General features: G+C 67.7%; 56 protein-coding genes and 1 tRNA gene (1 of these 57 running past the window's edge). 31 read left to right on the plus strand and 26 right to left on the minus strand.

Annotation, left to right across the window (positions count from 1 at the left end):
- The 3 genes from EG854_RS03265 to EG854_RS03275 all read right to left on the minus strand — a co-directional run.
- Positions 1 to 241: transposase (locus EG854_RS03265; RefSeq protein ID WP_164461877.1), on the minus strand; the 241-nt coding region annotated here is incomplete at its 3' end.
- 94 nt (positions 242 to 335) lie between these two features.
- Positions 336 to 1316, minus strand: a complete 981-nt coding sequence (gene pip / locus EG854_RS03270; protein ID WP_123286308.1) for a prolyl aminopeptidase — start codon at positions 1314 to 1316, stop codon at positions 336 to 338.
- A gap of 18 nt (positions 1317 to 1334) precedes the next feature.
- On the minus strand, positions 1335 to 1709 hold the full coding sequence (locus EG854_RS03275; RefSeq protein WP_123286309.1) for a DUF423 domain-containing protein: 375 nt from the start codon (positions 1707 to 1709) through the stop codon (positions 1335 to 1337).
- 49 nt (positions 1710 to 1758) lie between these two features.
- On the opposite strand from EG854_RS03275, the gene EG854_RS03280 reads away from it, so the two are divergent.
- Positions 1759 to 2940: an MFS transporter gene (locus EG854_RS03280; protein WP_123286310.1), complete on the plus strand. Its 1182-nt coding sequence runs from the start codon at positions 1759 to 1761 to the stop codon at positions 2938 to 2940.
- Here the strand turns inward: EG854_RS03280 and EG854_RS03285 are convergent.
- From EG854_RS03285 to EG854_RS03295, 3 genes are all read right to left on the minus strand, one after another.
- Positions 2911 to 3504: a C15 family peptidase gene (locus tag EG854_RS03285; protein ID WP_123286311.1), complete on the minus strand. Its 594-nt coding sequence runs from the start codon at positions 3502 to 3504 to the stop codon at positions 2911 to 2913. The genes EG854_RS03280 and EG854_RS03285 overlap by 30 nt on opposite strands.
- Before the next feature lie 103 nt (positions 3505 to 3607).
- Complete coding sequence (locus EG854_RS13065) at positions 3608 to 6133, minus strand: coiled-coil domain-containing protein (RefSeq protein ID WP_164461803.1); 2526 nt, start codon at positions 6131 to 6133, stop codon at positions 3608 to 3610.
- 124 nt (positions 6134 to 6257) lie between these two features.
- A complete protein-coding gene (locus tag EG854_RS03295; protein WP_241153109.1) occupies positions 6258 to 6533 on the minus strand; it encodes a hypothetical protein in 276 nt (91 codons plus the stop codon).
- Between the two features lie 84 nt (positions 6534 to 6617).
- Between EG854_RS03295 and EG854_RS03300 the strand changes: the two genes are divergently transcribed.
- Positions 6618 to 8129, plus strand: a complete 1512-nt coding sequence (locus EG854_RS03300) for a phospholipase D-like domain-containing protein (protein ID WP_241153110.1) — start codon at positions 6618 to 6620, stop codon at positions 8127 to 8129.
- Here EG854_RS03300 and EG854_RS03305 read toward each other — a convergent pair.
- The 5 genes from EG854_RS03305 to folD all read right to left on the minus strand — a co-directional run bounded on the left by EG854_RS03305 (position 8081) and on the right by folD (position 12019).
- Positions 8081 to 8824, minus strand: a complete 744-nt coding sequence (locus EG854_RS03305; RefSeq protein ID WP_123286313.1) for an endonuclease/exonuclease/phosphatase family protein — start codon at positions 8822 to 8824, stop codon at positions 8081 to 8083. The genes EG854_RS03300 and EG854_RS03305 overlap by 49 nt on opposite strands.
- A gap of 61 nt (positions 8825 to 8885) precedes the next feature.
- Positions 8886 to 9572, minus strand: coding sequence for a TPM domain-containing protein (locus tag EG854_RS03310; RefSeq protein ID WP_241153111.1), 687 nt, complete (start codon positions 9570 to 9572; stop codon positions 8886 to 8888).
- Complete coding sequence (locus EG854_RS03315; RefSeq protein ID WP_241153112.1) at positions 9572 to 10396, minus strand: TPM domain-containing protein; 825 nt, start codon at positions 10394 to 10396, stop codon at positions 9572 to 9574. The genes EG854_RS03310 and EG854_RS03315 overlap by 1 nt, the downstream gene beginning before the upstream one ends.
- The gene (locus EG854_RS03320) at positions 10393 to 11007 is read right to left on the minus strand and encodes a LemA family protein (protein WP_123286315.1); all 615 of its coding nucleotides are present in this window, start codon (positions 11005 to 11007) and stop codon (positions 10393 to 10395) included. The genes EG854_RS03315 and EG854_RS03320 overlap by 4 nt, the downstream gene beginning before the upstream one ends.
- Positions 11008 to 11092: 85 nt before the next feature.
- A complete protein-coding gene (gene folD / locus EG854_RS03325) occupies positions 11093 to 12019 on the minus strand; it encodes a bifunctional methylenetetrahydrofolate dehydrogenase/methenyltetrahydrofolate cyclohydrolase FolD (RefSeq protein WP_123286316.1) in 927 nt (308 codons plus the stop codon).
- A gap of 106 nt (positions 12020 to 12125) precedes the next feature.
- Here folD and EG854_RS03330 point away from each other — a divergent pair, with 106 nt between their 5' ends.
- A complete protein-coding gene (locus tag EG854_RS03330) occupies positions 12126 to 13967 on the plus strand; it encodes a pre-peptidase C-terminal domain-containing protein (RefSeq protein ID WP_123286317.1) in 1842 nt (613 codons plus the stop codon).
- Between the two features lie 14 nt (positions 13968 to 13981).
- On the opposite strand, the gene EG854_RS03335 is transcribed toward EG854_RS03330, so the two are convergent.
- A complete protein-coding gene (locus EG854_RS03335) occupies positions 13982 to 15070 on the minus strand; it encodes an ABC transporter ATP-binding protein (protein ID WP_123286318.1) in 1089 nt (362 codons plus the stop codon).
- Positions 15071 to 15259: 189 nt separating this feature from the next.
- On the opposite strand from EG854_RS03335, the gene selD reads away from it, so the two are divergent.
- On the plus strand, positions 15260 to 16315 hold the full coding sequence (gene selD / locus EG854_RS03340) for a selenide, water dikinase SelD (RefSeq protein ID WP_123286319.1): 1056 nt from the start codon (positions 15260 to 15262) through the stop codon (positions 16313 to 16315).
- Positions 16312 to 17406, plus strand: coding sequence for a tRNA 2-selenouridine(34) synthase MnmH (gene mnmH, locus EG854_RS03345; RefSeq protein ID WP_123286320.1), 1095 nt, complete (start codon positions 16312 to 16314; stop codon positions 17404 to 17406). The genes selD and mnmH overlap by 4 nt, the downstream gene beginning before the upstream one ends.
- A gap of 16 nt (positions 17407 to 17422) precedes the next feature.
- On the opposite strand, the gene EG854_RS03350 is transcribed toward mnmH, so the two are convergent.
- Positions 17423 to 17497: transfer RNA gene (locus EG854_RS03350), tRNA-Val, on the minus strand.
- A gap of 22 nt (positions 17498 to 17519) precedes the next feature.
- Positions 17520 to 18239 carry an HAD hydrolase-like protein gene (locus EG854_RS03355; RefSeq protein ID WP_123286321.1) on the minus strand — a complete coding sequence of 240 codons (720 nt, stop codon included), beginning with the start codon at positions 18237 to 18239 and terminating at the stop codon, positions 17520 to 17522.
- Positions 18240 to 18316: 77 nt separating this feature from the next.
- Here EG854_RS03355 and glmU point away from each other — a divergent pair, with 77 nt between their 5' ends.
- The 4 genes from glmU (at position 18317) to gor (ending at position 22720) form a co-directional block, all read left to right on the plus strand.
- Positions 18317 to 19681, plus strand: coding sequence for a bifunctional UDP-N-acetylglucosamine diphosphorylase/glucosamine-1-phosphate N-acetyltransferase GlmU (gene glmU / locus EG854_RS03360; protein WP_277424044.1), 1365 nt, complete (start codon positions 18317 to 18319; stop codon positions 19679 to 19681).
- A 140-nt stretch (positions 19682 to 19821) separates the two neighbouring features.
- Positions 19822 to 20505, plus strand: coding sequence for a ribose-5-phosphate isomerase RpiA (gene rpiA, locus EG854_RS03365; protein ID WP_123286322.1), 684 nt, complete (start codon positions 19822 to 19824; stop codon positions 20503 to 20505).
- Between the two features lie 38 nt (positions 20506 to 20543).
- Complete coding sequence (locus EG854_RS03370; protein ID WP_164461804.1) at positions 20544 to 21008, plus strand: hypothetical protein; 465 nt, start codon at positions 20544 to 20546, stop codon at positions 21006 to 21008.
- Between the two features lie 311 nt (positions 21009 to 21319).
- Complete coding sequence (gor, locus tag EG854_RS03375; protein ID WP_123286324.1) at positions 21320 to 22720, plus strand: glutathione-disulfide reductase; 1401 nt, start codon at positions 21320 to 21322, stop codon at positions 22718 to 22720.
- A gap of 3 nt (positions 22721 to 22723) precedes the next feature.
- Here the strand turns inward: gor and EG854_RS03380 are convergent, their stop codons facing one another.
- The 3 genes from EG854_RS03380 to rnr form a co-directional block, all read right to left on the minus strand.
- Positions 22724 to 24601 (minus strand): sulfotransferase, encoded by a 1878-nt coding sequence (locus EG854_RS03380; RefSeq protein ID WP_123286325.1) that lies wholly within the window; start codon positions 24599 to 24601, stop codon positions 22724 to 22726.
- A gap of 63 nt (positions 24602 to 24664) precedes the next feature.
- On the minus strand, positions 24665 to 25369 hold the full coding sequence (locus EG854_RS03385; RefSeq protein WP_123286326.1) for an NUDIX hydrolase: 705 nt from the start codon (positions 25367 to 25369) through the stop codon (positions 24665 to 24667).
- Positions 25366 to 27654 carry a ribonuclease R gene (gene rnr, locus EG854_RS03390; protein ID WP_123286327.1) on the minus strand — a complete coding sequence of 763 codons (2289 nt, stop codon included), beginning with the start codon at positions 27652 to 27654 and terminating at the stop codon, positions 25366 to 25368. The genes EG854_RS03385 and rnr overlap by 4 nt, the downstream gene beginning before the upstream one ends.
- 108 nt (positions 27655 to 27762) lie before the next feature.
- Between rnr and EG854_RS03395 the strand changes: the two genes are divergently transcribed.
- Genes EG854_RS03395 through EG854_RS03410 form a run of 4 tightly spaced genes read left to right on the plus strand, consistent with a single transcriptional unit; the run spans position 27763 to position 31812 of the window.
- Positions 27763 to 29166, plus strand: a complete 1404-nt coding sequence (locus tag EG854_RS03395) for a pyridoxal-phosphate dependent enzyme (protein ID WP_123286328.1) — start codon at positions 27763 to 27765, stop codon at positions 29164 to 29166.
- A gap of 1 nt (position 29167) precedes the next feature.
- Positions 29168 to 29920: a dienelactone hydrolase family protein gene (locus EG854_RS03400; protein WP_123286329.1), complete on the plus strand. Its 753-nt coding sequence runs from the start codon at positions 29168 to 29170 to the stop codon at positions 29918 to 29920.
- Positions 29917 to 30633 (plus strand): alpha/beta hydrolase family protein, encoded by a 717-nt coding sequence (locus EG854_RS03405; protein WP_164461807.1) that lies wholly within the window; start codon positions 29917 to 29919, stop codon positions 30631 to 30633. The genes EG854_RS03400 and EG854_RS03405 overlap by 4 nt, the downstream gene beginning before the upstream one ends.
- Positions 30634 to 30648: 15 nt before the next feature.
- Positions 30649 to 31812 carry a cystathionine gamma-synthase gene (locus tag EG854_RS03410; protein ID WP_123286331.1) on the plus strand — a complete coding sequence of 388 codons (1164 nt, stop codon included), beginning with the start codon at positions 30649 to 30651 and terminating at the stop codon, positions 31810 to 31812.
- Here EG854_RS03410 and EG854_RS03415 read toward each other — a convergent pair.
- From EG854_RS03415 to EG854_RS03425, 3 genes are read right to left on the minus strand one after another with little or no spacing between them, the layout of a single operon-like run.
- Positions 31809 to 32015 carry a hypothetical protein gene (locus tag EG854_RS03415; protein ID WP_123286332.1) on the minus strand — a complete coding sequence of 69 codons (207 nt, stop codon included), beginning with the start codon at positions 32013 to 32015 and terminating at the stop codon, positions 31809 to 31811. The two genes, EG854_RS03410 and EG854_RS03415, sit on opposite strands and share 4 nt — an antisense overlap.
- Before the next feature lie 29 nt (positions 32016 to 32044).
- Positions 32045 to 32743, minus strand: coding sequence for a TorF family putative porin (locus EG854_RS03420; RefSeq protein WP_123286333.1), 699 nt, complete (start codon positions 32741 to 32743; stop codon positions 32045 to 32047).
- A gap of 41 nt (positions 32744 to 32784) precedes the next feature.
- The gene (locus EG854_RS03425) at positions 32785 to 33717 is read right to left on the minus strand and encodes an NAD(P)H-dependent flavin oxidoreductase (RefSeq protein WP_123286334.1); all 933 of its coding nucleotides are present in this window, start codon (positions 33715 to 33717) and stop codon (positions 32785 to 32787) included.
- Positions 33718 to 34324: 607 nt separating this feature from the next.
- Here EG854_RS03425 and queF point away from each other — a divergent pair.
- Together queF and EG854_RS03435 are read left to right on the plus strand one after the other, a co-directional pair.
- The gene (queF, locus tag EG854_RS03430) at positions 34325 to 34786 is read left to right on the plus strand and encodes a preQ(1) synthase (RefSeq protein WP_123286335.1); all 462 of its coding nucleotides are present in this window, start codon (positions 34325 to 34327) and stop codon (positions 34784 to 34786) included.
- Positions 34787 to 34972: 186 nt separating this feature from the next.
- Positions 34973 to 35719: a DUF817 domain-containing protein gene (locus EG854_RS03435; RefSeq protein ID WP_241153113.1), complete on the plus strand. Its 747-nt coding sequence runs from the start codon at positions 34973 to 34975 to the stop codon at positions 35717 to 35719.
- Here the strand turns inward: EG854_RS03435 and EG854_RS03440 are convergent.
- Complete coding sequence (locus EG854_RS03440) at positions 35716 to 36309, minus strand: nitroreductase family protein (protein ID WP_123286337.1); 594 nt, start codon at positions 36307 to 36309, stop codon at positions 35716 to 35718. The genes EG854_RS03435 and EG854_RS03440 overlap by 4 nt on opposite strands.
- A gap of 101 nt (positions 36310 to 36410) precedes the next feature.
- Here EG854_RS03440 and cysE point away from each other — a divergent pair, with 101 nt between their 5' ends.
- A complete protein-coding gene (gene cysE / locus EG854_RS03445; RefSeq protein WP_123286338.1) occupies positions 36411 to 37250 on the plus strand; it encodes a serine O-acetyltransferase in 840 nt (279 codons plus the stop codon).
- Positions 37251 to 37321: 71 nt separating this feature from the next.
- Complete coding sequence (locus EG854_RS03450) at positions 37322 to 37531, plus strand: DUF3126 family protein (protein WP_123286339.1); 210 nt, start codon at positions 37322 to 37324, stop codon at positions 37529 to 37531.
- Positions 37532 to 37603: 72 nt separating this feature from the next.
- Here the strand turns inward: EG854_RS03450 and EG854_RS03455 are convergent, their stop codons facing one another.
- A complete protein-coding gene (locus EG854_RS03455; RefSeq protein WP_164461809.1) occupies positions 37604 to 38110 on the minus strand; it encodes a hypothetical protein in 507 nt (168 codons plus the stop codon).
- An 85-nt stretch (positions 38111 to 38195) separates the two neighbouring features.
- Here EG854_RS03455 and EG854_RS03465 point away from each other — a divergent pair, with 85 nt between their 5' ends.
- The 5 genes from EG854_RS03465 to EG854_RS03485 are packed head-to-tail and all read left to right on the plus strand — an operon-like array spanning position 38196 to position 42610.
- Positions 38196 to 39065, plus strand: a complete 870-nt coding sequence (locus EG854_RS03465; protein WP_123286342.1) for a 50S ribosomal protein L11 methyltransferase — start codon at positions 38196 to 38198, stop codon at positions 39063 to 39065.
- A gap of 57 nt (positions 39066 to 39122) precedes the next feature.
- Complete coding sequence (locus tag EG854_RS03470) at positions 39123 to 40934, plus strand: aminopeptidase P family protein (RefSeq protein WP_123286343.1); 1812 nt, start codon at positions 39123 to 39125, stop codon at positions 40932 to 40934.
- Positions 40935 to 40968: 34 nt separating this feature from the next.
- Positions 40969 to 41229, plus strand: a complete 261-nt coding sequence (locus EG854_RS03475; protein ID WP_123286344.1) for a type II toxin-antitoxin system VapB family antitoxin — start codon at positions 40969 to 40971, stop codon at positions 41227 to 41229.
- Entirely contained in the window at positions 41226 to 41612 is a 387-nt protein-coding gene (locus tag EG854_RS03480; protein ID WP_123286345.1) for a type II toxin-antitoxin system VapC family toxin, read from the plus strand. The genes EG854_RS03475 and EG854_RS03480 overlap by 4 nt, the downstream gene beginning before the upstream one ends.
- Complete coding sequence (locus EG854_RS03485) at positions 41609 to 42610, plus strand: DUF2272 domain-containing protein (protein WP_123286346.1); 1002 nt, start codon at positions 41609 to 41611, stop codon at positions 42608 to 42610. The genes EG854_RS03480 and EG854_RS03485 overlap by 4 nt, the downstream gene beginning before the upstream one ends.
- Here the strand turns inward: EG854_RS03485 and ligA are convergent.
- The gene (gene ligA, locus EG854_RS03490; RefSeq protein ID WP_123286347.1) at positions 42607 to 44940 is read right to left on the minus strand and encodes an NAD-dependent DNA ligase LigA; all 2334 of its coding nucleotides are present in this window, start codon (positions 44938 to 44940) and stop codon (positions 42607 to 42609) included. The two genes, EG854_RS03485 and ligA, sit on opposite strands and share 4 nt — an antisense overlap.
- Positions 44941 to 45072: 132 nt before the next feature.
- Here ligA and EG854_RS03495 point away from each other — a divergent pair, with 132 nt between their 5' ends.
- On the plus strand, positions 45073 to 46032 hold the full coding sequence (locus EG854_RS03495; protein ID WP_123286348.1) for a M28 family peptidase: 960 nt from the start codon (positions 45073 to 45075) through the stop codon (positions 46030 to 46032).
- Between the two features lie 19 nt (positions 46033 to 46051).
- Positions 46052 to 46636 (plus strand): hypothetical protein, encoded by a 585-nt coding sequence (locus EG854_RS03500; protein WP_123286349.1) that lies wholly within the window; start codon positions 46052 to 46054, stop codon positions 46634 to 46636.
- 30 nt (positions 46637 to 46666) lie between these two features.
- Here EG854_RS03500 and EG854_RS03505 read toward each other — a convergent pair whose 3' ends face one another.
- Positions 46667 to 47131, minus strand: a complete 465-nt coding sequence (locus EG854_RS03505; RefSeq protein WP_123286350.1) for a peptidylprolyl isomerase — start codon at positions 47129 to 47131, stop codon at positions 46667 to 46669.
- 64 nt (positions 47132 to 47195) lie between these two features.
- Here EG854_RS03505 and EG854_RS03510 point away from each other — a divergent pair, with 64 nt between their 5' ends.
- Positions 47196 to 47915 (plus strand): RlmE family RNA methyltransferase, encoded by a 720-nt coding sequence (locus tag EG854_RS03510; RefSeq protein WP_123286827.1) that lies wholly within the window; start codon positions 47196 to 47198, stop codon positions 47913 to 47915.
- 12 nt (positions 47916 to 47927) lie between these two features.
- On the opposite strand, the gene EG854_RS03515 is transcribed toward EG854_RS03510, so the two are convergent.
- On the minus strand, positions 47928 to 48476 hold the full coding sequence (locus EG854_RS03515; protein WP_123286351.1) for a DUF2061 domain-containing protein: 549 nt from the start codon (positions 48474 to 48476) through the stop codon (positions 47928 to 47930).
- A 142-nt stretch (positions 48477 to 48618) separates the two neighbouring features.
- Here EG854_RS03515 and guaB point away from each other — a divergent pair, with 142 nt between their 5' ends.
- The 6 genes from guaB to EG854_RS03545 are packed head-to-tail and all read left to right on the plus strand — an operon-like array spanning position 48619 to position 54725.
- Positions 48619 to 50076, plus strand: a complete 1458-nt coding sequence (gene guaB, locus EG854_RS03520; RefSeq protein WP_123286352.1) for an IMP dehydrogenase — start codon at positions 48619 to 48621, stop codon at positions 50074 to 50076.
- A 15-nt stretch (positions 50077 to 50091) separates the two neighbouring features.
- A complete protein-coding gene (locus tag EG854_RS03525; protein WP_311716493.1) occupies positions 50092 to 50490 on the plus strand; it encodes an MAPEG family protein in 399 nt (132 codons plus the stop codon).
- A 9-nt stretch (positions 50491 to 50499) separates the two neighbouring features.
- A complete protein-coding gene (locus tag EG854_RS03530; RefSeq protein ID WP_123286353.1) occupies positions 50500 to 51759 on the plus strand; it encodes an RsmB/NOP family class I SAM-dependent RNA methyltransferase in 1260 nt (419 codons plus the stop codon).
- Entirely contained in the window at positions 51756 to 52457 is a 702-nt protein-coding gene (locus tag EG854_RS03535; RefSeq protein ID WP_123286354.1) for a 5'-methylthioadenosine/S-adenosylhomocysteine nucleosidase, read from the plus strand. The genes EG854_RS03530 and EG854_RS03535 overlap by 4 nt, the downstream gene beginning before the upstream one ends.
- Positions 52454 to 54013 carry a glutamine-hydrolyzing GMP synthase gene (guaA, locus tag EG854_RS03540; RefSeq protein ID WP_123286355.1) on the plus strand — a complete coding sequence of 520 codons (1560 nt, stop codon included), beginning with the start codon at positions 52454 to 52456 and terminating at the stop codon, positions 54011 to 54013. Before EG854_RS03535 ends, guaA begins: the two co-directional genes overlap by 4 nt.
- Positions 54014 to 54017: 4 nt before the next feature.
- Positions 54018 to 54725, plus strand: coding sequence for a hypothetical protein (locus tag EG854_RS03545; RefSeq protein ID WP_123286356.1), 708 nt, complete (start codon positions 54018 to 54020; stop codon positions 54723 to 54725).
- Between the two features lie 33 nt (positions 54726 to 54758).
- Here the strand turns inward: EG854_RS03545 and EG854_RS03550 are convergent, their stop codons facing one another.
- Positions 54759 to 55490 carry the 3' portion of a sulfite exporter TauE/SafE family protein gene (locus tag EG854_RS03550; protein WP_123286357.1) on the minus strand. It continues 63 nt past the right edge of the window, so the window shows 732 of its 795 coding nt (coding positions 64–795); the start codon falls outside the window, past its right edge — the gene reads right to left on this strand; the stop codon is at positions 54759 to 54761.

The raw sequence follows: 55490 nt of genomic DNA on the forward strand, positions 1-55490 counted from the left end.
CGTCGAATACCTTCTCCCAGATCCCCGCTGCGGCCCAACGGCTGAAACGCTTGTGCGCCGTCTTCCACTTGCCGTAGCGCTCGGGAAGGTCCTGCCAGTGAGCGCCGGAACGCAGCACCCACAGCACCCCGTTCACGAACAACCGGTTATCGGACCCGGTCCGCCCGGGATCCGACGCCTTCCCCGGGAGCAGCGGCTCGATACGGGCCCACTGCGCTTCATCCAGTTCGTACCGCTTCACACCCATCACAGACCTCCGTCAAAGCGGAGACCTATGAATCACGCATTCAGGCCCAAGCGAATCCCTGAATGTCGATTGGACCTAGGCCGCGAGGTCAGTCCGGCAGGCCCGCCGCCCAGTCGGTGGCGCGCACCAGACTGTCGACAATCCCCGGCTCGGTCGAGGCGTGGCCCGCGTCGCCGACCACTTCCAACCGCGCTTCCGGCCAGGCCCGGTGCAGGGCCCAGGCCCCCGACATCGGCGTCACCACATCGAACCGGCCCTGGGCGATCCACGCCGGGATATGCCGGATGCGGTCGATCTTCTTCAGCAGCCAGCCGTCCTCGGGCAGGAAGCCGCCGTTGCGGAAATAGTGGTTCTCGATCCGGGCAAAGGCGATGGCGAATTCAGCCTCGGCGAACTTGTCGGGGCGGGAGTCCGGCCCGCGCACGCTGACCGTCTCCCCCTCCCAGCTGGACCAGGCGATGGCGCATTCGTTTCGCGCGGCATCGTCCTTGCCCGTCAGTCGCGTCTCATAGGCCGCCATCAGGTCGTCGCGCTCGGCCTCCGGGATGGGCGCCAGGAACCGCTCCCAGGCATCGGGGAAGATCATCGACGCCCCGTCCTGATAGAACCAGTGCAACTCCTTCTTCGTCAGCAGGAAGATGCCGCGCAGCACCAGCGCCTTGACCCGCTCGGGATGGGTCACCGCATAGGCCAGCGACAAGGTCGAACCCCACGACCCGCCGAACACCACCCACTTGTCCACGCCGCACCGCTCGCGCAGCCGCTCGATATCCTCGATAAGGGTCCAGGTGGTGTTGTTCTCCAGCGAGGCGTAGGGCCGCGACTGACCACAGCCGCGCTGGTCGAACATGATGATCCGGTAGGCCGACGGATCGAAGTAACGCCGCATGCCCGGGCTGGTCGCACCGCCCGGCCCGCCGTGCAGCACCAGCACCGGCTTGCCCTGCGGATTGCCGCTTTCCTCGAAATAGATCTCGTGCCCGTCCGGGGTCTTCATCATCCCGCTGGCAAAGGCCTCGATCTCGGGGAACAGGTCGCGGCGGTCGCCCTCAGGCTTGGGAAAGGACATCGGTACTCGCTCTACAGTTCAGGACAGGTCAGGCGGGCGCATGCGAAACGCCCCATAGGCAAACAACAGCCAGGCGGCGATCATCAGCAGGCCTCCGATGGGGGCCACCGCACCCAAAATGCTCAGGCTGGCCATGCCGACCAGCGCCAGGGACAGGGCAAAGACGGCGCCACCGACCACGGCCAGCCATCCGGCCCAGCGGATGGCCGCGCTGTGTCGGGCCAGGGTGGCGGCAACGACGGCCAGCAGGGCATGGATCAGGCCATAGTGGGCCCCGGTGGTCAGCAGGGTCTTGACCTGCGGTCCTGCCCCATGGGCCGCGAACGCCCCCAGCAGAACACAGAGGGCACCGAGGCCACAGGCCGTCACCGCCAGGGTGCGATTCACCGTCATACGGCGACGCTAGCCCACGGAATCGCCGGAGTCTGCTATCGGACAGATCATGACGCCGCCGTTCCGCCTTGCCCTTCACTATGTGTTGCTCTTCGGCGTCACCGGGGTCAGCCTGCCGTTCGCCGGCCTGTGGCTGAAAAGTCTGGGGCTGGACGGCGCGGAGATCGGCACCCTGCTGGCTGTGCCGATGCTGGCGCGCTTTCTGACCGGGCCGATGATCGCCGTCTGGGCCGATGGCTTCGCCACCCGCCGTGCGCCCATCGCCATCCTCGGCTGGGTAGCGGTGGCCGGCTATGGCGCCGCCGCCCTGGTCGAGGGCTATGTGCTCTGGACCGCCTGCTGGTTCGTGGCCGCGACCGCCACCTCGGCCATCATCCCCCTGATCGATGTGCTCAGCCTGCGCGTCGCCCGGCGCGAGGGCTTTTCCTTCTCCGTCCCGCGCGGCTTTGGCTCTGCGGCCTTTGTGCTGGCCAATCTGGCCATGGGCGCACTGCTGATTCAGCTGCCGGTCGCGGCGGTGATCGTCTGGATCGTGGCCGGCAGTGCCCTGATGGCCCTCTATGCCCAGTTCGGCCTGCCAGCGGAGGTCGTCAGCGCCGCCGGCCGCGCCTCGGGCCGCAACCGGTTTCTGGGGCTGGGACGCCTGCTGGCCGATCCGGTCTTCATGATGGCCCTCCTCGCCATCGGCGCGGTGCAGGCCAGCCACGGCTTCTACTACGGTTTTTCCGCCATCCTCTGGACGCAGCAGGGTCTGTCGACCGGCCTCGTCGGCGCGCTCTGGGCCGGGTCGGTGATCATCGAGATTGGCTTCATGTGGTGGCTGGATCCCTGGCGACGGCGTCTCGGCATCGGCCCTTGGCCCATGCTGGCCGTCGGGGTCGGGGCGGGTGTCCTGCGCTGGACGGCCCTGGCCTTCAGCCCGCCGCTGGCCCTGCTGTGGCCGCTTCAGGCCCTGCACGCCCTGACGTTTGCCGCCACCTATCTGGCCGGGGTCGAGATCGTCGAACGTCTGGCCCCCGAAGACGCTCAAACCGCCGCCCAGACCCTGTCCTCGACGGTATCCGCAGGGGTCCTGATCGGCATCGCCACCGTCCTGTCGGGGCCGCTCTACGACAGCTATGGCGCGGGGGGCTATCTGGCGATGGCGGGCATGGCGGCGCTGGGCGGGCTGGCCGCGCTCAGCCTTCGACGACGCCTTGGCTCAGGCCGCGCGGGGGCGGGGCAGGGGTGACAGGTGCCGCGCCATGGCCTCGGCCGCCAGTCGCACAGCGCGGGTGATCGCCGACCCGTCGCCCTCCGGCACGCGCAGCAGGCCCACCAGCGGTGCCTCGGGCCCATCCGGCAAAGAGCACAGCAGCCGGTACAGCAGATAGTTTCCCGGGTCGGTCACTGTATCCGACGACAGCCGTGTCGCAAGGCCGGCCTCGGACAGAGTCTGGGCCATTTCCAGCGCGGGGGCGGTGGCGCGGGCCACACCCGGCCCTGTCGGCACCAGTCGCGCCTTGCCGTTCAGTACACGGTTCTCGGCCCGGGTCTGGATCAGAAAGTCACCCGCGCCGTCCGCCCGTCCCACCAGCAGCGCTGCCCGACAGGCCGGATCGCGCAGGCGTTCCATCAGGGTGCGGGCCAGGGATTCCGGCGCTTCGGCCTTCACCGGGATCAGGCGCGCGCCCGGCGGTGTCCAGTCGCTGTCTGCATCCGTCCCGTCCGCGCCCCAGGCCAGATCCGGCTCATAGGCGCAGAGCATAAGCCCGGGTCGCAAATCCGGCTGGGCATCGGCGGGCGTGTCGAGCATGGGCCTGAGAGAGCTGTGACGGACATATGACGGCGGGGGACCGTGTCGTCATCGGGGCCGGATCGTCAACCCCAAAACAGGAATGTAACGCCGGTTTCCCCTGTCAGGAGAGGTCGCCGACCGCCGCATCCAGCAGCAAGAACGCCCGCCCACCGTCCGAGGCCAGACGGTTCAAAACAGCCGGCCCGTCCCCACTCGCCGCATGGTCCTTCAGAATGCGCGACCACGTCCGGACATAGGCTTCGGCGTCCATCTTCAGCTCGGGATCGCTCAGCACCCGGCGCGACACACTCCGTACGGCGGCGGGAGCCACACGGCGCACGATCTGGCGCGCCGTGTCGGCATCGCGGCTGACAAAGGCCTCGGCGGCCTCCTCAATGCGCGAGCGCGGCAGCAGGGCATTGGGATCGACCCCCATACGCCGGATCGAGGCCAGCATCCGTTCGTTCAGGGCTTCTGTGTCGGCGGGCGGCATCACCGGCGTGTCCAGATCCATCGGCCCGTCGTCCGGCTCATCGCCCATCAGATCCTTCCAGCCCATCCCCTCGTCGGCGGGGCGGGCCTTGGGGCCATCATTACGGTTGCGCAGACCGAACCCGCGCCCTTCCGGCTCGGTCCGGGGACGGCGCAGGGCAGGGGGCTCCGGTTCCGCGAGGGGCGGCATGTCGGGGGCGCCGCGCCGACTACGCCCGCCGTCGCCCGACACCACCCCCATCAGGCGCACGGCCTCGGTCAGCATTTCATAGTTGCGTTTGACCCGCTCCTGGAAGCCGGCATCCAGCGCCTCGGTGTCGTCGGCTGCCTTGCGCGACGCCTCCGACAGGGCCGCCAGGCCTTCCTCGACCGCGGCCCGCACGGCATCGACCCGCTCGCGTGCCTGCTCGGGCAGGTCGGCGGCGCGCTGGTCCAGATCGTTGATCGAGTCATCGACCCTTTGCAGGGCGGCATTCATCCGCTCAATGGTGGCCTCAAGCCGTTGCAGCGCCCGGTCCCCCGCTTCATCGACCAGATCGGCCGTGTGGGTGACCACCTTGCGCGCCCCGTCGATCCGCGCCTCTGCGGCGGCCTCGGCCTTCTGCGAGGCCTCGAACACGGCTTCACCCAGACGGTCGGCGCGCAGCTGGGCCTCTTCCGTGGCTTCGGCGGCGGCCCTGCGGCTCTCCTCGGCCGTGGCCTTCAACACCTCCAGAGCCTTGCGGCTTTCCTCCAGCAGGGTGTCGCGGGCATCGGCCGACAGGGCCTCGAACCGGTCCAGCGAGACCTTGGTGGCGCTGTCGAAATTATCAGCCTCGCGCTGGGACATCTCGATCAGGGCGCGGAACTGGTCCGCAGCCGCCTCGACCAGATCACGCAGGGCATCGGTGCCCGTGGCCGTGGTCTCGACCAGTTCGGTGCTGGTCGAGCGGACGACCGACAGCTGCTCGGTCAGTTGCGCCCGCTGGCTCTCGACCTGGGCCGAGAAGTCTTCCTGGTCGGTGCGCAGCGAATAGGCGGCGGTGACCAGCGCCGCGCGCTGTTGTCCCAGACCTTCCTCGACCGACTGGATCTGTTCGGCGACGCCGGCCCCGGCATTCTCGAGGCGCAGGGTCTGGCGGGCCAGATCATCGGCGGCGGCCCGGGCGGCTTCCTGGGCTTCCCCGGCGGCGGCGGCCATATCGGCGGCCCGCGCGGCCAACGCCGTTTCGGCCTCTCGCAGCTGGGTCTGGGCCAGGTCCGAGGCCTCGACCACCATGCGCGACTGGCGATCCACGACCTCCAGCACCTGTGCGGCCTGACCTTCCAGCGTGCCGCCCAGCGCGGCCATGGCCTCGCGCTCACCCGACAGACTTTCGACCAGTCGGCGGGCTGTCCTTCCGGCGGTCTCGGCGGCCTCGTTCAGCAGACGGCTCTCCTCGGCCAGAGACCGGCGCAGTTCGGCCATGTCCTGACGAGCGCGTTCGGCGGCCAGCGCCGCTTGGTCGATGTCGTTCCTCAGCCCGACCAGAGCCTCGCCCGTCTTGTGCGCAGCCAAAGCGGTCGGCGCCATCAGGGCTTCCGACAGGCCCCGGGCCCGGCGGGTCTCGGCCGCAATCAGCCGTGACTGGTGCACGGCGCGGGCCAGCAAGAAGGCCAGACCCGCAGGCGCCAGTGCGACCAGAATATAGAAGGCCAGTCTCAGCGGCTCGATGGGCGCTGACCCGAACCCCGCCTCATAGGCGGCCCAGGCACCGACGCCCCCGGCCCACAGGGCGGCGGCCAGGCCTGCGGTCCAGTAGCCACCGCTGGCGCTGATGTGCTCGGCGGGCACCGTGTCCAGAGCGGCGCGGAGCGGCGCCAGTTCAGAGCTTTCGGACGAGTCTTTGGCGGCGTCGGTCGGCACCGCCTCACCCTTGGAGACCGGCACCGACAGCGAGGTTTTGGCCTCAGTTTTCGGCTCGGGAATGGGCGGGGGGGCTTCCGCGGCCTCGGCGGTGGCCGCCTGCTCGCTCTGGCGACGCTTGCGGCGCTCGGCCCGTGTCTCGGCGGCCGGTTGGGCCTGCGGCTCCGGTGTGTCCTTGCTCACAGCGGTCGCCTCTCCCTCGCGCGCGGCCGTGTCTGCGCCCTCGTCAGGAGCGGTCAGGTTCAGCGGCGGCCGTTGGCGGGATTTCATGGACACTCTGCTCGATGCGCGGGCGTCGCACCCCCCGGCGCGACCTCGGAAAGTCAACCTAACGGGTCAGGACGCAGGCGCAAAGCGGTTCAGATGAACGAAGCGCGCAAGGGCAGGGGATGGATCAGCAATCCCGCTTGGCGGCCGTGCCGACCAGCACCGTGGAGGTCGGCCGCTTGTCGCAATCGGTGACGCGCTGCACTTCCGGGCGGGATGTGGGTTCGGCGCGCGATTCCACGCCGAACTGGGCAAGCGCCGCCGCCGCCAGCATGGCGATAAAGCCGATGATCATTTCGATCAGGGCCTGCATCGGCGGCCAATACTCCCCATCATGCCGCGATACCGCGACAACACCAGCCCTCTTATGCGCCAATTTCGCGGTCCGGACAATCATCGGCATGTGAAGAATCGCTCCGGATTGACCCGGGCCGTGCGATAGGGGACGGAGAGAATGGTCAATTTGGCTGTGGGATACCGGTGGGGCATGAGCCAGTTCACAGACGGAGATGACGCCCGCCTGACCGTCGGCTCCCCGCTGATCGACCGGCCGGGAGCCTGCTGGAAAACCGCCAAGGCGTCCCGGTTCGCCGTGCTCATGGACAATGAGGCCTATTTCGAAGCCCTGGCCTCGTCTCTGGCCAAGGCGCAAAAGTCCATTGTCCTGCTGGGCTGGCAGTTTGATCCCCGCACGCGACTGGACCCCGAGACCCGCCCCGACGATCATCAGGCCCAGATCGGCCACCAGCTGCGTATGCTGGTCAAGACCCGGCCCGAGCTGGATGTCCGCCTGCTGATCTGGAACTCGCCGCTGCTGATCGCCGCGTCGCAGGGCTTCTATCCCCACCGGGCCCAGGGCTGGTTCCGCAAGCGCATGGTCGAGTTCCGACTGGACCAGCCCGGGCCGCTGGGTGCCTGCCACCATCAGAAGGTAATCGTCATCGACGACGCCGTGGCCTTTACCGGGGGCGGCGACGTCGCCACCGACCGCTGGGACAATCCCGAGCACCTGGACGACGATCCCCGGCGCTGCATGCCGTCCGGCCTGATCGCCCCGCCGCGGCATGAAACCATGTGCGTCATGGATGGCGACGCCGCCCGCGCCCTCGGCGACCTCGCCCGCGAGCGCTGGTTCCGCGCGACGTGGGAGCGGACCCGGCCCGATGTCGTAGAGACGGATCCCTGGCCTGACGGGATCGAGCCGGACCTTGTCGATGTGCCCGTCGGCGTCTCCCGTACCGAGCCGCGCTGGGCGGGACGACGCGAGGTCCGTGAGGTCGAGGCCTTGCATCTGGCTTCAATTGAATCAGCCAAATCCCTGATCTATTTCGAGAACCAGTATTTCACCTCGCCCCGGATCGCGGCGGCCCTGGCCAGGCGTCTGGAGGAGCCGGACGGGCCCGAGGTCGTCCTTATCTCCACCGGCCAGAGCCCCAGCTGGTTCGACCGTCTGACCATGGACACCACCCGCTCCGAAGTCCTTTACCGGCTCGAGCAGGCCGACCGCCACAACCGCTTCTTCGCCTTCAGTCCCGTGACCGAGGGCGGCCAGCGCCTGATCGTCCATGCCAAGGTGACGGTCATCGACGACAGCGTCCTGCGGATCGGCTCGGCCAATCTCAACAACCGCTCCATGGGCTTCGACACCGAATGCGACATCGCCGCTGAACCGCTCGACGAGGCCGGGCGGCAGGCGATCCGGCGGCTACGCCAGACTTCGGTGGCCCATTTCATCGGCGCGCCTTTGGACGCCTATCGCGCAGCCGAGGAGGTGACCGGCTCGGTCGGGCGGGCCATCCTGACGTTCGGGGCGGACCGCATGCGCGTGCTGGGCGCCAACCCGCCCTCGCGCGCCGAGGCCTTCATCGCCGAATGGCAGCTGGGCGATCCGACGTCGACCGATGATGCCTGGCGTCCATGGAAGCGCCGCAATCCGACCCACCGCCCGGATCAGGCGCTGGCCGGCGGCAGTTCGAAATCGACGATCAGCGGCAGGTGATCCGACGCCATCCGGGCCAGCGGCGAGAAGGATGACCGCACCCCAGTCACCCGAATCTCCGGGCTGACGAACGCATGGTCGATCCGGATCGCCGGGAAGCTGGAGGGAAACGTCTTCACCGACGGCTTCAGCCCCAGCCGCCGCTGCGCGTCATCCAGCCGCCGGGTCAGGATGCGATAGGGGCGGGTGATCGAGGTCGCATTGAAGTCCCCGGTCAATATGGTCGGCCCGGTGCAGTCCTTGCGCCCCAGCCAGTCGCGTCCGACCAGCGCCGTGGCTTGCCGCTGCTGCTCGCGCGGCACCAATCCGAAGTGGGTGTTCATCACATTCAGGTCGTGGCCGTCGATCTCGATCCGCACCCACAGGGCGCCGCGCGGCTCCAGACCGGGAATGCCCGCCACGCTCGGCAGGGCGTCCGTCTTGACCAGCCGCTCGGGCAGATGGGTCAGCACGGCATCGCCGTATAACTCTGCCTCGACCCGCATGGCCGGGTGGAAGTGGACCGTCATCTCCAGCTTGCGCGCGATCTCGGCGGCCTGGTCGACACCCCCCGTGCGGGCGCGGCCGACATCCAGCTCCTGCAGGCAGACGATGTCCGGCTCATACTCGGCGATGACGCCGACGATCCGGTCCAGATCCAGCTTGCGGTCCATACCGACGCAGCGGTGCACATTGTACGACATCAGGCGCGGCATGGGTGCCTCCTGACAGCAGAACAGGGCCAGCTTCGGTCACCAATCGGGCCGTCAGATGGCGTCACAGCTCGACCAGTCGATCCGACAGCTCATTGAGATTGTCCGGTCCCGGAGGGAAATGCGCCGACAGCACCTCACCGGACAGGGCGATCGCCGCCTCAAACCCCTCGATGGGGCGTCCGGCGCGCAGTTCGCGCGTCAGGGCCGACGTCACATCCGCCCAGATTTCAACCGGCACGCGGCTGTGGATGCCTTCGTCGGCGACCACCTCGACCCGGTGCTCGTCCAGCGCGCAAAAGATCAGTACCCCGGTGCGATTGGCCGTCACATGGATGCCGTGCGCCAGGAACTGGTGGATGGCCGCCTTGCGCACCCGGTGCCGACGGATCGAGGCAGGGGTCATCAGCCGACGGACCACCGGCAGGCCGTGGATCAGGAACACCGCCAGAAAGATCACCACCTGCACCAGCGCATAGGCCCCCAGCGTCTGGGCCATGGTCACCGGCGTCGCCGCCAGCTGCGCCGCCTGCCAGCCATCCGAAAACCCGGGCAGCCAGGCCGGGCTGAAGCCCAGCGGGATCAGCAGCAGCGGCAGGATCATGGCTGCCGCCGCCGCCCAGGCGAGGCCCACCTCGCGATACGACGAGACGCGCCGGGCGATGACGCAGAAGATCTCACCCGAGGTGGCCTGTTCGGCCTCCTCGACGGCGCGGCGGATACGGTCGTGATCAGCAGGAGAAATACGCATCACCAGCCTCCCGAGGCGCCGCCGCCGCCAAAGCTGCCCCCTCCGCCACCAAATCCACCGCCGCCGCCGAAACCTCCGCCACCGCCCCCGCCGCCACGCGAGCGCAGGGCCTCGGATGCCGCCCAGATCAGGATCGGCGCAATGTCCGACCCGCCCCGCCGGCGCCGCCCGCTGGCACTGCTGACGATGCCGATCACGGCAATCAGGATAAAGCCGAACACCAGGGCGATGATGATCAGGGCCCCGACCGGCACCTCGGCATCGGCCGCCTCGACCGCCGCCGCCCGGGCCATGGCCTCTTCGGGGTCGAGCCGCAGCTGTTCCTCAATGGCCACCACCCCCTGTTCGATGCCGCGCTCGAACCCGCCTTCCTTGAAGGCCGGGGTGATCTGCTCGTGGATGATCAGGGCCGACAGGGCATCGGTCAGTATGCCCTCGAGGCCATAGCCGACCTCGATGCGGATCTTGCGCTCTTCCAGGGCAACGATCAGCAGCACGCCGTTGTCGCCGCCCTCCTGGCCGATCTGCCAGTGACGCCCCAGCCGCGTGCCGTAGTCGGCGATGTCATAGCCGTCCAGCGCGCGCACCGTGACCACCACCAGCTGATCACTCGTGTCCCGCTCCAGCGCGGCCAGCCGCGCCTCAAGCTCGGCTTCCCTGGCCGGGCTCAGCAGATTGGCCCCGTCGACCACCCGCCCGGTCAGCTCGGGAAAGGCCGGCTGCGTCAGCCCCGGCAGCGCCAGAACCAGCCACACCGCCATCGCCATCAGGCCCGCGACAAGGGCCCGCCATGTCAGTCGCTCGACGATCAGGGCGCGGGTCACTGTGCGGGGGTCGCTCCGGTGTTGAACTGCACCTGGGGCGCAGTCTCGGCGCCTGGCGACGCCGTAAACAGCGGCAGGGGCTCAGACCCCGAATGGAAGGTCGAGGCCCAGATATTGCCCGGGAAGGTCCGCAGCGTCGTATTATAGACCCGCGCCGCCTCATTGTAGTCGCGGCGCGCCACGGCGATCCGGTTCTCGGTCCCCTCCAGCTGGCTCTGCAGGGCGATGAAGTTCGCGTTCGACTGGATCTGCGGATACTGCTCGACGACGAGCATCAGTCGCGACAGCGCCTGGCTTAGCTCACCCTGCGCCGCCTGATAGCGGGCCACGGCCGCCGGATCGGACAGGGCGTCGGCGTCCAGCTGGATCGAGGTGGCGCGCGAGCGGGCCTCGATCACCCCGGTCAGGGTCTCGCGCTCGGCAATCGAGGCGCCCTGCACCGTGGCCACCAGGTTCGGAATCAGATCGGCCCGCCGCTGGTACTGGGCTTCGACATCGGCCCATTTGGTGCGCGCGGCCTCTTCCTGCGTCGGGATGGTGTTGTAGCCACAGCCCCCCAAGGTCAGGGTGACCGCCGCAACGGCGAGAACGGGAGTGCGCAGGATAGTCATCGGTAGCCCCCTTTGGCCGAACTTAGGCCGATCCGGGACCCATGCTTCGGCCCCTCGGGGAGTATCGGCCCGGAATGCCTCCGCTTCAAGCGCCCAACTGTGACGGTTCCACACCCGCCGCGCGACAGGCGGCGGCATAGGTGTTGGCCAGCAGGCAGGCGATGGTCATCGGCCCGACCCCGCCCGGCACCGGCGTAATGGCCCCCGCGACGGCTGCTGCCGAGGCATAGTCCACATCGCCGACCACGCGGGTCTTGCCCTCGGCGGCCTTGAGCGGATCGGCCGACGGCACCCGGTTAATGCCGACATCGATGACGGTCGCGCCCGGCTTGATCCAGTCAGCGCGAATCATCATCGGCCGCCCCACCGCCGCCACCAGAATATCCGCCCGGCGGCAGACCTCGGCCAGATCCCGCGTGCGCGAATGGGCGATGGTGACGGTACAGCTCTCGGCCAGCAGCAGTTGGGCCATCGGCTTGCCGACAATGTTCGAGCGCCCGACCACCACGGCCTCCAGCCCCGACAGATCGCCCAGCGTGGCCTTCAACAGCTTGATGCACCCCAACGGCGTGCACGGGACCGGCCCGGGCTGGCCGGTCGCCAGTCGTCCGGCGTTGATCACGTGAAAGCCGTCGACGTCCTTGTCCGGGTCGATGGCCGCCAGCACCGCCGTCTCGCGGATGTGGGCGGGCAGGGGCAGTTGCACCAAAATGCCATGCACCGCCGGGTCGGCATTCAGCTGCGCCACCAGATCCAGCAGCTCCGCCTCGGTCGTCTCGGCCCCCAGCCTGTGGGTGAAGGAGTTCAGCCCCGCGCGCGCCGCCGTCTCGCCCTTGCTCTTCACATAGATGCGGCTGGCCGGGTCCTCGCCCACCAGCACCGCCGCCAGTCCGGGCACGATCCCCGTGTCGGCCATCAGCCGGGCTGCGGCCTCGGCCACCTGATCGACCAGGGCCGCCGCACGGGCCTTTCCGTCGATGATCCGGGCGGTCGGGGAGGGGGTGGCGGTCATGGCGGGTCCGTTCTGCCGATCCCTCGTCAGGAATCGTTGCGGTCAGGCGATTTACACAGGCCGGGGTTCGGCGTCTATGATCGGGGAAAGCTGTGAAGGGGATACCATGCGCCGATTCCACGGGACCAGATTGCTCGGCCTTGCCGGCGCCTCGGCGCTGGCCCTGCTCGCGGCCAGTGGCGCGTCAGCCCAGGACGCCGGCACCCTTGTGCTGGGCGAGGGTCTGGATGCCGCGCTTGAGGAAGGCGACACCATCAACGATCTGGGCGCCCCTTATGACAGTTATACGGTGACGCTCTCGGCCGGTCAGCGGTTCGAGGTCGAGATGCGCTCCGACGACTTTGACGCCTACCTCGAACTTTATGGCACCGACATGGACGAACCTGTGGCCGTCGATGACGACAGTGCGGGCGACGGTACCGATGCCCGCCTGCGCTACACCGCCGACGCCGATGGCCTCTATACGTTACGCGCCCGCGCCTTTTCCGAGGGGGCCTTCGGGACCTACAATCTGATTGCCCGTGAACGTCCGCCGGCCCCGCCCGCGCCCGAGCCCGGCACCATCGCCCTCGGCCAATCGCTGGAGGGCGTCATCGACGATACCGATCCCGTCGACGATCAGGACGTGGCCTATGACGCGTATCGCTTTTCCGCCGACGAGGGCGAGCGGATGGTCCTGCTCCTGACCTCTGACGCCTTCGACACCTATCTGCAGGTCGGTCGGGTGACGGATGGCGGGTTCGAGGAACTGGCCTTCAACGACGACGACGGTGAAACCCTCAACTCGCGGCTGGTGTTCGCGGCCCCGGCGCGCGGCGACTATGTCATCCGGGTCCGTCCTCTCTCGGCCAGCGAGGGCGGGACCTACACCCTCTCCCTCCAGCCCGCCCCGCCGCCGCCCGAGGCCAAGCGGCTGACCCTCGGCGACAGCCTCACCGGCACGATCAATGCGGAGACGCCGGTCAATGACGAAGGCTACCGCGCGCACCTTTACCGCTTCGACGGACGCGAGGGTCAGCGCATCGACATCCGCCTCGAGGCCGAGGATTTCGACACCTATCTGGTGCTCTATCGCGACGACGGCACACCGCCGACACGTCTGGGCGACAACGACGACAACGACGGCACCAACTCCCGCCTGATCCGCACGCTCGAGGGCTCCGGCCCCTATCTGGTCGAAGTGCGCGGCTTCAGCCAGACGGTCGAGGGCGACTATACGCTCAGCCTCGCCGAGATCGCGCCCGAGCGCCCGCCCGAACCCATCGCCTTCGGCGCCATTCAGGAAGGCGTCATCGACGACAAGGACCCGCTGGACGGTCAGGACCGCAACTACGATTCCTTCCGCTTCACCGGTGTCGAGGGCAATCGCGTCCAGATCATCGCCCGCTCGGGCGACTTCGACACCTTCCTGAGGATCAGCTCTGCCGAGGGTGAGTTCGAAGCCCTGGCCACCGACGACGACGGGCTGGGCGAAGGCACCGACTCACGCCTGAACTTCACCCTGCCGGCGGACGGCGACTATGTGATCCGCCTGTCCCCGCTCAGCGCGGACAATGAGGGCCTCTATTCCCTCGAACTGATCGACCGGGGCCCCGCCCCCGCGCCGGGCAGTATTCTGGTCGGGGCCACGGCCCGTGGTACCCTGGGTGAGGCTGATGCCGCCGCCGGCGACGGCAGCTATTTCGACGCCTACCGCATCCACGCCAAGGAAGGGGAGACTCTGATTATCACCATGGTTTCCAATGCCTTCGACGCCTTTGTTATTGTAGGTCGCGAAAAGGATGACGATGATATCGAGGTGCTGGCCAGCGACGACGACGGCCTGTCCGACACCCACGCGCGTCTGGAATGGGAAGTCCCCGACGACGGCGTCTACATCATCCGCGCCGGCAGCTACGGCCAGTCCGAAACCGGCGCTTACGCCCTCAAGGTCGAACGCAAGCCCTGAGCAGGCGTCAGCCGCTACAGCCGCTGAAACGCCTTGCCGTCGGCATCGAACAGATAGGCGTGCTCGGCCTGCAGCTTTAGCTCCAGCCGGTCGCCTGACTTCGGCCGCGCCGACCCGGCCAGCTGGGCCGTCATACTGTCGTGGCCCTCGCCGATGTCGATATAGGCATAGGTGGCATTGCCCAGAGTCTCGACAAAGTCGGCCCGCCCGTGAATCGCCTCGCCCGGTCCGTCCAGCGACAGGTGCTCGGGCCGGATCCCTAGCGTAAGCGTATCGCCCGGCTTCGCGCCCTCGGCCTTGACCGCGGCCCGCAGCGTATCGCCGCCGGCGGTCTTCAGCACCGCGCCCTTCGGCCCGGCCTCGACCAGCGTCACGGAGATCATGTTCATCTTCGGACTGCCGATGAATTCGGCGACGAAGCGGTTGCAGGGGTGCTCATACAGGTCCATCGGCGCGCCGACCTGTTCGATCACCCCGCCGTTCAGCACCACGATCCGGTCGGCCAGCGTCATGGCCTCGATCTGGTCGTGCGTCACATAGACCATGGTGGTCTTCAGCCGCTGGTGCAGGGCCGCAAACTCATAGCGCATGCGCACCCGCAGGGCCGCGTCCAGGTTCGACAGCGGCTCATCGAACAGGAACACCTGCGGCTCGCGCACAATGGCCCGTCCGATGGCCACCCGCTGGCGCTGCCCACCCGACAGGGCCTTGGGCTTGCGGTCCAGATAGTCGGTGATGTTCAGGATAGCCGCCGCCGCATCGACGCGCCGCTCGATCTCGGCCTTGTCGTGCTTGGCCAGCTTCAGGCCAAAGGCCATGTTCTCGCGCACTGTCATGTGCGGATAAAGCGCATAGGACTGGAACACCATGGCGATGCCCCGGTCCGAGGGCGACAGCTCATTGACCACCCGGTCGCCGATCGTCACCTCGCCCGCGCTGACGTCCTCCAGCCCCGCGATGGTGCGCAGCAGGGTCGACTTGCCACAGCCCGACGGTCCGACGAACACGACGAACTCCCCGTCGGCGATGTCGAGGTCGATGCCCTTCAGCACCTGCACGGCGCCAAAGTCCTTCCGCACGCCGTTGAGACGGACGCCTGCCATCGCGCTTCCTGCCCTTCGTTTCTCGTTGCGGTCAACGTAACCGGTTACAGGCCCCGATCAAGCGCGGCGTGACAGGAACATGTCGCCAGGGTTTTCCCATGCCCCTCCAGCCGCCGGGCGACCTGCCCGACCCGCTGATCCGGAACCCCGGAGGGTTGACGTGGGCCCCGGGACAGGAGACGGCGAGACATGACCCTCACCGAGCCCGCACTAACATCGCTTGCCCATGGTGGCGGCTGTGGCTGCAAGATCGCCCCCGATCTCCTCCAGGCGATCCTTGCGGGCACACCGCAGGCCGCGCCCTTTGCGTCGCTGATGGTTGGCAGGGAGACGTCTGATGATGCGGCGGTCTGGCGCCTGAACGACAGCCAGGCCCTGGTCGCCACCACAGACTTCTTCATGCCGATGGTCGATGATCCGTTCGACTTTGGCCGTATCGCCGCGACCAACGCCTTGTCCGATGTCTATGCCATGGGGGCGACTCCCATCCTCGCGCTGGCCATCGTCGGCATGCCGATCGGCAAGCTGTCCGTCGGGACGATCGGCAAGGTGCTGGAGGGCGGCGCCTCGGTTTGCGCCGCCGCCGGGATCCCGATCGCCGGCGGTCACTCCATCGACAGCGTCGAGCCCATCTACGGGCTCGTGGCCCTCGGCCTGGTCCATCCGGAAAAGGTGCTTGCGAACCGCACGGCCCGGGAAGGTGACGTCCTGATCCTGACCAAGCCTCTCGGCGTCGGCGTTCTGAGCGCGGCCTTCAAACAGGGGCGGCTGGACGACGCGGGTTACAAAGCCCTCATTGCATCCACCACCCAGCTGAACACCCTGGGCGCACGCCTCCCGGACCTTGAGGGCGTCCACGCCGTCACTGATGTCACGGGCTTTGGCCTGCTGGGTCACGCCTTGGAGATGGCGCGCGGGTCCGGGATGGCCATCGAAGTCGACGCTGACGCCCCCGCCTGTCTGCCGTCGTCCATCGCGCTCGCTGAAGCCGGGGTCCGCACCGGCGCGTCGACCCGCAACTGGACGGCCTATGGCGCCGCGGTGATCCTGCCGGATGGCCTCGCACCCTGGCGACGGGACCTGCTGACGGATCCTCAGACCAGCGGCGGGCTTTTGATCTCGGTAGCTCCGGACCGGGCTGAAGAGGTCCTGGCTCTGGCCCGGACCCTTGGCTTCGCCTCTGCGTGTCGGGTCGGCCGGGTGCTGGAAGGACCCGCTGGCGTCACAGTGGTTCAGGGTCCGTGATTCGCACGACGACCGATCTGAGCCTTGCCGCCCGTCAGGGCTACGATGCGATCATCGACGTCCGTAGCCCGGCAGAGTTCGCCGAAGACCATATCCCGAGCGCGATCAACCTGCCTGTTCTCGACGATGCCCAACGCGCCGAGGTCGGTACGATGTTCGTGCAGCGCTCCAAATTTCTCGCGCGGCGCACCGGCGCGGCCTGGGTCGCCCACAACATCGCCGACCATCTGCAGACCGCGCTGGCGGATCATGACGGGGGTTTTCGGCCCCTCGTCTACTGCTGGCGCGGCGGCCAGCGGTCGGCCGCCATGGCCACGGTCATGGAGCAGGTCGGCTGGCCGGTGACCCGGCTCGAGGGCGGGTATCAGACCTGGCGGCGAAAGGTCGTGGCCGATCTCTATGGCGAGGAGCCCCCCGGTGATGCGGCACTGAACCTCATTCTTCTCGACGGGTATACCGGCAGCGGCAAGACCGAGCTCCTTCGCCGGCTCTCGCACGAGGGTGTCCAGACGATTGACCTTGAGGCCCTGGCCGATCACCGGGGCTCACTGTTCGGCGCGACGCACGTTCCCCAGCCCGGCCAGAAGCTGTTCGAGACCCGCCTGGCCGAGGCGCTGGCCTGTCTGGACCGGACACGGCCGATCATCGTCGAAGCCGAATCCAGCCGTATCGGCAACCTCTCGCTTCCACCGGTCCTCTGGACGGCGATGAAACGGGCGCCCCGCATCGAGCTGATCGTACCGGTCGAGGCGCGCGTCGCGCATATCCTGGGCGAGTATCAAGCGATTGGTGCCGATGTCGAGGCGCTGCAGGCCGCGCTCGCCCGCCTCCCTCGCCACCATAGCCGGGAGACCATCGCGGGCTGGTCCGCCGCTGCGCAACAGGGACGTCTTCCCGAGCTCGTCACGGATCTGATGCTGCAACACTATGACCCTGCCTACCGCCGCGGGGCAGCCGCCAGACGATCCGTCTTATTGCGCCTAATGCTCGAGCGCATGTCCGACAGTGATCTGCAAGAAGCCGCCAGACGTATCGCAGAAACGGTCGCCCAGGTCAGCGCGCCCGGGCCGGGGCGTTCACACGAGGCATGACGGCATAAGCAAGGAATGGTGGATGCGACAGGGATTGAACCTGTGACCCCCTCGGTGTGAACGAGGTGCTCTCCCGCTGAGCTACGCATCCGACCGGTCAGGAGGCGGGGTGTTTAGCCCGGCGATCCGGCAAGGGCAAGGGCCTGTTCGGTCTCGGCCACACAGCGCGCCACCAGCGCCGGAAAGGCGTCGTAATGGTCCAGCACCGCCCACGGCTTCATCGCGGGAATCGCCATGTCGGCATAGCCGAAGCTCACCGCCACGAACGGCAGGCCGGCGGCGTGGGCGGCCCCGGCGTCCAGACTGCTGTCGCCGACCATCAGGGCGCGGTCGGCCCGTCCGCCACAGGCCGCAATGGCCTCCATCAGGTGGGCGGCATCGGGCTTGCGTGCGGAGACCCGGTCCGGGCCGTACACACAGGCGAACAGGCCGGTCAGGCCCAGCGCATCCGTCAGGGCCACCGACAGATCGGTCCGCTTGTTGGTCGTCACCGCCAGCGTATAGCCCTCGGCCTTCAGCGCGGTCAGTGCCGCGACACAGCCGGGATAGGGCCGGGTCAGGTCGGCGATCCGCCCGACATACAGCTCCAGGAACAGGGCGAACCGCACATCCAGCGCGTCGTCCCCCAGCGGCGCCCCCGCCGTCTCATATCCGCGCCGCAACAGGGCCCGCGCCCCATGCCCGATCAGGTCACGCCCCTGCGCCAGCGGCAGTTCGGCGAGGCCATCGGTCGCCAGCACCGCGTTCAGCGTGCCGATCAGGTCTGGCGCGGAATCGACCAGCGTCCCGTCAAGGTCGAACAGCAGCGTCCATTCCTTCGCCTTTGCAGACATATAGCCTCCCCTTATGCCGTCTCATGCGTTATGCCGCCCCGGACGACCAGACGGACGACTAGACGAGGGACGATCACGTGACCACCCACAGCCATACCGGGCCCGCACGCGCTGCCGTGATTCTGGCCGCGGGGCAGGGCACCCGCATGAAGTCCCGCCTGCCCAAGGTGCTGCATCCGGTCGGCGGCCGCGCCATGCTGGACCACGCCATCGACGCGGCCGAGGCCCTGGGCTGCGAGCGGATCGTCGTGGTCGTCGGCACCCACTCGCCCGAGGTTCGCGCTCACGTCGTCGCCCGTCTGGGCGAGGCCGCCATCGCCATTCAGGACCCGCCCATGGGCACCGGCCACGCCGTCCTGTGTGCGCGCGAAGCGCTGAACGGCTTCGACGGCCAGGTCGTCATCACCTATGGCGACGTGCCCCTGCTCAAGGCCCACGACATCGCCCCGGTGTTCGAGGCCGCCGATGCCCTGTCGGTGATCGGGTTCGAGGCCCGCGACCCCGGCGCCTATGGCCGTCTGGTCATCCGGGGCGGCGAGCTGGCCGCCATCACCGAGGCCAAGGAGGCCTCCGCCGAGGTTCTGGCCATCCGGACCTGCAACTCCGGCGTCATGTCGGCCCCGGCCCGTGTCCTGTTCGACCTGCTGGACAAGGTCGGCAACGACAATGCCAAGGGCGAATACTATCTGACCGACGTCGTCCAGCTGGGCCGCGAGGCCGGGGTGCCGACCCGCGCCGTCATGGCGTCCGAGGATGCGGTCATGGGCGTTAATGCCCAGTCCGAGCTGGCCGAGGCCGAGGCCCTGTTCCAGAAGGTCCAGCGCGACACCTTCCTCGCCCGCGGCGTCACCATGCCCGCGCCCGACACCGTCCATTTCGCCTGGGACACCGATCTGGAAGCCGGCGTGGTCGTCGAGCCCTATGTCGTGTTCGGCCCGGGCGTGAAGGTCGCATCCGGTGCCCGCATCCGCAGCTTCAGCCATATGGAAGGCGCGACCGTCGGCGAGGACGCCATCGTCGGCCCCTATGCCCGCCTGCGCCCCGGCGCCCGTCTGGACCGCGACGTCCACATCGGCAATTTCGTCGAGGTCAAGAACAGCCACATCGGCGAGGGCGCCAAGGCCAACCACCTGTCCTACCTCGGCGACGGCCAGGTCGGCCCGCGCGCCAACATCGGCGCCGGCACCATCTTCTGCAACTATGACGGCGTCTTCAAACACAAGACCACAGTGGGCGAGGGGGCTTTTGTCGGCTCCAACAGCTCGCTGGTCGCCCCCGTCACCATCGGCGCCGGCGCCATGACCGCCTCGGGCTCGGTCATCACCGAAGACGTCCCCGACGGCGCCCTCGCCCTCGGCCGCGCCACCCAGACCGTCAAGGACGGCTGGGCCGCCCGCTTCATGCAGATGATGACCGCCAAGAAGGCCAGCCAGAAGAAATGATCCTCCCCCGACGCGCAGCTTCGGGGGAGGGGGACCGCCGAACGGCGGTGGAGGGGGCGAATACCAGACGCCACCTCCTGACCTTTGCCCCCTCCACCCCTCCGGGGTCCCCCTCCCCCGCAAGCAGGGGAGGAGCCTAAATGTCCGATTCCCAAAAACGCATCGCCGGCGAGGCCGCCGCCCTTCGGGTCGAGGCGGGCATGAAGGTCGGTCTCGGCACAGGCTCGACCGCCGCCTGGTTCGTCAAGGCGCTGGCCGCGCGCAACCTGCGCGACCTGCGCTGCGTGCCGACGTCGGATGCGACCGCTGACCTCGCGCGCGAGCTGGGCCTGACGCTGTCGACGCTGGAAGACACCCCGCGCCTCGACCTGACCGTCGACGGGGCGGACGAGGTCGGACCGGGTCTGGCCCTGATCAAGGGCGGCGGCGCGGCCCTGCTGCGCGAGAAGCTGGTGTGGGAGGCCTCGGACCGCTGCCTCGTCATCGCCGACGCGGCCAAGGTGGTGAAGACGCTCGGCGCCTTCCCCCTGCCGATCGAGGTCGTCGCCTTCGGGCACAAGACCACGGGCAACCGCATCGCCGATGTACTGGCCGACCACGACATCGCCATGCCCGCCCGGGTCCGCACCGCCGAGCGCGGACTGGTGCGCACCGACGGTGGCAATCTGATCTATGACGCCAGATGCGGCGCCATCACCGACCCCAGCCGCCTCGCCGACGACCTGAAACTGATCACCGGCGTCGTCGAACACGGTCTGTTCCTCGACCTCGCGGATGAGGCGATCATCGGGACCGACGACGGGGTTGAGGTGTTGGTGCCGTGAAAGCCCCCGGTCGTGATTTCCGGGGCCGTCTCTGGCACTTGATCCGCATCTTTCATCACATAGGAAGACTGAACGCAGCCGCCGACGCCATGCGGGCTCAGGATTGGGTGAAGGCGGAGCGTAACATCGAAGCCTGCTTCAACCAGTTTGGACTTCAGATTCCCAGTCGCGACGCCATACCCATGATGAATATGTCGGCGGCGGTGATCTACTACCGAAATCACAAGGCTGAGCCGGCGCTCAAGGCGCTCGAGGCGACGATTGACCAGCTTAGGGCAGGACGCGTCGGCAGCCTCTCTGACGCCAGCTATCTCGCCAGATATTGTTTCGAGTTGGCGGAGTTTTGCGCAGGCCGGTTCCCCGATCACGAGCCCGCCTTCCTGGCGGAGGCATCCCGTGCCCAGGAGCAAACGCTGCCGTTCAACCCGCGAAAGGTGAGGAGGGACTTCCTCAGCCTGTTTCCCTTGTCCCCCCGAGGTGAGGACGTCGCGACCTGGCGGTAACTTGCCAGCAATGCTGTGTGTCTGGCCTCCTTGCCCCACCCACCCCTCATCCCTAAGTCCCTGAGACGACGGAGCGACCCGCTCTGCAGCACCCCTTTTCACCCTGTTTTCGCCGGAGCGGATTTCAGACGGTTCAGACGGTTCAGACCCTTTTTTTCCCACCGTCTGAATTCGGCACTGCCGCCGATTTCAGACCCTTCAGACGGTTCAGACGGTCTAATTTCACCGTCTGATTTCCGGACCGCCCCCGGTTTCAGACTATTCAGACCATTCAGACGGTCTTTTTTCACCGTCTGGTTCAGGAGCCCCGAATGCCCACGACCTACGACTACGACCTCTTCGTCATCGGTGCGGGCTCGGGCGGGGTGCGGGCGGCGCGGCTGACGGCCCTGTCGGGCAAGACGGTCGCCGTGGCCGAGGAGCACCGCGTCGGCGGCACCTGCGTCATCCGCGGCTGTGTGCCCAAGAAATTCATGGTCATGGCCTCCGAGGTCAGCCACGCGCTGGAAATCGCCGAGGGCTATGGCTGGAACATCGAGGGCGCGACCTTCGACTGGAAGCGCTTCCTCGAGGCCAAGGACGTCGAGATCGCCCGGCTGTCGGGCATCTATGTCGCCAATCTGGGCAAGGCGGGCGCCGAGCTGATCCACGGCCGCGCCCGGCTGAAGGACGCGCACACGGTCGAGGTCCTCAAGAAGGACGGCTCGGTCGACCGCACGGTCACGGCCGAAACCATCCTGATCGCCACCGGCGGCCGCCCCTGGGTGCCCGGGGACCTGCCGGGCATCGAGCACGCCATCACCTCGGAAGAGGCCTTCCACCTGCCGGAACTGCCGAAGAGTATCCTGATCGCGGGCGGCGGCTATATCGCGGTCGAGTTCGCCGGCATCTTTGCCGGCCTCGGCGTCGAGACCACCCTGGTCTATCGCGGGCCCAACATCCTGCGCGGCTTTGACGATGATGTGCGCGCCCATCTGGCGGGCGAGATCGAGCGGCGCGGCATCAAGGTGGTGCTGGGCTGCCAGCATTCGTCGATCGAGAAAACCGCCGACGGCCTCGTCAGCCATCTCGAGAACGACATGAAGCTGACGACCGAGGCCGTCATGTTCGCCACCGGCCGCACCCCCTACGTCAAGGGCTTGGGGCTTGAGGAGGCCGGCGTCGAACTGACCGAGGGCGGGGCGATCAAGGTCGACCAGTATTCGCGTACCAGCGTCGACAACATCTGGGCCATCGGCGACGTCACCGACCGCATCAATCTGACCCCCGTCGCCATCCGCGAGGCCGTCGCCTTCCACGAGACCCGCTACAAGGACAATCCCTCGTCGTTCGACTATGAGGCCGTCGCCACCGGCGTCTTCAGCCAGCCGCCGGTCGGGGTGGTCGGCCTCAGCGAGGCCGAGGCGCGGCGTCACTGCTCGAAGGGGGTGGACGTCTATCTGACCCGCTTCCGGCCCATGAAGACCGTCTTCGTCGGCTCGGACGAGCGGGTGCTGATGAAGCTGGTGGTCGATGCCGACACCCAACGCGTGGTCGGCGTCCACATCGTCGGCCCCGAGGCGCCCGAGATGATCCAGCTGGCCGCCATTGCGGTCAAGGCCGGCCTGACCAAGGCCCAGTGGGACGCGACCTGCGCCGTTCACCCGACGCTGGCCGAGGAACTGGTCACCCTGAAGGACAAACAGTCGGTCGCCGCGACCGCCGCCGAATAGGAATCAGAACCCGGCCAGCCGGTCCCGGATCGGCTTCAGGCCCGCCAGCAGGGGCTCGATCTCCGTCGCATTCTTCTTCCACTTGTCGGGGGCGGGCGGGGTCAGGGTGTGGCGCGACTCCGGCAGCTTGCCGCCGGTCCGCTCCGCCAGCGCCGCGTCGAACTCAAGATCGGCGAAGTCGCAGATGCCGCGCACCACCGCCGCCGGATCGGCCACGAAGTCGGCATAGCGGACGACGTGGCGCCGGTCCGCCGGCAGGGCCGACAGGTCGTCCATAATGGTCTGGTTGGTCGTCGCCCACTGGTAGGCCGCGATCTCGGGCAGGGGCTTGTCCTTCAGGCCCTGCCAGCCCTGCGGAAGCAGCAGCGACCACGGCCCCTCCCAACCCGGCAGCTGGGGGTAGGTGACCCAGCCGCCTGACCGCCAGGCGTCGATGATGCTGGAAACATTCTCCTCCGGCTCGCGCCACAGGAAGACGAACCGCGCGTCCGGGAACAGGGCGTTGAAGAAGGGGATCCGCAGGGCGTTCTTGGGCGTCTTCTCCAGCAGCCGCACGCTGTCCTGGTTGGCAAAGGGCCGCTCGGCCCCGTCACGCAGCTTCTCGGCCAGCCGGGCCTTCATCGCCAGGCCGATCGGGTCGCTGAAGTGCTCGGCCGTGACGCGGTTGGAGTCGATGCCGGGGGCACCGGGCCGCAGGGCCTTGAAGCCCTCGACCAGCCAGTGGGCCTCGCCGCCCACGGTGTGCAGCTGGGGCGTCACCGCCAGGGTCTCGAACAGGGCCGTGCTACCCGAGCGGGGCGCAGCCACGATGATCACCGGCCGGTCATAGTCCGGCGTCTGCAGGATGGCCGAGGGGCGCGCCGGGGCCGGGCTCGCGCCCGCGGCTGCGGGGGCGGGCTGACCCATCATGCCCGTGGCGACCCCGCCGCCCATGGGCGCGACGCCCGGGTTGACGCCGTAAGCCCCGATCCGCTGCCGGACCACGGCGGGCACGGGCATCATGTTGGAGCTGACCCTCAGGTCGTCGCCCAGCGCCGTGACCTGCTGCATCAGCATCTGCAGCCGCTTCTGGTAGTGGGGGATGCCCCGGTCGGTGTCGGCGAACAGCGACCACAGCTGGCGCCAGTCCTGCCGGAAGCCGTGGGTCAGCCGGGCGAACTGCTGCAGATGTGCCCGGCCCTCGTCGCCCTGCCGGACCGAGCCGGTCTCAGCCACGAGGTCGCTGAGCAGCTCATCGACCTCGGACGGCGGCATGACCCGGTAGATGTTGAACTGCTCGACCGCCAGCGGCGCCCGCTGACCGGGTCGGAAGGGGATCGGCGTCTCGGGCAGGGACTGGGTCGCGGCCGCCTCGGCCAGGTCCCAGAACCGGCCGTTGCCGGTCGTGTCCGCCACGAGGTGCACCCTCGAGATGTCGGAGCCGTTGTCGACCTTGTGGACCCGCCAGTTGTCGAAGATCCAGGCCTCCCCCGGCGCCATGTGGACCACTTCGTCATCGCAGTGGAAGCGAACGTCCGGCGTCGTCACGATCGGCACATGCAGCCGCACCCGGTGAAACCAGTGGTAGTTGATGTCCGTGTGCTCGGGGACCGACGACCCCGGTCCCAGCCGCATCAGCCGCGACCGGCTCCACACCACGCCGAAGTGGCTGAGCACCTGCTGGATATAGGGCGAAGACTGCAGGTGCGGCGTCGGCGCCATGGCCCCGGCCACGTCGTCGTTCTCGGTGCCGCCCACAGTGATCAGCCGCAGGGCGCTGTTGCCGGGGATGTTGTTCGGATGCTTCGCCCAGGCGTCAGCCGGGAAAGCCTCGACCTCGCGCCGCAGTTGGTCCACGTCGAAGCGGAAGGGCAGCTTGATGAAGGGGCGGGACAGTTTCACGCGATCAGGGCCGATACTCGAGGAGAGGGCAAGCCCCACAGATACGCCCCGTCCGGGAGGGGGTCAAAGACGATCGATCTTATGCTGGCCATGCAGCTGGCGAATGAAGGGGCGACCGGGGTCCCGCCCCGCGAGCCGTTCCCGGACCTCGCCGACCACGAACCGGGTGATGGCGGGCAGGGCGAGGTCTTTCAGATCATCCAGCGGGATCCAGGCCACGCGTTCCAGCTCGTCCCCGTGGTCGGTGCGCGCCGGCAGGTCCATGGCGTCCGCATCCGCCAGAAAGAAGCGGGCGTCGAACCGTCGTGGTCGTCCCGGTGGCGTGATGGCCCGGGCGATGTAGCGCAGGCCTGCCAGATCGGCCTGATGCCCGGTCGACAGGAAGTTGCGCCACGGCCCGGCCAGACTGCGCGCGGGCGCCGGGCGGCCGACGATGATACCCGTCTCCTCGTGGGTCTCGCGGACGGCGGCCAGCGCCAGCGCACGGGCGCGTCGTTCGGGCATCTCGCGCTCCAGCAGCGCAAGCTCGTCCGGCGAGAGATCGGTGGCAAAGGGGGCGGTATAGTCCCCGCGCTCCACCCGCCCGCCGGGAAAGACCCACTTGGACGCCATGAAGACATGGCCGGGTGCCCGACGGCCCATCAGCACCTCGGCCTGTCCGGCGCGGCTGCGCGTCAAGATCAGGGTGGCGGCGTCGCGGGGGCGAACCCGGGCGCCGACATCGGGCGAATCAGCCAGATCCGCGCGCGCATCGAACGGTTGGCTCATTTGCGGCGCCGAGGCCCCTTCGGCTTGCCGGAAGGCGGACCACTCTTGCCCCCGCGCGGACCCTTGCCGCCCCGGGGTGGTCCACCGCGGGGACCGCCTCGGCCGCCGGAGTTACCGGGCGGCTTGCCCTCCTCGGCATCCGACAGCATTTCCAGCACCAGCCCGCCCGTCAGGGGGGTCGCCTCGACCAGCTTGACCTCGACCGTGCGGCCCAGCGTCCATCGGTCGCCGCTTCTATGGCCGATCAGGGCGTGGGCCGCCTCGTCGTGCTGGAAATAGTCCCGGCCAAGCGACGAGATCGGGATCAGGCCGTCGGCGCCGGTCTCCTGCAGCCGCACGAACAGGCCGAAGCGCGTGACGCCCGTGATCCGTCCTTCGAAGGTCGCCCCGACCCGCTCCTCGAGGAAGGCGGCGACATAGCGGTCGGTGGCGTCGCGCTCTGCGGCCATGGAGCGGCGCTCGGTCATGACCAGATGCTCGGCGATCCCGGACAGCTCGGCAACCTCGCGCTCGGTCAGGCCATCCTTGCCGAGGCCAAGCGCCCGGATGAGCGCCCGGTGGACGATCAGGTCCGAGTACCGCCGGATCGGCGAGGTGAAGTGGGCATAGCGGTCAAGGTTCAGCCCGAAGTGGCCGATGTTGTCCGGCGTGTAGATGGCCTGCATCTGGCTGCGCAGGACGACCTCATTGACGATCTCGGCGTGGGGCGTGTCGCGCATGCTGTCCAGCAGGGCGTTGAGCTTCTTGGTGGTCGGCGGCTCGCCCTTGTTCCACGGCCGGCCCAGCGTCTGCAGGAAGTCAGCGAGGTTGAACACCTTCTCCTGACTGGGGGTGTCATGCACGCGGTAGATCAGGGGCGTGCGCTTCTGCTCCAGCGTCTCTGCGGCCGAGACGTTCGCCTGGATCATCATCTCTTCGATCAGCCGGTGGGCCTCCAGCGAGACCCGCGGTTCAATCGAGATGATCTCGCCCTTCGGCGACATGTTGATCTTGCGTTCCAGGCTCTCGATGGCCAACGGCGCCCGCTTCTTGCGCCCCTTCAGCATGGTGCGATAGGCGGCCCACAGGGGCTTGAGGATGACGTCGACTATGGGACCGGTCACATCGTCGAACCGGCCGTCGGCTGCGGCCTGTGCCTGTTCGTAAGACAGGCTGGCATGCGAGCGCATCAGGCCCCGGACGAAGCGGTGGCTGCGCTTCTTCCCTTCGGCGTCGAACACCATGCGCACGGCCAGACAGGCGCGGTTCTCGCCGACCTTCAGGCTGCACAGGCCGTTCGACAGCACCTCGGGCAGCATGGGTTCGACCCGGTCCGGGAAATAGGTCGAGTTGCCCTTGTCGCGGGCCTGTTGATCCAGTGCGGTGCCGGGCCGGACATAGGCGGCGACATCGGCGATGGCGACCCAGACGATCCAGCCGCCCGGGTTGTTGGCATCCTCATCCGGCTGGGCAAAGACCGCGTCGTCGTGATCGCGCGCGTCGGCCGGGTCGATGGTAATCAGCGGCAGGTTGCGCAGGTCCTCGCGCCCCTTCAGCGAGGGCAGGGCCTGATCTTCGGCCTCGGACTCGACCGTCTCGGAAAAGCCGGTCGGCAGGCCATGGCTGTGGATGGCGATCAGCGAGGCTGCGCGGGGATCATCCTCGCGGCCCAGTTTCTCCAGCACCTTGCCGCGTTTCGGTCCATGGCGGTCGCAGCCCTTTTCGACGGTGGCCAGCACCAGATCCCCGTCCTTCAGGCCTTCGACCTGGCTTTCGGGGACGATCAGGGTGTCCTTGGCCCGGCGGTCGACCGACTCGATCCGGACCTGTCGGGCCGACCTGCGGATCACGCCCAGCACCCGGTCGGCCCCGGTGTCCAGCTTCTTGATCAGCCGGGCTTCCCAGCCATTGTCGCCGCGCGCGAACCGGACCAGCAGCCGGTCGCCCATGCCGGGCGCGGGGCCGCGATCCTTGCGATCGGGCATCAACACGGCGGAGGGCGCGTCGTCCGAGGCCTCGACCAGTCGTACAATCAGCTCGCCATCGACATCGCGCTCGACGATGTCGGCCACGCCCACGGGCGGCAGGCCCCCGGCTTCGCTCAGACCCTTGCGACCACGCCGGCCCAGGCGGCCCTCGTCTTCCAGTTCGCGGATCATCTGGCGCAGCGCACGGCGATCCGCGCCCTTCAGTCCGAAATGCTGGGCGATGTCGGTCTTCTGGGCCGAGCCGGTCTCGCGCAGGAAGGCGAGCAGGGTGTCCTTGTCCGGAAGTCCGGCGGGCGGGCGTGGGTGCGACTTCTTCATCATCCCCTCATAACGCGCTTCGGCCTCTGTCGTCCCGCGCTTTGTCGTCTGCGGCTTGACCTGAGCGGGCGGTGGGACCAGCTTCCGGCCAAACCTCAGGAGTTCTGGATGTCGCTTGCCCCCCAACCGGTTCTTGCCGGTCCCACCGCCTCGCTGCTCGACCTGATCGGCAAGACGCCCATGGTCGAGGTCAGCCGCATGAACACCGGCAAGTGCCGCCTGTTCCTGAAGCTGGAAAGCCAGAACCCCGGCGGCTCGATCAAGGACCGCATCGCCCTGTCGATGATCGCTGCGGCCGAGAGGGAAGGCTGGCTCAAGCCCGGTGGCACGATCGTCGAGGCTACGGCGGGCAACACCGGTCTGGCCCTGACGCTCGTCGGGCAGGCCAAGGGCTACAAGGTCCTGCTGGTCATCCCCGACAAGATGTCCAAGGAGAAGATTCAGCACCTGCGGGCCATGGGCGCCGACGTCCGTTTGACCCGCTCCGATGTGCCGCACGGGCACCCCGAGTACTACACCGATATGGCCGAACGGCTCGCCCAGCAGATCCCGGGTGGGTACTACGTCAACCAGTTCGCCAATGACGCCAACACCCTCGCGCACTTCGAGACCACGGGGCCCGAAATCTGGGATCAGATGGACGGCAAGGTTGACGCCTTCGTCGCCGGTATCGGCTCGGGCGGGACAATCACCGGCATCGGCCAGTTCCTGAAGTCAAAGGGGTCAAAGGCCGAGATCATCCTGGCCGACCCCGTTGGCTCGACGCTGGCCGGCATCGTCAACGAGGGGGTTCCCGGTCCGGAAGGCAGCTATACGGTCGAGGGGATCGGCCAGAATTTCGTGCCTGAAACCGCCCATATGGACCTGATTGACAAGGCCTATTCCATCCCGGATGCCGAGGCCATCGCCACAGTCCGCGAGCTGCTGCTCAAGGAAGGCATCCTCGCGGGCTCGTCCTCCGGCACGCTGATCGCTTCCGCGCTGCGCTGGTGCCGCGAGCAGACCGAGCCAAAGACCTGCGTGACCTTCGTCTGCGATACCGGGGCCAAGTACCTGTCCAAGGTCTATAACGATGCCTGGCTGGCCGACCAGGGGCTGGGCGAGCGCGAGCTGCATGGTGACCTGTCAGACCTGATCACCCGCAAGTACGAGGACGGCGCCGTCGTCTTCGCCGGGCCGGATGACACGCTCGACACCGTGTTCAAGCGGATGCGCGGGGCGGACGTCTCGCAGCTGCCGATCTTCAGTGAAGGGCGGCTGGTCGGCATCGTCGACGAGAGCGATCTGGTGCACACCATGAACACCGACGCGATCACCCGCGAGGAGCGCTTCCGGATGCCGGTCTCCAAGGTCATGACGCGAGAGCTGGATACGGTTCAGGTCAATGAGCCGCTTGAGGCCCTGGTGCCGCTGTTCGACCGTGATCGCGTGGCCATCGTGCTGGACGGGGAGAAGTTCGTGGGCCTGATCACCCGGACGGACCTGATCAACCACCTGAGCCTGAACCGGTAAGATGGGCCCGGACCGTCGCCAGCTTCTGATCGGGAGCCTCGCGGCGACGACGGGCAGCTGGCCGCGACCGGCCCGTGCCCAGGATCCGGCTGCGCTGGGCATTTCACTGGTCACCTATCCCAGCGGGTCTTTCCCGATCAACGGGCTGCTGTTCTCGCCGGTCGGTGAAGCCCGCCGTGGGCCCATGGCCGGGGCGGCGGTCGCCTTGCTGCATGGCGGCGGCGGCGCTCAGGATGACGTGCACATCTTCACCGAAGGGGCCCTGTCCCTGACGGCGCAGGGCTATCACTGCCTGATGCCCAACTATTTCGACGCGACGCCCAGCCAGCGACGGAGCACGGCTGTGGCGGCGCGACGATGGCGCAAGGCGATCCTTGACGGGCTGGGGTGGCTTGGCGGGCGACCGGGCGTTGATCCCGACCGCGTCGGCGCGCTGGGCTTCTCCCGGGGGGGCTCGCTGGGGCTGGATGGTGTGCTCGAGGAAGGCGGCGCGCGGGCGTTCGTCGGCGTGGCCTCGGGCGGATCACTGGACGTCGCCGATATCCGCCACCGACCGCCGGTGCTGTGCGTCTATGCCGATGGTGATCCTCTGGTGTCGGCCCGACGCGTGCGGGAGCGGGCCGAGACCCTGTCGGCCGCCGGGGTGCCGGTCGAAACGTATGAGCTGACCTCGCCCCGCCACCGCTTCGATCCCGGTGAATGGCGGACCATATTCGATGTGGCCGGACGGTTCTTCGACCGGACCCTGACATGACAGCCACTCGCCGACGGCTTCTGATGGCGGCTGTTACAACGCCCTTTCTGGTCGGGGCTGTCCGCGCACAGCAGGCAGCTTTCTCTGTCGAGACACTGACGTTTGAAAGCCGGGGCAAGCCGATCCGCGCGGCGCTATACACGCCTGCGCAGCCGAATGGCGCGGCGGTCGTCTTCCTGCATGGCTCGGGTGGCATAGGCCCGGCCTATCTGACGCTGGCCGAGCAGTTCGCTGTCGAGGGCTTCAAGGTGCTTGTGCCCGCCTACTACGACGCGGCGGCGGATGATGGGGTGCGGCCCGAGCCGGTCATGGACGCCTGGCGCGCGGTCGGCAGCGACGCCGTGGACTGGATGATCGAGTCCGGCATTGACCGGCGCCGCATTGGCATCATGGGCTATTCGCTGGGATCCTATGTGGCGGTCGACGGAGCACTCGGGAACAGTCGCGCGGCGGCGGCCATTGGTGTCGCAGGCGGCTGGGATGTCTATGTCCCGCGCCCGCCGCGTCGCCGCATTCCCGTTCTGATCCTCCAGTCCGAGAACGACACCCATGTCTCGCCCGAAAGCACCCGCCGGTGGGTCGAGTTTCTGCGGCAGGCGGACGTACCGGTCCGGCTGCAGGTGTTGCGTGGCGCCGGGCACCTCTATACCCCCGCCCAGTGGCAAGAGGTTCACCGCATGGCGTCGGACTTCTTCAAGCGAACCCTTCTGTAGAGAGCCCATCCCCGCATGACCGACCGCAAGAACCGCCCGGGATTTTCCACGCGCGCCATCCACGCGGGACAACGGCCCGACCCGACCACGGGCGCAGTCATGACGCCGATCTACGCCACCTCGACCTATGCCCAGGAAAGCCCGGGCGTGAACAAGGGCTATGAGTATGCGCGGGGCAAGAACCCGACGCGCGAGGCGTTCGAGGCCTGTATCGCGGACCTGGAGGGCGGCACGCACGGCTTTGGCTTTGCCAGCGGCATGGCCGCGACCTCGACGGCGCTGGAACTGCTGGATGCCGGCAGCCACATCGTCACGGGCGATGATCTGTACGGCGGCTCGTGGCGGCTGTTCGAGCGGGTCCGGCGGCGGTCGATGGGGCTGGACTTCGCCTATGTGAACATGGCCGATCCGGCGGCGGTCGAGGCGGCCATCACCGACAAGACCCGGATGATCTGGGTCGAGACCCCGACCAATCCGCTGATGAAGCTGGCGGACATCGCGGCCCTGTCGAAGATTGCAAAGGCCCGGGGCCTGATCCTGGTGGTCGACAACACCTTTGCCACGCCGTTCTGCCAGCAGCCGATCGGTCTGGGGGCCGACATCGTCATGCACTCCGCCACCAAATATCTGAACGGGCACTCGGACATTGTCGGCGGGGTGCTGGTGACGGCAAACCCGGAGCTGGCGGCCCAGCTGAAGTTCCTGCAGAACTCGGTGGGCGGCATCATGGGACCGTTCGATGCCTTCCTGGCGAACCGGGGGCTCAAGACGCTGGGCCTGAGGATGAAGGCCCACTGCGAGAATGCGCTGGCGGTGGCCCGCTGGCTGGAGACCCGAAAGGGCGTGGCCAAGGTCATTTATCCCGGCCTGATCAGCCATCCGGGGCACGAGCTGGCCTGTCGCCAGATGACCGGTGGGTTCGGCGGCATGGTCAGTGTGGTGATCGACGGCGATCTGGACCGGACCCGCAAGGTGCTGGAGCGGGTCGAGGTCTTCACCCTCGCTGAGTCGCTGGGCGGGGTCGAAAGTCTGGTGAACCACCCGGCCATCATGACCCACGCCTCGGTGCCGAAGGAGGTTCGCGAGGCCGGCGGCGTCACCGACAGCCTGATCCGCCTGTCGGTGGGGGTCGAAGACGTCGACGACCTCATCGCCGACCTGGACCAGGCGCTGGGCTAGGGTTCGACGTGGCCCTCAGCGGGGGCGTAATGCTCGCGGCAGAGGTCTCGCAGGGCGGCGTTCAGGGTGCCGCCATAAAGGGACTCGCGGATGCGCTCATAGCCCTCGAGCTTCAGCTGGATCTTGATGTCGCCGACGGTCCGGCAACGGCCCTCGCGCGCCAGTTCATAGGCGCGCTCTAGTGTCGTGGATCGAAAGGTCATGCGCCCTATATAGGGACTACGGCCAAGGTTTAGAAGTAGAAGCCGACGTTGGCGACGAGGGCGGAGCCGTACTGGTCACCGAACAGGGTCGGGTCGGCGTCGGTGTCGTGGTAGCGCAGGTCGAGGTCGACTGCCGGGGCCAGCTGCCAGGTCACGCCGACGTCCCAGCCGGTGTAGTCGACCGACAGATCCTGCTCGCGGCGCCCGATGCCGGCAGACAGGGCGGTGTCGAGCGTCAGGTCCCAGCTGGCGCGTGCCTCGACCCAGGTCCAGGCTTCGGTGGAACCTGTGCCGTCGGGTGAGTACTGCAGGCGCAGCTTGGCCTTGGCCGGGCCGATGGCGCGGCTGACGTCGGCGGTGAACTCCCAGGCATCATCGTCCGTGCCCGGATTGGCGTCGACGCGCCACTTGTGAGTGGCGTTCAGATCCAAATCGAATCCGCCCATCTGGGGGCGAATGCCGAAGCCCGCTTCGATCTCGAGGTTCGAGCCCGAGCTGTCGATCGTTTCGGCCCCGGCGCCGCCGTAAAAGAAGCCGTCGCCGCTGGTCCACTCCGTCAACGCCCAGCCGTAGGCGTCCGTGCCCGACTTGGACACGTCCTTGGAACGGTTGTCGGTACCGGCACCGACGCCGAAGGCCCAGTCGCCGCCGGCCATGCTCTGGGCGGCGGCCGGGGTCGCAATGGCCAGAAGGGTCAGGGCCGAAAGGCCGGTCAGAAGGGCGCGCATGATGGCTCCGTATAAGGACGAATCCGTGGGACGCCGCCCCCTTAGCCGAAGTTGCTCTCGCTGGCGAATTGTTCCGACGCCTGACGGTATTCCTGTTGCATGCGCGACACGAGCTCGGCCACCGGCAGCACGTCATGCACGCCGCCCGACCCCTGACCGGCGGACCAGACGGTTTTCCAGGCCTTGGCTTCATCGGCCATGTCCAGCTTGTGCTCTGGCAGGCTCTTGGGGTCGATGCCGTTCTCGATCAGCGAGGGCGTCAGGAAGTTGGCGGGAATGCCCGAGACGGCCGGCGTATAGGTGATGTCCGAAGCGCCGGCGTCGACGATCATCTGCTTGTAAGCGCCCTGGGCCATGGACTCCGTCGTCGAGATGAAGCGGGTGCCCATATAGGCGAAGTCGGCGCCCAGCATGCGGGTGGCGGCGATGTCGCGCCCGGTCGACAGACAGCCTGACAGGATCAGGGTGTCGTCAAAGAAGCTGCGCACCTCCTCGATCAGGGCAAAGGGGTTGACCACACCGGCATGACCCCCCGCGCCATTGGCCACCAGAATCAGGCCGTCGACCCCGGCTTCGGCGGCCTTTCGTGCATGGCGGACATTGGCGATGTCGTGGAAGACCACCCCGCCATAGCCGTGCACCGCATCGACCACATCGCGAACCGCGCCCAGCGAGGTGATGATCAGCGGCACCTGTTCCTCGACCGAGACCATCATATCGGCCATCAGGCGGGGGTTGGTCGGATGGACGATGTGGTTGACCCCGAACGCAGCGGCATCGGGCTTGAGCCGCGCCTTGATGGCGTGCAGCCACTCCCGATAGCCCTCGGTCGTGCGCTGGTTCAGCGACGGAAAGGTGCCGATGACGCCGGCATTGCAGGCCTCGACCACCAGATCCGGCCCGGAGACCAGAAACATGGGCGCCGCAATCACCGGCAGCTTCAGCCCCTTTTGCAGGGACGCGGGAATGGTCATGGACGGCTCCTCCGTTGTCTTTCGCTACGGATAGACGGCTGTCGCCGGGTAAGGCAACGGTCGAGTGGCGGGCGGCGAGGGCGGGCGTGAAAAACACCGTCTGAACCGTCTGAATGGTCTGAAATCATGGTGGCGGCCCTCCGGCGATGTCGGCAACCGGACAGTATCGGTGATGCGTGAGCCAGGGCAGGAAGACCGGTCCGGGAAACGGCGGGCCCGTTGAAAGGGAGGGGGAATTCGGGGGCGGCCATCGTAGCTGAGGGTGTCGGCTCAGCAGTCCTTCTCCCCTCGGGGGAGAAGGTGTCGGGCAGAGCCTGACGGATGAGGGGGAGCCTGCCACGGACGGACCCGGTCAGCGCGCGTCCAGTGGCCCCCTCATCCGAGCCGCTGTCGCGGCCCACCTTCTCCCCCGAGGGGAGAAGGGAGCAGAAAGAGGTTCATCACAAAGAACACAGAGGAGGCACGAAGAACACAACGAAGGCAGCGGGCTCGACCTCGTTGTGTCCTATGTGGAAGCGTTGTGGTCGCTGTGATGAACTGCTTCGCGAAGAGGAAGCCCTAGAACCCGGCCATTTTCACGCCGCTCGCAACCCGCTAAAGGCCTCCCATGACCACCGACACATCCGGCCTGAGCCAGCTGGGCGCGCAGACGCACCAACCGACCGATCCCGACTCCGCCCATCTCGAGCGAGTGCCCAATCCGCATGCGGACACCCTGTATGTCGCGCGCTTTTCGGCGCCCGAATTCACCAGCCTGTGCCCGGTGACGGGCCAGCCGGACTTTGCCCATCTGGTGATCGACTATGTGCCGGGGGACTGGCTGGTCGAGTCCAAGAGCCTAAAACTGTATCTGACCAGTTTCCGCAATCACGGCGCCTTCCACGAGGACTGCACCGTGGCCATCGGCAAGCGGCTGGTGGCCCTGCTGGACCCCACATGGCTGAGGATCGGCGGCTACTGGTACCCGCGCGGTGGCATTCCCATCGATGTGTTCTGGCAGACCGGCGGGGTGCCTGAGGGCGTTTGGCTGCCGGAGCAGGGCGTGGCGGGGTATCGCGGGCGGGGGTGAGGGGGGCTTCTCACCCCTTCCTCATCCTCCGCTCATGACGCGAAGGACCCGGCCTGCTCCAAGGGGCGCATGACGACGCCATCCATCCCCCGTCCCCCGCTTGAGCTGATCGGTCGCCGCTGGCTGTCGGGGGCGCAGGGGTGGGCGGATCGCGGGCCTTGGCGGGGGTCTGCGTTCGAGCTCCTTATGTTCGGGATCAAGCAGGGGTGGGCGTGTCTGTTCGGGGGGTTGTTGCTGGCCCTGATCGTCGCGACCTTCCTGTGGTGGCCCGAGGAGGCCGCGGTTGCGCGCTATGACGCCCTGGTGGTGGGGGCGGTGGCGATCCAGGCGGGCATGCTGATCTTCAAGCTGGAAAGCTGGGAGGAGGCGCGGGTCATCCTGTTGTTCCATATCGCCGGGACGATCATGGAGCTGTTCAAGACAGCGCACGGGTCGTGGGTCTATCCCGAGGCGTCGATGCTGAGGATCGGGGATGTGCCGCTGTTCTCGGGCTTCATGTATGCGGCGGTGGGCAGCTATATCGCGCGGGTGCAGCGCATTTTTCACATCCGGGTGCGGGACTATCCGCCGGTGTGGATGACGGGGGTGCTGGCGGCGGGAATCTATCTGAACTTCTTCCTGCACCACTGGCTGCCCGATGTGCGGGGGCTGCTGTTCCTGATGGTCGGGGTGTTGTTCGGGCGGGGGTGGTTTTACTTCACCCCGGACCGGCGGCGGCGGTCGATGCCGTTGCTGGCGGGCTATGGGCTGGTGGCGCTGTTCATATGGATCGCCGAGAACGTCGGGACCATTGCGCGGGCGTGGACCTATCCGGGGCAGGAGGCGGGCTGGGAGCCGGTGTCGCTGGACAAGCTGGGCAGCTGGTTCCTGCTGATGATCATCTCGATCGTGCTGGTGTCGCTGGTGCACCGGCCAGAGGGGGAGTCGCGTTAGCGCACCGCAACATGCCGGTCGGGGTCGGGGCGAGGCCGTTCCAGCGGCGGGGTCTCAAGCGTGCCGATGTGGATGAAGCCGGCGATGCGCTCGTCCTCGCCGATGCCGAACAGGCTGAGGGCGCGGGGGTCGTAGGCGTACCAGTCGGTGATCCAGCTGGCGGAGAAACCGTGCGCAAAGGCCGCGTGACTGAGGTTCATGGCCAGGGCGCCGGCGGACAGTTCCTGTTCCCAGACGGGCACCTTGTGGTCGCGGACCGGGGTCGAGACGACCATGATGGTGACGGGCGGGGCGGTCAGTTTGGCCAGGACCGCGCGGGCCTTGTCGGGGTCGGGCTGGTCGTCGGCGAGCGGGCTGAGGGCGTGGCTGAGGGCCGCGCGAGTGTCGGGGGTCAGGACCACCAGCCGCCAGGGGAAGAGCTTGCCATGGTCGGGGGTGCGCAGGCCGATGCTCAGGATGGCATCAAGGTCGGCCGCAGAGGGGCCGGGGGCGGCGAGCGCCTGGGCCGGGGCCGAGCGGCGCTGTTGCAGGTATTCGATCAGCGCCGGATCGCGGCGGGGCAGGGCGAGGGGGGCGGCAAGCTCGGTCATACGCTGTAGCTAGGCGCGCGACGTGGGCCCCGCCAGTGGGCGGGGTGGCGATTCGGCGGGCGGGAGCCTATCTTTCGCGCTGAACCGAAGAGTGAGGATGCATGGCCACGCCCCGACTGGAGCCCCGACTGGAGGCTGTTCCCGAAGCGTCTGACCTGTGGGCCCAGCTGCGCCGGGCCGCCGAGCAGGCGTCTCGCGACGAGCCGGATCTGGCCTCGCAGATGAATGCGGTGATCCTGTCCCATGGTAATCTGGGTGCCGCGCTGAGCTTTCAGATTGCGCGCAAGCTGGGCGATGCCGAGCTGGGTGCCATGACGGTGCGCGAGGTGTGCCTGGCGGCATTCGAGGTCGATCCGGGGATTGTCGCGGCGGCCGAGGCGGACCTGCAGGCGGTCGAGGAGCGCGATCCGGCGATCCGGTCGCTGCTGCAGCCGTTCCTGTATTTCAAGGGGTTTCAGGCGCTGCAGGGCTGGCGGGTGGCGCACTGGCTTTGGCTGGAGGGGCGCGAGACCCTGGCCCTGCACTTCCAGAGCCGGATTTCCGAACTGTTCCAGGTCGACATCCATCCGGGCGCGCAGGTGGGATCGGGCCTGTTCCTCGACCACGGCACCGGCATTGTGATCGGAGAGACGGCGGTGGTGGGCGATGAGGTGTCGATGCTGCACGCGGTGACGCTGGGCGGCACTGGCGCCGGGCGCGGCGACCGACATCCCAAGATCGGCAAGGGCGTGCTGCTGGGCGCCGGGGCCAAGGTGCTGGGCAATATTGTCGTCGGAGACTATGCCAAGGTGGCCTCGGGCTCGGTGGTGCTGAAGCCGGTGCCGGCGGGGTGCACGGTGGCGGGTGTGCCGGCGCGACTGGTCAACTGCCCGACCGACGCCACGCCCGCGCGGACCATGGACCACACCCTGGCCGACATTGTGTATGACTTTGTCATCTAGGCCCCAGCGGGCTTTCCCTTGCGGGTCCGCTTCTCTAGGGTCCGCGCCGAACGAACCCTGAAAGGCATGCCGTGAACGAGACAGACCAGAAGCGCCTCGAAACCTATCTGAAGCGCACCTTCAATCATGGCGGCATCAAGCTGAAGCCCCGTAAGACGGCCGACTCGGTCGAGGTCTATGTCGATGACGAATTCATCGGCCTGGTCTTCGAGGACGAGGACGGCGATGGCTCGTTCATGTTCGAGATGGCCATCCTTGGCGAGGACCTGCCGCCGGCCTGAGGTCGCTTGCCGCCGAATTGAAAACCCCCGCCGGAGCGATACCGGCGGGGGTTTCCTTTTGCGATCAGCCGATCAGCGCTTGCCGAAGATGGCGTCGAAGATCTTTCCGACGAAGCTTTTGCTTTCGGCAGGTTTGGCAGCGGGCGCCGGCGACGGAGCCGGGCTGGGCGCCGGATGAACCGGAGCGGGCGTTACAGCGGCGGCGCGGGCCGTGGTGGCCGGCTTGGCGGCAGCGCGCGGCGCGGCAGCCTTCTTGGCGGCGGCTGGACGGGCCGGCGTGGCGCGCGTGCCCGCAGGCTTCTTCGCGGCCGCCGGAGCCTTGGCCGCGGGCTTCTTCACGGCGGCGGGCTTTTTGGCAGCGGCCGGTTTGGTGGCGGCAGCCGGCTTCTTGGCCGCAGGCTTGGCCGTGGCGCGGGCCACGGGGGCCTTCGCAGGCGCAACCTTGGCCGGAGCGGCCTTGGCGGCGGCGGGCTTGGCCGTCGTTTTCGCCGTGGACTTCGGTGCCGCTTTAGGCTTGGAAGCCGCAGATGCTTTTGCGCCCGTGCTGGACGTACTCGACTTGGATGGAACCTTGGCCATGTATTCCCCGACCCCTCGGATGAATGTGACGCGAGACGCCGCGCCGACGATGCAATCGATTCGCGATGATAGCGACGTCTGAGAAATGTCAGAGTCCGCAATTCAAATAATCGCACATGGGTCGCGCGATGCAACCGAAGCCCGCGTCGCCGAGTGGGATGCCGACCCGATGCTGGAGGGTGTGACCTATTCCATCCTCGAGGAGGATGAGGATCGAGGCATCTGGCGCATCGATGCCTTTCCGACGACAGCCGATGAGGTCGAGCGGCTGGTGACGTCGCTGAAGGGCGATGCGGCGCTGACGACCACGGTTGAGGATCTGGCCGATGCCGACTGGCTGGCGATGTCGCTGTCGGGCCTGCCGCCGGTGCGGGCGGGGCGGTTCTTCGTCTATGGGGCCCACGATCAGGGGCGAGTGCCGCTGAATACGGTGAACCTGAAGATCGATGCGGGGGCCGCCTTCGGCACCGGCCATCACGGCACGACGGTCGGGTGCCTGATCGCGTTTGACGAACTGCTGAAGCGCGAGCGGTTCGAGCGGGTACTGGATGTGGGCGCGGGCACGGGTGTGCTGGCCATCGCGGCGGCGAAGACCGGCAGCCGGGTGGCCCTCGGCACCGACATCGACGCGCCGTCGGTGCGGATTGCCAATGAGAATGCCGCCCTCAATCAGGCCAAGGCCAGCTTCGTCCACGCCTCAGGCCTGAACGACCAGAAGGTGCGGGGGCAGGGGCCCTACGATCTGGTGTTCGCCAATATTCTGGCGCCGCCGCTGGTGGCCTTGTCGCAGCCGATCCGGACGGCCCTCTTGCCGGGTGGGGTCGCCATCCTGTCGGGTCTGTTGCGGACGCAGGAGCGCCGGGTGACGGCGGCCTATACGTCCAAGGGCTTCCGGCTGGAGCGGCGAATTCATCGCGATGCCTGGAGCGCGCTGGTGCTGCGCCGCGGGGGGTAGAATTCCCTCCGGTCGCCCCCTCCCAATTGCGGGGCTGGGGGTGTTAAGTCTGGCCGCATGAGACAGACATTCGACGAGACCACCGACCCCGGCTTTGGTGCGCGCCACCTGCCGCTTCTGAGACGCGAGATGCAGGCCCAGGGCCTGGACGGCTTTCTGGTGCCGCACGAGGACGAGCACCAGAACGAGTATCTGCCGGCGGCCAATGACCGGCTGGCGTGGATATCAGGCTTTACCGGCTCGGCCGGCGCCGGCGTTGTGATGAAGGACAAGGCGGCCGTGTTCGCGGACGGTCGCTACACGGTGCAGGTCAAGGCCCAGGTGGATCAGGGCCAGTTCGAACTGCGCGACTTCAACGAGACGGCGGTGGCGCGCTATCTGTCCGAACAGCCCAAGGGCTCGGTCGTCGGATACGATCCGCGTCTGCACAGCCCCGATGCCCTCGCCCGGATGCAGAAAACGGCCAAGCGCGCGGGCGTGACGCTGAAGCCGGTCGACAGCAATCCGCTGGACAGTGCCTGGGGGGCGGAACGCCCGGCCCAGCCGCAGGCGCCGGTGGTGCCTCATCCGCTGGAGTATGCGGGCGAGGATGCCGCCGACAAGCGCGCCCGGATCGGCAGGGCCATCGAGGAGGCCGGGGCCGACATGGCGCTGCTGACGGCGCCGACCTCGGTGGCGTGGTTGTTCAACATTCGCGGCGGCGATGTGATCCGCTCGCCCCTGCCGCTGGGACAGGCGCTGATCGACGGCGACGGGCGCGCGCGCCTGTACCTGGATCCGGCCAAGGTGACCAATGAACTGCCCGGCTGGCTGGGCGAAGATGTGACGCTGGAGCATCCGGACACCCTGGCCGCCGCGCTGGACGAGACGTCCGGTCGTGCGGTGCTGATCGATCCGGGCCAGAGCGCGGCCTGGTATTTCGACCGGGTGGAAGCGGCGGGCGGTACCGTCGTGCGCGGGCAAGATCCCTGCACCCTGCCGCGCGCGGTCAAGAATCCGGTGGAAATCGAGGGGTCGCGTCAGGCCCATATCCGCGACGGGGCGGCGCTGGCCCGGTTCCTCCACTGGCTGGACACCGAGGCGCAACAGACCCTGCCCGACGAGCGGGCCGTGGTCGAAAAGCTGGAGCAGTTCCGCGAGGGGACAGGTGCCCTGATGGACCTGAGCTTTGACACCATTGCCGGGTCGGGCCCGAACGGAGCCCTGCCGCACTACAAGCCGGTGACGCGCACGATTCGCCGAATGGAGAAGGGCTCGCTGCTGCTGGTCGACGGCGGCGGCCAGTATCTGGACGGCACGACCGATGTGACGCGGACGATCGCGGTGGGCGAGCCTTCGGACGATAAGCGGCGCATGTTCACCCTGGTGCTGAAGGGCCATATCGCCATGGCCGTAGTGCGCTTTCCAGAGGGCACGACGGGGCACCAGTTGGACGCCCTGGCGCGCCACCCGCTTTGGATGGCCGGGCACGACTATGACCACGGCACCGGCCACGGGGTCGGCAGCTATCTCGGCGTGCACGAAGGGCCGCAGCGGATCGCCAAGGCGGTCAACACCCAGCCGCTGCTGACCGGCATGATCGTGTCGAACGAGCCCGGATATTACCGCGAAGGGCACTGGGGCATCCGCATCGAGACGCTGCAGGTGGTGACGCCGCCCGAGGCCATCGACGGTGGCGAGCGGCCGATGCACGGGTTTGAGCAGCTGACGCTGGCACCGCTGGATCGTCGGCTGATCGACGTCGATCTGCTGACGATCGACGAGCGGGCCTATGTCGATGCCTATCACGCCGAGGTGCTGGCCAAGGTCGGGCCGCTGCTGGACGGCGCGGTCCTCGACTGGCTGACGGTGCAGTGCGCGGCGCTGTGACGGCGGGGCCAAGCGTGGTAGACTGGGTTCTACCATGCTGAACATCAAGAATCCGAAGGCCCATGCACTGGCCGTCAAGGTCGCCGAACGGACAGGGGAAACCCTGACCGACGCGGTCATTCATGCCCTCGAGGAGCGGCTGGAACGAACCCCGGAGCGTGTCCGCAAGAAGGCGAGCATGGAAGAACTGCTGGTGATCGTGGAGAACATCCGGCGGAATCTGCCCCCCGAGTTCTTTGAGGAGGAGGACCCCACCGCAAAGTTCTACGACCCCGAGACGGGACTGCCGGCTTGATTGTCGACACCTCGGCACTGGTCGCGGTTCTGAACTCCGAGCCGGAAGCGCTTCCGTTCCTGCAAAAAATGAGCACTGAGCCGGTAAAGATCTCGGCGGTGACATTGTTTGAATTCAGCATGGTGATCGACCGCTACAAGCGGCGTGAAGCCTCCTTGGGGGCTGATCGGCTGTTGGCCATGATCGAGGCTGAAGTCGTGTCGGTCGATGTGGAAGCCGCGCGCGGGGCCCGGCTTGCGTATGCGACCTATGGCAAGGGCAACCATCCAGCACGTCTGAATTTCGGCGATTGCTTCGCCTATGCCCTGGCGAAGGAGACGGGAGAGCCCTTGCTGTTCAAGGGCGATGACTTTGCCCGGACCGATGTGAGGTCGGCGGTTTGAGCCGGGCGCTGATCCTGCTGTCGGCGCTGGCGATTCTGCTGGTCGCAGGCCCTGTCGCGGCCCAGAGCGTGGAGCGGCTGCCGCGTGAGACCTTCGATGTCATTCCGCCCGCCGAGCGGGTTGAGGGACGGCGTGGGGCGATGCGGATCGTGCAGCCCGGATGCCGGGTGGGTCCGACCGAATGGGCGCGGCGGCGGATTGTCGATATCGCGGTCCAGGAATGGGGCGTGTTCGGCTTTCAGACCATTGATCTGCGCGGGGTGCGTGAGCGCCGGCTGCCGGACGGGGTCGTTCCGGATGCGCTGAATCCGCGGCTGGATGCGCCCGAGCAGGACCGGGCCATCGTGGCGGTGGGGCGCTGGGAGCATACGCCGGGCTTGGCCGCGACCATCGCCGGATATTGGAGCGCGACGCCGGACGGTGGCGACATCCTGTCCCGCCAGAACCGCCAGTGGCGGGACGGCGAGGGCGAGATCAATTGGGTCGAGCCGTGGTCGGCGGCCTTTATCAGCTGGGTGATGTGCGAGGCGGGGCTGGGCGAGATGGCCCAGTTCGAGCGGGACATCTCGCACCGCGTCTATATCGACCAGGCCATCCGGGCGCGAGATGGCGAGCGGCCGAATGCGGCCTATGTCGCCCATGATCCGGGCGAGGTGGCGGTCATGCCCGGGGACCTGCTGTGCAACTCTCGCGGTGGGGTCAACTATCGCACCCTCGCGGACCGGCGCCGCGATCTGGGCCGCTATGTCGGCAGCCACTGTGACGTCGTGGTGCGGGTGGGTGAGGACACGGTCGCGGTGATCGGCGGCAATGTGTTGAACGGGGTCAGCCTGACCCTGCTGCCGCTGGTCGAGGGGCAGGGCGCCTATCGGGCCGTGCTGTCAGGCGCCGACCTGGATGGCGCCCGGACCATGTTCGCGCATCTGTCGCTGCAGGCCGATCCGGTTGAGGCCACGGCACTGGATGCCTCGCCGACGATCCGGGCGCTGAACCGCTAGCCGCCGATCAGGGCCAGCCATTCGTCCTCGGTCAGGACGGTGACGCCGTGCTTTTGGGCCTCGGCCAGCTTCGAGCCGGCGCCGGGGCCCGCGACCAGATAGTCGGTCTTTTTCGACACAGAGCCGGACACCTTGGCGCCGAGGGATGAGGCGCGGGCCTTGGCCTCGTCGCGGGTGAAGCGCTCGAGCGAGCCGGTGAAGACGACGGTCTTGCCGGTCACCGGGCTGTCGGCCTCGGGGCGTTCGGCGTCCTCGATGGCGGTGAGTTCGGCCTCCAGCGCCTCAACCACATCGCGGTTGTGGGCCTCGTGGAAGAAATGGGCGATCTCGCGGGCGGCGACCGGGCCGACGCCGGCGACCGAGGCGATGCCGGTCAGGGCGAGGCCGGGGCCCTCAAGCCGGGCAATGTCGGCGAGACGGCGGATGCCGGGCCAGTCGGATGCGCGGTCGGCCAAGGTGCGTCGGGCCGGGGAGGCGAGACCGGGGAAGGCGAGGCTGAGCTTCTGGTCCAGCGGCGCCTCGGGCCAGGGATCGGCCCCGGCCAGATCGGCGTCGGCCAGGATCGACAGCACGCGCGCCGATATGCCGTGCCCTTCGGACAGGCGGGTCCAGGCCTCGGTCTGGATGCCGGTCGAGGCCTCAATGCCCGCCGCCTTGAAGGCCGCCCAGCTGCCGAAATGACGGGCCAGCAGCAGTGAGGTCTGGTCGCCGATGTCCGGAATGCCGAGGGCGTAGATCATGCGCTGGAGGGTGATGATGCGGCGGGCGTCGATGCCGGCGACCAGATTGCCGACACTGGTCTCGCCATAGCCGTCCTCGGCCCGCAACTCATTAAGACGGGCGGTGTCTCGCGCGAGGCGGAAGATGTCGGCGGGCTCGCGGATCCAGCTGCGGTCGTGGAAGGCGGTCAGCTGCTTCTCGCCCAGCCCCTCGATGTCGAAGGCGCGGCGGCTGACGAAATGTTTGAGGCGTTCGACGATCTGGGAGGCGCAGATCAGGCCGCCGGTGCAGCGTCTGCGGGCCTCGCCCTCCTCGCGGACGGCCTCGGAGCCGCAGACGGGGCAGTGGGTGGGGAAGGTGTAGGGGACGGTGCCGTCAGGGCGCAGCTCTGGCACGATGCCGACGATCTGTGGGATGACGTCGCCGGCGCGCTGGACGATGACGGTGTCGCCGATCCGGACGTCCTTGCGGGCGATCTCGTCCTCATTGTGCAGGGTGGCGTTCGAGACGACCACGCCGCCGACGGTGACGGGGGTCAGGCGCGCGACCGGCGTCAGGGAGCCGGTGCGGCCGACCTGGATGTCGATGGCGTTCAGGATTGTGCGGGCCTGTTCGGCGGCGAATTTGTGGGCAATGGCCCAGCGGGGACTGCGGGCGATGAAGCCGAGGCGCTTCTGCCAATCCAGCCGGTCGACCTTGTAGACCACGCCGTCGATGTCATAGCCGAGCCGGGCGCGGTCGGTGTCGAGCCTGCGATAGACGTCGAGCAGGCCGGCGGCGTCCTCGACCACGCGGCGCCGGTCGTTGACGGGAAAGCCCCAGTCGGCCAGCCGGTCGATGGCGTCGCTCTGGGTCTCGGCGAAATCATCAGAAAACTCGCCCCAGCCATAGGCGAAGAAGCGCAGGGGCCGGGTGGCCGTGATGGCCGGGTCCTTCTGGCGCAGGGAGCCGGCGGCGAAATTGCGGGGGTTGGCATAGGTGCGGCGGCCCGCCGCCTCGGCCTCTGCATTGAAGGCGAGGAAGTCGGCGGTGGGGCAATAGACCTCGCCGCGCACCTCAATGACATCGGGCCAGCCGCTGCCGGACAGCTGGTCGGGAATGTCGGCGAGGGTGCGCAGATTGGCGGTCACGTCCTCGCCCTCGCGGCCATCGCCCCGGGTGGCGCCGACGACCAGCTCGCCCTTTTCATAGCGCAGATTGGCGGACAGGCCGTCGATCTTGGGCTCGGCGATGAAGGCCATGGGCGTGTCGGCGTCGAGGGCCAGGAAGCGCCGGACCCGGGCGACGAAATCGGCGATGTCGCCCTCGTCAAAGGCATTGTCGAGCGACAGCATGGGTACGCCGTGGCGTACGGCCGCAAAGGTGCCGGAGGGGGTGGCGCCGACGCGGGTCGAGGGGCTGTCGGCGGTGGTCAGTTCGGGAAAGCGGGCCTCGATGGCCAGGGCCCGGCGCTTGAGGGCATCGTAGGCGGCGTCGGAGACCTCGGGTGCATCCTCGGCAAAATAGAGGGCGTCGTGGCGCGCCAGTTCGGCCGACAGCTGCGCCAGCTCCGTGCGGGCCTGATCGAGGGTCAGGGTCTCGATATCGGGGGAGGCGGAAGGGTCGGTCATGGTCAGGTCCGGGAATCTGGTCGCCTCTGTCTAGCATCGTCAGCGTGCCTTCCCAGCGCCGATGACAGGAAGTTAATCTGACGGCGGTCGCGGCCGCGTCTAGGGTCGCCAGGAGTGTTGTCCGGAGGATTCATGCGCCGTCTGTCGAAATCCGCGTCTGCCGTGCTGGCCCTGATCGCCGCCGGGGCCCTGTCCGCCTGTGTGCCCGGCACGACAGAGACGACTGCCGGACCTGATCCGGTCGTGTCGTCCCAGCTGTGGGCCGATCTAACGACCCTGGCCGCCGACGATATGGAGGGACGCGGGGCGGGGACGCCGGGCGGCGAGCGAGCCCGAAACTACATCGTCTCGCGCTTTGAGCAGATCGGCATTGCCGCCCCGCCGATGGGGCGGTTCCAGCCGTTCAGTGCCGAGGGGCGGTCGCATGAGGGGCGCAAGACCTTCAACGGCGTGAACATCCTGGGCCTGATCCCCGGCACGCGGGTCGGCAATCGCTATATCGTCGTGACGGCCCACTATGACCACGTCGGGATGTATGGCGGCGAGATCTACAACGGGGCGGACGACAATGCCTCGGGTGTGGCGACCATGCTGGCACTGGCTGAATATCTGAAGGCCAATCCGCCCGAGCACAGCGTGCTGTTTGTCGCCTTCGACGGCGAGGAGCGGGGCCTTCTTGGCGCCAAACATTTCGTCGAGGCGCCGCCATTCCCGCTGGAATCGATCGCGCTGAACCTGAATTTCGACATGACGGCGCGGGCCGAGACCGACGGCTATCTGTGGGTGACCGGCACCTATCAGAACCCGACCCTGCGGCCCCTGCTGGAGGGGATCGGGCCGATCGGGTCGGTGTCGCTGGCGTTCGGCAAGGACACGCCGCAGGACACGGGCGCGGACAACTGGGTCAGCGCCTCGGACCACGGGGCCTTTTACGCGGCAGGGGTGCCCTTCCTGTATCTGGGGGTGGATTTCCATCCGGACTATCACAAGCCCAGCGATGACGCCGAGCGCATCACGCCCACGGTGTTCCGGAATGCGACCGATCTGTCGATCCAGTCGTTCCGGGCGCTGGACACCGGCATGAGCCGCTGACGCACAGGAGAGCAAGCCGATGATGTTCCGACGGATCGCCCTCGTGGGCTGTGGCGTGGCGGCGCTGATGCTGGCGGGCTGCGAGCCGCCGCTTGAACCGGCCGATGCCCCGGCCGCCAATGGGTCGATCGATACCGCCGGCCTGCCCGAGGGCTTCTCGAACGACCTTCAGGACGATGTGTCGGGTTTCTACATGCCGACCACCGAGGTGCGTCAGGGGCCCTGGCGGCTGGACCACGTCTTCCTGGGGCAGCAGCAGGACTTTACCGCCTGGGAGGGCGGTACGCGCGAGGGCCAGTTCGCGCCGGTGATGCTGGAGTTCGTCGATGAGACCAGCCCCACGGTGCAGACCGAGCTGGGCGAGGTGCGGACCCACCGGGTGCGGGTACTGCCGCGCTTCTACAGCGTCGAGAACGGCCTGCTGCGCTTTGTCGGGGTGTCGGAAAAGCTGGGCGTCGTGCAGCTGGATGCCCAGCTGAATGACGAGGCGCTGGCGACCGCGCGCCGCAATCTGGGCGCAGAGGGGGCCGTACTGAACGGCACGCTCAGCATCGACGAACTGCCACCAAAGGCGGTGGGCTTTCGCTGGTGGGCGGGGGACTGACGTCACCCCGCCCGATCGCGGTGTCGCGGACTAGTTGACCGTCGCCTTGACGATCTTGCCGGGGGCGCGCGGCGGCTCGCCCTTGGGCAGGGCATCGACGTGTTCCATGCCCGACTCGACCACACCCCAGACAGTGTACTGGCGGTCGAGGAAGGTGGCGTCGTCGAGGCAGATGAAGAACTGGCTGTTGGCGCTGTTCGGGTCGTTGGTGCGGGCCATCGAGCAGACGCCGCGCACGTGCGGTTCAGCCGAGAACTCGGCCTTCAGGTTCGGCTTTTTCGAGCCCGAGGTGCCGGTGCCGGTCGGATCGCCGCCCTGGGCCATGAAGCCGGGGATGACGCGGTGGAAGACCACGCCGTCGTAAAAGCCTTCGCTGGCCAGTTCGGTGATACGGGCGACATGGCCGGGCGCCAGGTCCGGGCGCAGGCGAATAACAACGTCACCGCCGGTGTCATTGCCGGTGTCGAGCGTGAAGGTGAGGGTCTGTTCAGTCATACGGGCTCCTTTTGTCGTGGCGGGGTCATAGCGGCTGAACGCGTGGGGCGCTATGTCGGGTGTCATGAGTGAAGATGAAAAGTCTCCCCCCCGTCGCAAGATGGTGCGTCTGCCGACGGCGGGCACCGCTGCGGGCCGGGGCATGGGGACCAAGATGAAGACCGCGGACGACAAGTCCATGTCCAGCCAGCAGTGGATCAAGCGGCAGCTGGCCGACAAATGGTCGGAGCGGGCGCGGGCCGAGGGCTGGCGCAGCCGGGCGGCTTTCAAACTGCTGGAGATCGACGACCGTTTTCACCTGATCAAGCCGGGGTCGCGGGTCATCGATCTGGGAGCAGCGCCGGGCGGCTGGGCCCAGGTGGCGGTCAAGCGCGGCGCCACTGCGGTGGTGGGCGTCGATCTGCTGCCGGTCGAGCCGGTGACCGGTGCCACCATGATCCAGGCCGACTTCACGCATCCCGGTGTCGACCAGCAGATGATCGACCTGCTGGGCGGAGCGCCCGACCTGGTCCTGTCCGATATGGCGCACAACACCGTCGGCCATCGCCAGACCGACCACCTGAAGATCATTGCCCTGATCGAGATCGCCGCCGACTTTGCCATCCGCACCCTGAAGCCCGGCGGGCATTTCGTGACCAAGAATTTCCAGGGCGGTGATGCGGGCGGGGTGCTGGCCCAGCTGCGGGCCGAGTTCGAAACTGTGAAATACGTCAAGCCGGCGTCCAGCCGGAAAGACAGTGCCGAGGTGTTTCTGGTGGCGATGAACCGGCACCGGCCGCGCTGAGCGGGTCGGGAATCAGGCCGCGGCCAGATCCTTGGACTTTTTGGCGCGGCGGGCCTCGATCCGGGCCCAGATACGGTCGTGAGCCGTGAAGAACAGGGTCTGGACCAGCGGCTCGACGATGCCGATGGCCAAGGCGATGCCGATGTCGCGGGTGATGGCGTAGGCGACGGCGACGGCCACCACGAAATGCATCAGGCCATAGGTCAGGGTCTTGATGGCGATCTGTTTGAACGAAGTGGGCATGGCGTGGCTGTGACCCGCGTGTCCGTGCGAGCGGGTCTGTTCGCGGGCGTCCATCAGCTCGAGGCGGGCGGTGAAGGCCTCGGCGGTTTCCTCGAAGCCGGTCAGTCGCTTGCGGCGCTCAATCCGGTGCCAGACGCGGTCGTGGATCGAATAGGCGATGGTCTGGAAGAAGGGCTCGACCATGCCGACCGCCAGCGCCAGCCGCCAGTCGCGGGTCAGGGCATAGGCGACCAGAATGGCCACCACCAGGTGCATCACGCCATAGCTGGCGATCTTGAGCGCCAGGCTGCGCGCCGTGTTGAGGATCAGTCGCACCATCGCCCCGGAAAATGGTTGGGATCAGCAACGGTTGCAACGACATAAATTCTATCGTGGCCATAAGGCGCAGGGCGGACACGATTGCCCCTTGCCGAGTCGGGGCGCTCACCGCTATACGCGGCCCGCAAAACGGAGACTCCTCATGGAGATACGCGAAGGCCTAACCTTCGATGATGTTTTGCTCGAACCCGCAGAGTCCGAGGTCATGCCCGCCGAGACGGATGTCTCGACACGGCTGACGCGCGACCTGTCGCTGAACATCCCGCTTGTGTCCTCGGCGATGGACACGGTGACCGAAAGCCGGCTGGCCATTGCGATGGCGCAGGCGGGCGGTCTGGGCGTGCTGCATCGCAATCTGACGGTCGAGGAGCAGGCCGAACAGGTGCGCGTGGTCAAGCGCTATGAAAGCGGCATGGTCATCAATCCGGTGACCATTCACCCGGACACGACCCTGGGCGAGGTGCGCGACATCGTGGCGCGCAAAAAGATCTCGGGCTTTCCGGTGGTGGACCGCGAGACGGGCCGGCTGGTCGGTATGCTGACCAACCGCGATATGCGGTTCGATACCTCTCCGGATCGCAAGGCGGCCGAGCTGATGACGCGTGAGCCGCTGTACACGGTGCCGGAAGGTACGGGGCGCGATGAGGCCATCGCCATCCTGCGCGAGCGCAAGATCGAGCGGGTGATCGTGGTCGACGGCGATATGCGCGCCACCGGCCTGATTACGATGAAAGACATCGAAAAGGCCCAGGCCCACCCCCATGCGGCCAAGGACGATCAGGGCCGGCTGCTGGTCGGCGCGGCCTCTACGGTCGGTGACAATGGCTATGAGCGGTCACTGGCGCTGGCGGACGCGGGCGTGGATGTGATCGTGATCGATACGGCGCACGGCCATTCGGTGCAGGTGTCGCGGGCGGTGGAGCGGATCAAGCGCGAGACCAACCGGGTGCAGATCGTGGCCGGAAACGTCGCCACCTATGATGGAGCGCGCGCCCTGATCGATGCCGGGGCCGATGCGGTCAAGGTCGGAATCGGGCCTGGCAGCATCTGCACCACGCGGATCGTGGCCGGTGTCGGGGTGCCGCAACTGACGGCCATCCTGGAGTCGGCGCGGGCGGCGAAGGGCACGGGCGTGCCGGTGATCGCGGACGGTGGCATCAAATATTCGGGCGATCTCGCCAAGGCCATTGCGGCCGGGGCGAGCGTGGCCATGATGGGCTCGATGTTCGCGGGCACCGACGAAAGCCCGGGCGAGGTCTTCCTGTACCAGGGCCGGTCCTACAAGTCGTATCGCGGCATGGGCTCGGTCGGGGCCATGGCCCGTGGCTCGGCAGACCGCTACTTCCAGAAAGAGGTCTCGTCCGAAAAGCTGGTGCCCGAGGGTATCGAGGGACAGACGCCCTACAAGGGCCCGATCTCGCCGGTGCTTCATCAGATGGTCGGGGGCCTGCGTGCCGCCATGGGCTATGTCGGGGCGGCGACCATTGACGAGTATCAAACGCGCGCCCGCTTCGTGCGCATCACCAATGCGGGCCTGCGGGAAAGTCACGTCCATGACGTGATGATCACGCGTGAAGCGCCCAACTATCGGCAGGGCTAGGGGAGGGTTTCGGCCATGGATATGACGCCTGAGTTTATCGTACTGGCCGCCACACTGGTGCTGGCGCTGGTCCAGATTCTGGCCGCCGGTGCTGCGCGTACCGCCGAGCTGGGCGGCAAGTGGAATGCCGGGCCGCGCGACGGCAATCCGCCGCCTCCGGGCAAGTTGGCCGGACGGTTGAAGCGGGCCCAGGACAATCTGCTCGAGACCCTGCCGCTGTTCATCGCCGCTGTGCTGATGGCGGTGGTGGCCGACAAGACCGGTGAGCTGACGGCGTGGGGCGCTCACCTCTATCTGGCGGCGCGTCTCCTTTATGTGCCGCTCTATGCCTTTGGCGTGCCCTATGTGCGCAGCCTCGTGTGGATGGGTGGCCTGGCCGGTCTGGTCATGATCATCGCCGCCCTGTTTGTCTGAAAGAGCTGAATGACCCCTGCTGCCCGTCTCGCCGCCGCCGCCTCCATCCTGGACTCCATCGCCCAGGGACGCCAACCGGCCGAGGTGGTGGTCAAGGCCTGGGGCCAGCAGAACCGCTATGCCGGGTCCAAGGACCGCAAGGCGATCGCCGACCGGGTCTATAAGGTCCTGCGTGCGCGCGGACGTCTGTCGTGGATCATGGGCGGACGCGAGGACGGGCGGGCGCTGGTGATCGGGTCGCTGGCCACACTGGACGGTCTGTCGCTGGAAGAGATCGAGGCGCTGCACACGGGCGAGGGCTATGGCCCGGGGCCGCTGTCCAAGCACGAGCGGGGACGGCTGGCGATCAAGGACAGCGAGCTGCCCGGCTGGGTCGAGGCGGGCCTGCCCGAATTCGTGGTCGAGGATCTGAAGGCGACCTTTGGCGAGGGCTGGGCCGCTGAAGCCCACGCACTGATGGCGCCGCGCGCGCCGATCGACCTGCGCATCAACGGCGCCGTGGCCACGGTCGAGGATGTCGAAGCCGAGCTGCGCGCCGCGGGTCTGTCGCCCGAGCCCATGCCGTGGTCGCCGTGGGGGCTGCGCCTGACGTCGGAGCCGCCGCCCAACATTCAGGCGCTGGAGGGCTTCAAGGCCGGACGCTTTGAGGTTCAGGACGAGGGCAGTCAGGTGGTGACCTGGCTGGCGGATGCCCGGCCGGAGATGACGGTCGTCGACTATTGCGCGGGCGGCGGCGGCAAGACGCTGGCGCTGGCCCAGGCCATGCAGGGCAAGGGCCGGCTGGTCGCCTGCGACGTCGTGCAAAAGCGGCTGGACAACATCCAGCCGCGGCTGGCGCGCGCCGGGGTCGAGGCCGAGCTGGGGCTGCTGGGCCAGAATGGCGGCGGGGCCGAGGCCCTGAACGGCGAGGCCGATCTGGTGTTCGTCGATGCGCCGTGCTCGGGCTCGGGCACGCTGCGGCGGCATCCGGAGGAGGCCTGGCGGCTGAAGCCGGACGAGGTCGAGCGGCTGCACGCCCTGCAGGTCCGGATCATGGGTCAGGCCGCGAAACTGGTGAAGATGGGCGGGCGGCTGGTCTATGTGACCTGCTCGCTGCTGAGCCGCGAGAATGAGGCCAGCCTCGATGCGTTCGAGGCGGCCAACCCCGGCTTCCGTCCGGTGCCGGTGACGCCGCCCTGGGCCGAGGGCCCGCAGGCGCGGGTGCGGTTGTCGCCCGGCTCGACCGGCACCGACGGCTTCTTCTTTGCCGCCTATGAGCGAGGAGAATGACGGCACGGCTGGAACGCTATGGCGCGGTCACGGTGCTTCCGGTCATGGCGGCACTGGCCGAGTATGGCGCGGATCTGCGGGCGCGCATCCAGCCGCTGATGACCGGCATCGGTCCCGTTGAGGCCGCAGTCGCTCTGACGGCGGCCCTGGCCCGGTTGGAGGCGAAGGGTGAGCAGCCTGATCTGATCGTGTCGCTGGGGTCGTGCGGATCGCGGACGCTGGAGCATGCGGCGGTCTATCAGGCGCACTCGGTCGAGTACCGCGACATGGACGCGAGCGCGCTGGGATTTCCGAAGGGGGTGACGCCGCTGTCGGACCTGCCGGCGACTTTGCCGCTGCCGTGCCCGATCCCTGGCGTGCCGACCGCGACCCTGTCGACCGGCGCCGATGTGGTGTCGGGCGCAGGCTATGACGCCATCGGTGCCGAGATGGTCGATATGGAAACCTGGGCGCTGGTGCGGGCGGCGCAGACGTTCGATGTGCCGCTGGTCGCCCTGCGCGGGGTGTCGGACGGTCGGGCCGAGCTGAAGGCGCTGGAGGACTGGACGTCCACCCTGCATCACGTCGATGAAAACCTTGCGAACGTCTGGGACCGGCTGGTGGCTGTGCTGGAAGCGCACGGCCTCGCCGCCCTTGATCGTCGCGCACCTGACCGACTAGACCCCGCCCAACCTGCCGCCCCGGAACCGATCGCATGAGCCAGCCCGAACACCAGAAAGTCCTGATCGTCGATTTCGGCAGTCAGGTGACGCAGCTGATCGCGCGCCGGCTGCGCGAGGCGAAAGTCTATTGCGAGATCCATCCGTTCCAGAAGGCCGAGGCCGCGATGGCGGCCATGAACCCGGCGGCGATCATCCTCTCGGGCGGACCCGAGAGCGTGCACGAGGAGGGCAGCCCGCGCGCGCCGCAGGCGGTGTTCGAGGCGGGCGTTCCGGTGCTGGGCATCTGCTATGGCGAGATGACCATGTGCGAGCAGCTGGGTGGCAAGGTCGAGGGCGGCCATACCCGCGAATTCGGCCGCGCCGAGATCACCGTGCAAAAGGCTTCGCCCCTGCTGGATGGGTTGGCGGGCGTCGGCGAGGACGAGCCGGTCTGGATGAGCCACGGCGACAAGATCGTCGCCATCCCCGAGGGCTTTGATGTGATCGCGACCTCGCCCGGCTCGCCCTATGCGGTGATCGGGGACGAGGCGCGGCGCTTCTACGGCATCCAGTTCCACCCCGAGGTGATGCACACGCCGCGCGGCGACCGGATGCTGAAGAACTTCACCCACGGCATCGCCGGGCTGAAGGGCGACTGGACCATGGCCGCCTATCGCGAGGAAAAGATCGCCCAGATCCGCGAGCAGGTGGGGGATGCGAAAGTCATCTGCGGCCTGTCGGGTGGGGTCGACAGTTCGGTGGCGGCGGTGCTGATCCATGAGGCCATCGGCGACCAGCTGACCTGTGTGTTCGTCGACACCGGCCTGCTGCGCAAGGATGAGGCCAAACAGGTAACGACCCTGTTCCGGGAGCACTATAACATCCCGCTGATCCACGTTGATGCGTCGAAGGAATTCCTCGGCGAACTGGCCGGACAGGCGGACCCTGAGACCAAGCGCAAGATCATCGGACGGGTCTTCATCGAAATCTTCGACCGGGAGTCGAGCAAGATCGAGGGCGCCGAATTCCTGGCCCAGGGGACTCTGTATCCCGATGTGATCGAGAGCGTGTCCTCGTCGAGCGGCAAGGCCCATGTGATCAAGAGCCACCACAATGTCGGGGGGCTGCCGGACTATATGAAGCTGAAACTGGTCGAGCCGCTGCGCGAACTGTTCAAGGACGAGGTGCGGGCGCTGGGCCGCGAACTGGGCCTGAGCGACGCCTTTGTCGGCCGCCATCCCTTTCCCGGGCCGGGCCTGGCCATCCGCATCCCCGGCGAAATCACGCCGGACGCCGTCGCGACCCTGCAGGAGGCCGACGCCATCTATCTGGACGAAATCCGCAAGGCGGGCCTGTACGATGACATCTGGCAGGCGTTCGCCGTGCTGCTGCCGGTCAAGACGGTCGGGGTGATGGGCGACGCCCGGACCTATGAGAAGGTGCTGGCCCTGCGCGCCGTCACCTCGACCGACGGCATGACAGCGGACTTCTTCGAGTTCCCGTGGGACGTGCTGGGCAAGACCGCGACGCGGATCGTCAACGAAGTGCGTGGCGTGAACCGCGTGGTCTATGATGTGACGTCCAAGCCCCCGGGCACGATCGAGTGGGAGTGAGGATATGTGGTTCTGGACGTCGCTTGCTTTGCTGCTGCCGCTGGATCCGTCGATGGAAGGCGCTTCACCGTTGATCGACCGTCCGGCGGTCATAACGAACCCTCAGTGGGCCGAGAAGCCGATTGCTCCGCTCATGTCGCTCGCCGACACGTACGGGATTGAGAGCGGGCGCTATGTCGTCGAGTGCGAGAACCCTGCAAGCAGAGCCGTCATTGGCTGTGAAGCCACACTCGTCGGCGAGCAGTCGATATCCAGTGGCGACCCCCACATCGAAACACGGGTGGGGTATGCGACCGGGGGCCTGTGGCTCACGCCGGCGCAGTTCGATGGCTTGGCCATTTGGTCGCTCGTGTCCTTCGAGGTCAGGTTCGCGACGGTTGATGGGCAACGCACGGTCCAAGTATCGGACATCGTCTGTGTCCGCTGCCTCACCCAAGAATACGGCGAAGAGGCGAGCCCCGAGGTGGTGCGCAAGAATCAGGCGGACTTCCCGCTCGAAGCAGCCCGGATCGGCGAGCGGTCGGGCTACGCCGTTCTTCGCTGCCGCGCCAATGGGACAGCTCCCGTGACAGAGTGCAGTGTCTGGTTGGAGAGGCCGTTCGGTTTGGGCTTCGGCCGTGAGGCCCTCAAAGCGGCTCAGGAAAACCGCCTGGAACCCCTTATGGGAGCATCAGGGCTGGTCAGATTCGTGGTCCCGTTTGAGGCGGAGTGACGGACTTCAGGCAGCCGCCGGAGTAGCATAGGTCTAGTCGATCAACCCCAACGCGCCGGCGCTGCGGTACAGCATATAGGCGGCGACGACGAAGATCAGGCTGGCGAAGACGGTGTTGAGCGCGCCCTTGTGGGTCGAGAGGGTCTTGGCGAGGCCTGCGCCGATCAGACCCCCGACCAGACCGCCGCCGATGAAGATCCCGGCCAGCGGCCAGTCGACCCAGCCGGACAGGGCATAGTTGGCCGCCGTGGTCAGCCCGAACGCGGTGACGCCGACCAGCGACGAGCCGACCGCGTAGAAGATCGGCATACGGGTGGCGTACATCAGGCTGGGCACGATCAGGAAGCCGCCGCCGATGCCGAAAAAGCCGGACAGTATGCCGGTGGCGGTGCCGGTGGCGATCAGTTTGGGTGCATTGCCGGCGGTCAGGGTCACATCCGGGTCGCCGTCGCCCTTGCGTCCGCGCAGCATCAGCACGCCGACGATCACCATCAGCACGGCAAACAGAGCCAGCAGCTTCTGGCCGTCCACGGCCTTGCCCAGGGTCGAGCCCAGCAGGGCACCCACGACCCCGGCCGCAGCAAACAGGCCGGCGATCTTCCACTTGATCGTGCCGTGACGCGCGTGGGGGATCAGATTGAGCGCGGCATTGGCGGCCACCGCCAGCGCGCTGGTGCCGATAGCCAGATGCGGCTCCTTCACTCCGACCAGATAGACGATCAGGGGCACGGCCAAGATTGAGCCACCTCCGCCGACGAGGCCGAG

Origin of the sequence: Brevundimonas halotolerans (assembly GCF_003730275.1) — a bacterium.
In the GTDB taxonomy this organism is placed as follows: Bacteria; Pseudomonadota; Alphaproteobacteria; order Caulobacterales; family Caulobacteraceae; genus Brevundimonas; species Brevundimonas halotolerans.

Coding starts and splice junctions, on each gene's coding strand:
- pip (WP_123286308.1), bottom strand. CDS start 1,316: ATGTCCTTTCCCAAGCCTGAGGGCGACCGCCGCGACCTGTTCCCCGAG.
- EG854_RS03275 (WP_123286309.1), bottom strand. CDS start 1,709: ATGACGGTGAATCGCACCCTGGCGGTGACGGCCTGTGGCCTCGGTGCC.
- EG854_RS03280 (WP_123286310.1), top strand. CDS start 1,759: ATGACGCCGCCGTTCCGCCTTGCCCTTCACTATGTGTTGCTCTTCGGC.
- EG854_RS03285 (WP_123286311.1), bottom strand. CDS start 3,504: ATGCTCGACACGCCCGCCGATGCCCAGCCGGATTTGCGACCCGGGCTT.
- EG854_RS13065 (WP_164461803.1), bottom strand. CDS start 6,133: ATGAAATCCCGCCAACGGCCGCCGCTGAACCTGACCGCTCCTGACGAG.
- EG854_RS03295 (WP_241153109.1), bottom strand. CDS start 6,533: ATGCCGATGATTGTCCGGACCGCGAAATTGGCGCATAAGAGGGCTGGT.
- EG854_RS03300 (WP_241153110.1), top strand. CDS start 6,618: ATGAGCCAGTTCACAGACGGAGATGACGCCCGCCTGACCGTCGGCTCC.
- EG854_RS03305 (WP_123286313.1), bottom strand. CDS start 8,824: ATGCCGCGCCTGATGTCGTACAATGTGCACCGCTGCGTCGGTATGGAC.
- EG854_RS03310 (WP_241153111.1), bottom strand. CDS start 9,572: ATGCGTATTTCTCCTGCTGATCACGACCGTATCCGCCGCGCCGTCGAG.
- EG854_RS03320 (WP_123286315.1), bottom strand. CDS start 11,007: ATGACTATCCTGCGCACTCCCGTTCTCGCCGTTGCGGCGGTCACCCTG.
- folD (WP_123286316.1), bottom strand. CDS start 12,019: ATGACCGCCACCCCCTCCCCGACCGCCCGGATCATCGACGGAAAGGCC.
- EG854_RS03330 (WP_123286317.1), top strand. CDS start 12,126: ATGCGCCGATTCCACGGGACCAGATTGCTCGGCCTTGCCGGCGCCTCG.
- EG854_RS03335 (WP_123286318.1), bottom strand. CDS start 15,070: ATGGCAGGCGTCCGTCTCAACGGCGTGCGGAAGGACTTTGGCGCCGTG.
- selD (WP_123286319.1), top strand. CDS start 15,260: ATGACCCTCACCGAGCCCGCACTAACATCGCTTGCCCATGGTGGCGGC.
- EG854_RS03355 (WP_123286321.1), bottom strand. CDS start 18,239: ATGTCTGCAAAGGCGAAGGAATGGACGCTGCTGTTCGACCTTGACGGG.
- rpiA (WP_123286322.1), top strand. CDS start 19,822: ATGTCCGATTCCCAAAAACGCATCGCCGGCGAGGCCGCCGCCCTTCGG.
- gor (WP_123286324.1), top strand. CDS start 21,320: ATGCCCACGACCTACGACTACGACCTCTTCGTCATCGGTGCGGGCTCG.
- EG854_RS03385 (WP_123286326.1), bottom strand. CDS start 25,369: ATGAGCCAACCGTTCGATGCGCGCGCGGATCTGGCTGATTCGCCCGAT.
- rnr (WP_123286327.1), bottom strand. CDS start 27,654: ATGAAGAAGTCGCACCCACGCCCGCCCGCCGGACTTCCGGACAAGGAC.
- EG854_RS03395 (WP_123286328.1), top strand. CDS start 27,763: ATGTCGCTTGCCCCCCAACCGGTTCTTGCCGGTCCCACCGCCTCGCTG.
- EG854_RS03400 (WP_123286329.1), top strand. CDS start 29,168: ATGGGCCCGGACCGTCGCCAGCTTCTGATCGGGAGCCTCGCGGCGACG.
- EG854_RS03405 (WP_164461807.1), top strand. CDS start 29,917: ATGACAGCCACTCGCCGACGGCTTCTGATGGCGGCTGTTACAACGCCC.
- EG854_RS03410 (WP_123286331.1), top strand. CDS start 30,649: ATGACCGACCGCAAGAACCGCCCGGGATTTTCCACGCGCGCCATCCAC.
- EG854_RS03415 (WP_123286332.1), bottom strand. CDS start 32,015: ATGACCTTTCGATCCACGACACTAGAGCGCGCCTATGAACTGGCGCGC.
- EG854_RS03420 (WP_123286333.1), bottom strand. CDS start 32,743: ATGCGCGCCCTTCTGACCGGCCTTTCGGCCCTGACCCTTCTGGCCATT.
- EG854_RS03425 (WP_123286334.1), bottom strand. CDS start 33,717: ATGACCATTCCCGCGTCCCTGCAAAAGGGGCTGAAGCTGCCGGTGATT.
- queF (WP_123286335.1), top strand. CDS start 34,325: ATGACCACCGACACATCCGGCCTGAGCCAGCTGGGCGCGCAGACGCAC.
- EG854_RS03435 (WP_241153113.1), top strand. CDS start 34,973: ATGTTCGGGATCAAGCAGGGGTGGGCGTGTCTGTTCGGGGGGTTGTTG.
- EG854_RS03440 (WP_123286337.1), bottom strand. CDS start 36,309: ATGACCGAGCTTGCCGCCCCCCTCGCCCTGCCCCGCCGCGATCCGGCG.
- cysE (WP_123286338.1), top strand. CDS start 36,411: ATGGCCACGCCCCGACTGGAGCCCCGACTGGAGGCTGTTCCCGAAGCG.
- EG854_RS03455 (WP_164461809.1), bottom strand. CDS start 38,110: ATGGCCAAGGTTCCATCCAAGTCGAGTACGTCCAGCACGGGCGCAAAA.
- EG854_RS03465 (WP_123286342.1), top strand. CDS start 38,196: ATGTCAGAGTCCGCAATTCAAATAATCGCACATGGGTCGCGCGATGCA.
- EG854_RS03470 (WP_123286343.1), top strand. CDS start 39,123: ATGAGACAGACATTCGACGAGACCACCGACCCCGGCTTTGGTGCGCGC.
- EG854_RS03475 (WP_123286344.1), top strand. CDS start 40,969: ATGCTGAACATCAAGAATCCGAAGGCCCATGCACTGGCCGTCAAGGTC.
- ligA (WP_123286347.1), bottom strand. CDS start 44,940: ATGACCGACCCTTCCGCCTCCCCCGATATCGAGACCCTGACCCTCGAT.
- EG854_RS03495 (WP_123286348.1), top strand. CDS start 45,073: ATGCGCCGTCTGTCGAAATCCGCGTCTGCCGTGCTGGCCCTGATCGCC.
- EG854_RS03500 (WP_123286349.1), top strand. CDS start 46,052: ATGATGTTCCGACGGATCGCCCTCGTGGGCTGTGGCGTGGCGGCGCTG.
- EG854_RS03505 (WP_123286350.1), bottom strand. CDS start 47,131: ATGACTGAACAGACCCTCACCTTCACGCTCGACACCGGCAATGACACC.
- EG854_RS03510 (WP_123286827.1), top strand. CDS start 47,196: ATGAGTGAAGATGAAAAGTCTCCCCCCCGTCGCAAGATGGTGCGTCTG.
- EG854_RS03515 (WP_123286351.1), bottom strand. CDS start 48,476: ATGGTGCGACTGATCCTCAACACGGCGCGCAGCCTGGCGCTCAAGATC.
- guaB (WP_123286352.1), top strand. CDS start 48,619: ATGGAGATACGCGAAGGCCTAACCTTCGATGATGTTTTGCTCGAACCC.
- EG854_RS03525 (WP_311716493.1), top strand. CDS start 50,092: ATGGATATGACGCCTGAGTTTATCGTACTGGCCGCCACACTGGTGCTG.
- EG854_RS03530 (WP_123286353.1), top strand. CDS start 50,500: ATGACCCCTGCTGCCCGTCTCGCCGCCGCCGCCTCCATCCTGGACTCC.
- EG854_RS03535 (WP_123286354.1), top strand. CDS start 51,756: ATGACGGCACGGCTGGAACGCTATGGCGCGGTCACGGTGCTTCCGGTC.
- guaA (WP_123286355.1), top strand. CDS start 52,454: ATGAGCCAGCCCGAACACCAGAAAGTCCTGATCGTCGATTTCGGCAGT.
- EG854_RS03545 (WP_123286356.1), top strand. CDS start 54,018: ATGTGGTTCTGGACGTCGCTTGCTTTGCTGCTGCCGCTGGATCCGTCG.